General features: G+C 57.9%; 56 protein-coding genes, 2 tRNA genes and 2 pseudogenes (1 of these 60 only partly in view). 19 read left to right on the plus strand and 41 right to left on the minus strand.

Going from position 1 to position 56850, the window contains the following annotated elements; translation table 11 throughout:
• Window positions 1-16 precede the first annotated feature (16 nt).
• From WA225_RS01095 to WA225_RS01125, 7 genes and pseudogenes are all read right to left on the minus strand, one after another.
• Window positions 17-387 (minus strand): annotated as a pseudogene (locus tag WA225_RS01095) (DUF6124 family protein).
• Between the two features lie 537 nt (window positions 388-924).
• Window positions 925-1209 (minus strand): hypothetical protein, encoded by a 285-nt coding sequence (locus tag WA225_RS01100; protein WP_422606547.1) that lies wholly within the window; start codon window positions 1207-1209, stop codon window positions 925-927.
• 72 nt (window positions 1210-1281) lie between these two features.
• The gene (locus tag WA225_RS01105) at window positions 1282-2901 is read right to left on the minus strand and encodes a hypothetical protein (RefSeq protein WP_422606548.1); all 1620 of its coding nucleotides are present in this window, start codon (window positions 2899-2901) and stop codon (window positions 1282-1284) included.
• On the minus strand, window positions 2891-4084 hold the full coding sequence (locus tag WA225_RS01110; RefSeq protein ID WP_422606549.1) for a hypothetical protein: 1194 nt from the start codon (window positions 4082-4084) through the stop codon (window positions 2891-2893). The genes WA225_RS01105 and WA225_RS01110 overlap by 11 nt, the downstream gene beginning before the upstream one ends.
• Window positions 4085-4125: 41 nt before the next feature.
• A complete protein-coding gene (locus tag WA225_RS01115; protein ID WP_422606550.1) occupies window positions 4126-5073 on the minus strand; it encodes an Ig-like domain-containing protein in 948 nt (315 codons plus the stop codon).
• 70 nt (window positions 5074-5143) lie between these two features.
• On the minus strand, window positions 5144-9190 hold the full coding sequence (locus tag WA225_RS01120) for a hypothetical protein (protein ID WP_422606551.1): 4047 nt from the start codon (window positions 9188-9190) through the stop codon (window positions 5144-5146).
• Between the two features lie 162 nt (window positions 9191-9352).
• A complete protein-coding gene (locus WA225_RS01125) occupies window positions 9353-10297 on the minus strand; it encodes a LysR substrate-binding domain-containing protein (RefSeq protein ID WP_422606552.1) in 945 nt (314 codons plus the stop codon).
• A 210-nt stretch (window positions 10298-10507) separates the two neighbouring features.
• On the opposite strand from WA225_RS01125, the gene WA225_RS01130 reads away from it, so the two are divergent.
• A complete protein-coding gene (locus WA225_RS01130) occupies window positions 10508-10939 on the plus strand; it encodes a helix-turn-helix domain-containing protein (protein WP_422606553.1) in 432 nt (143 codons plus the stop codon).
• Window positions 10940-11073: 134 nt separating this feature from the next.
• Window positions 11074-13962 carry an ATP-binding protein gene (locus WA225_RS01135; protein WP_422606554.1) on the plus strand — a complete coding sequence of 963 codons (2889 nt, stop codon included), beginning with the start codon at window positions 11074-11076 and terminating at the stop codon, window positions 13960-13962.
• On the opposite strand, the gene WA225_RS01140 is transcribed toward WA225_RS01135, so the two are convergent.
• On the minus strand, window positions 13939-15396 hold the full coding sequence (locus tag WA225_RS01140) for an ATP-binding protein (protein WP_422606555.1): 1458 nt from the start codon (window positions 15394-15396) through the stop codon (window positions 13939-13941). The genes WA225_RS01135 and WA225_RS01140 overlap by 24 nt on opposite strands.
• A 90-nt stretch (window positions 15397-15486) precedes the next feature.
• Window positions 15487-16440, minus strand: a complete 954-nt coding sequence (locus WA225_RS01145) for a GlxA family transcriptional regulator (RefSeq protein ID WP_422606556.1) — start codon at window positions 16438-16440, stop codon at window positions 15487-15489.
• A gap of 214 nt (window positions 16441-16654) precedes the next feature.
• Between WA225_RS01145 and WA225_RS01150 the strand changes: the two genes are divergently transcribed.
• The gene (locus WA225_RS01150) at window positions 16655-17377 is read left to right on the plus strand and encodes a pirin family protein (protein WP_422606557.1); all 723 of its coding nucleotides are present in this window, start codon (window positions 16655-16657) and stop codon (window positions 17375-17377) included.
• Between the two features lie 48 nt (window positions 17378-17425).
• Here WA225_RS01150 and WA225_RS01155 read toward each other — a convergent pair whose 3' ends face one another.
• Entirely contained in the window at window positions 17426-17821 is a 396-nt protein-coding gene (locus WA225_RS01155) for a hypothetical protein (protein ID WP_422606558.1), read from the minus strand.
• 249 nt (window positions 17822-18070) lie between these two features.
• Window positions 18071-18946 (minus strand): LysR family transcriptional regulator, encoded by an 876-nt coding sequence (locus tag WA225_RS01160; RefSeq protein WP_422606559.1) that lies wholly within the window; start codon window positions 18944-18946, stop codon window positions 18071-18073.
• Between the two features lie 111 nt (window positions 18947-19057).
• Between WA225_RS01160 and WA225_RS01165 the strand changes: the two genes are divergently transcribed.
• The 3 genes from WA225_RS01165 to WA225_RS01175 all read left to right on the plus strand — a co-directional run bounded on the left by WA225_RS01165 (window position 19058) and on the right by WA225_RS01175 (window position 22375).
• Window positions 19058-20257, plus strand: coding sequence for a YbfB/YjiJ family MFS transporter (locus WA225_RS01165; RefSeq protein ID WP_422606560.1), 1200 nt, complete (start codon window positions 19058-19060; stop codon window positions 20255-20257).
• Window positions 20258-20318: 61 nt separating this feature from the next.
• Window positions 20319-21317: an NAD(P)H-quinone oxidoreductase gene (locus tag WA225_RS01170; protein WP_422606561.1), complete on the plus strand. Its 999-nt coding sequence runs from the start codon at window positions 20319-20321 to the stop codon at window positions 21315-21317.
• Window positions 21318-21430: 113 nt separating this feature from the next.
• Complete coding sequence (locus WA225_RS01175; RefSeq protein ID WP_422606562.1) at window positions 21431-22375, plus strand: alpha/beta hydrolase; 945 nt, start codon at window positions 21431-21433, stop codon at window positions 22373-22375.
• On the opposite strand, the gene WA225_RS01180 is transcribed toward WA225_RS01175, so the two are convergent.
• Window positions 22372-24183, minus strand: coding sequence for an ABC transporter ATP-binding protein (locus WA225_RS01180; RefSeq protein ID WP_422606563.1), 1812 nt, complete (start codon window positions 24181-24183; stop codon window positions 22372-22374). The genes WA225_RS01175 and WA225_RS01180 overlap by 4 nt on opposite strands.
• Window positions 24184-24424: 241 nt before the next feature.
• On the opposite strand from WA225_RS01180, the gene WA225_RS01185 reads away from it, so the two are divergent.
• Window positions 24425-24838: a VOC family protein gene (locus tag WA225_RS01185; RefSeq protein ID WP_422606564.1), complete on the plus strand. Its 414-nt coding sequence runs from the start codon at window positions 24425-24427 to the stop codon at window positions 24836-24838.
• A gap of 57 nt (window positions 24839-24895) precedes the next feature.
• On the opposite strand, the gene WA225_RS01190 is transcribed toward WA225_RS01185, so the two are convergent.
• A complete protein-coding gene (locus tag WA225_RS01190) occupies window positions 24896-25225 on the minus strand; it encodes a hypothetical protein (protein ID WP_422606565.1) in 330 nt (109 codons plus the stop codon).
• Between the two features lie 152 nt (window positions 25226-25377).
• On the opposite strand from WA225_RS01190, the gene WA225_RS01195 reads away from it, so the two are divergent.
• Window positions 25378-25659, plus strand: coding sequence for a hypothetical protein (locus WA225_RS01195; protein WP_422606566.1), 282 nt, complete (start codon window positions 25378-25380; stop codon window positions 25657-25659).
• 308 nt (window positions 25660-25967) lie between these two features.
• Here WA225_RS01195 and WA225_RS01200 read toward each other — a convergent pair.
• Window positions 25968-26090 (minus strand): annotated as a pseudogene (locus WA225_RS01200) (cell wall hydrolase); the annotation flags it as partial.
• 204 nt (window positions 26091-26294) lie between these two features.
• Between WA225_RS01200 and WA225_RS01205 the strand changes: the two are divergent.
• A complete protein-coding gene (locus WA225_RS01205) occupies window positions 26295-27896 on the plus strand; it encodes an acyltransferase family protein (RefSeq protein ID WP_422606567.1) in 1602 nt (533 codons plus the stop codon).
• Between the two features lie 732 nt (window positions 27897-28628).
• On the opposite strand, the gene WA225_RS01210 is transcribed toward WA225_RS01205, so the two are convergent.
• From WA225_RS01210 to thrS, 9 genes are all read right to left on the minus strand, one after another.
• Window positions 28629-28705: transfer RNA gene (locus WA225_RS01210), tRNA-Pro, on the minus strand.
• 88 nt (window positions 28706-28793) lie between these two features.
• The gene (locus WA225_RS01215) at window positions 28794-29150 is read right to left on the minus strand and encodes a MerR family transcriptional regulator (protein ID WP_003179985.1); all 357 of its coding nucleotides are present in this window, start codon (window positions 29148-29150) and stop codon (window positions 28794-28796) included.
• The gene (gene ihfA / locus WA225_RS01220; RefSeq protein ID WP_002553164.1) at window positions 29131-29433 is read right to left on the minus strand and encodes an integration host factor subunit alpha; all 303 of its coding nucleotides are present in this window, start codon (window positions 29431-29433) and stop codon (window positions 29131-29133) included. Before ihfA ends, WA225_RS01215 begins: the two co-directional genes overlap by 20 nt.
• A 3-nt stretch (window positions 29434-29436) precedes the next feature.
• Window positions 29437-31815, minus strand: coding sequence for a phenylalanine--tRNA ligase subunit beta (pheT, locus tag WA225_RS01225; RefSeq protein ID WP_422606568.1), 2379 nt, complete (start codon window positions 31813-31815; stop codon window positions 29437-29439).
• Between the two features lie 26 nt (window positions 31816-31841).
• Entirely contained in the window at window positions 31842-32858 is a 1017-nt protein-coding gene (pheS, locus tag WA225_RS01230) for a phenylalanine--tRNA ligase subunit alpha (RefSeq protein ID WP_003226365.1), read from the minus strand.
• A 109-nt stretch (window positions 32859-32967) separates the two neighbouring features.
• On the minus strand, window positions 32968-33324 hold the full coding sequence (gene rplT, locus WA225_RS01235) for a 50S ribosomal protein L20 (RefSeq protein WP_007913489.1): 357 nt from the start codon (window positions 33322-33324) through the stop codon (window positions 32968-32970).
• Between the two features lie 28 nt (window positions 33325-33352).
• Entirely contained in the window at window positions 33353-33547 is a 195-nt protein-coding gene (gene rpmI, locus WA225_RS01240) for a 50S ribosomal protein L35 (protein ID WP_002553160.1), read from the minus strand.
• A gap of 60 nt (window positions 33548-33607) precedes the next feature.
• Complete coding sequence (gene infC, locus WA225_RS01245) at window positions 33608-34159, minus strand: translation initiation factor IF-3 (RefSeq protein ID WP_170947229.1); 552 nt, start codon at window positions 34157-34159, stop codon at window positions 33608-33610.
• Window positions 34159-36081, minus strand: a complete 1923-nt coding sequence (thrS, locus tag WA225_RS01250) for a threonine--tRNA ligase (protein ID WP_007913488.1) — start codon at window positions 36079-36081, stop codon at window positions 34159-34161. The genes infC and thrS overlap by 1 nt, the downstream gene beginning before the upstream one ends.
• Before the next feature lie 370 nt (window positions 36082-36451).
• Between thrS and WA225_RS01255 the strand changes: the two genes are divergently transcribed.
• Together WA225_RS01255 and WA225_RS01260 are read left to right on the plus strand one after the other, a co-directional pair.
• Window positions 36452-36754, plus strand: a complete 303-nt coding sequence (locus tag WA225_RS01255; protein ID WP_422606569.1) for a hypothetical protein — start codon at window positions 36452-36454, stop codon at window positions 36752-36754.
• Between the two features lie 288 nt (window positions 36755-37042).
• Window positions 37043-37255 carry a cold-shock protein gene (locus WA225_RS01260; RefSeq protein WP_003179963.1) on the plus strand — a complete coding sequence of 71 codons (213 nt, stop codon included), beginning with the start codon at window positions 37043-37045 and terminating at the stop codon, window positions 37253-37255.
• A 72-nt stretch (window positions 37256-37327) separates the two neighbouring features.
• On the opposite strand, the gene WA225_RS01265 is transcribed toward WA225_RS01260, so the two are convergent.
• Window positions 37328-37645 carry an I78 family peptidase inhibitor gene (locus WA225_RS01265; RefSeq protein ID WP_422606570.1) on the minus strand — a complete coding sequence of 106 codons (318 nt, stop codon included), beginning with the start codon at window positions 37643-37645 and terminating at the stop codon, window positions 37328-37330.
• A 167-nt stretch (window positions 37646-37812) separates the two neighbouring features.
• Entirely contained in the window at window positions 37813-38118 is a 306-nt protein-coding gene (locus tag WA225_RS01270) for a hypothetical protein (RefSeq protein WP_422606571.1), read from the minus strand.
• Between the two features lie 131 nt (window positions 38119-38249).
• Between WA225_RS01270 and WA225_RS01275 the strand changes: the two genes are divergently transcribed.
• Window positions 38250-38456 (plus strand): hypothetical protein, encoded by a 207-nt coding sequence (locus tag WA225_RS01275; protein WP_422606572.1) that lies wholly within the window; start codon window positions 38250-38252, stop codon window positions 38454-38456.
• A gap of 34 nt (window positions 38457-38490) precedes the next feature.
• Here WA225_RS01275 and WA225_RS01280 read toward each other — a convergent pair whose 3' ends face one another.
• The 8 genes from WA225_RS01280 to WA225_RS01315 form a co-directional block, all read right to left on the minus strand.
• Entirely contained in the window at window positions 38491-39519 is a 1029-nt protein-coding gene (locus tag WA225_RS01280) for a nucleoside hydrolase (protein WP_422606573.1), read from the minus strand.
• A gap of 31 nt (window positions 39520-39550) precedes the next feature.
• Window positions 39551-39955 (minus strand): D-ribose pyranase, encoded by a 405-nt coding sequence (gene rbsD, locus WA225_RS01285; RefSeq protein WP_053118990.1) that lies wholly within the window; start codon window positions 39953-39955, stop codon window positions 39551-39553.
• Window positions 39952-40869, minus strand: a complete 918-nt coding sequence (gene rbsK, locus WA225_RS01290) for a ribokinase (RefSeq protein WP_422606574.1) — start codon at window positions 40867-40869, stop codon at window positions 39952-39954. The genes rbsD and rbsK overlap by 4 nt, the downstream gene beginning before the upstream one ends.
• 25 nt (window positions 40870-40894) lie before the next feature.
• Window positions 40895-41914 (minus strand): LacI family DNA-binding transcriptional regulator, encoded by a 1020-nt coding sequence (locus WA225_RS01295; protein WP_422606575.1) that lies wholly within the window; start codon window positions 41912-41914, stop codon window positions 40895-40897.
• Window positions 41915-41917: 3 nt separating this feature from the next.
• Window positions 41918-42895 (minus strand): ABC transporter permease, encoded by a 978-nt coding sequence (locus tag WA225_RS01300; RefSeq protein ID WP_016984938.1) that lies wholly within the window; start codon window positions 42893-42895, stop codon window positions 41918-41920.
• On the minus strand, window positions 42892-44445 hold the full coding sequence (locus tag WA225_RS01305; RefSeq protein WP_422606576.1) for a sugar ABC transporter ATP-binding protein: 1554 nt from the start codon (window positions 44443-44445) through the stop codon (window positions 42892-42894). Before WA225_RS01305 ends, WA225_RS01300 begins: the two co-directional genes overlap by 4 nt.
• A 56-nt stretch (window positions 44446-44501) precedes the next feature.
• Entirely contained in the window at window positions 44502-45458 is a 957-nt protein-coding gene (locus WA225_RS01310) for a sugar ABC transporter substrate-binding protein (RefSeq protein WP_422606577.1), read from the minus strand.
• A gap of 200 nt (window positions 45459-45658) precedes the next feature.
• On the minus strand, window positions 45659-46108 hold the full coding sequence (locus WA225_RS01315) for a hypothetical protein (protein WP_422606578.1): 450 nt from the start codon (window positions 46106-46108) through the stop codon (window positions 45659-45661).
• 349 nt (window positions 46109-46457) lie between these two features.
• On the opposite strand from WA225_RS01315, the gene WA225_RS01320 reads away from it, so the two are divergent.
• The 3 genes from WA225_RS01320 (at window position 46458) to WA225_RS01330 (ending at window position 48708) form a co-directional block, all read left to right on the plus strand.
• Window positions 46458-47546 carry an asparaginase gene (locus WA225_RS01320; protein WP_422606579.1) on the plus strand — a complete coding sequence of 363 codons (1089 nt, stop codon included), beginning with the start codon at window positions 46458-46460 and terminating at the stop codon, window positions 47544-47546.
• Between the two features lie 198 nt (window positions 47547-47744).
• Complete coding sequence (locus WA225_RS01325; protein WP_090282667.1) at window positions 47745-48014, plus strand: DUF1654 domain-containing protein; 270 nt, start codon at window positions 47745-47747, stop codon at window positions 48012-48014.
• Between the two features lie 4 nt (window positions 48015-48018).
• Entirely contained in the window at window positions 48019-48708 is a 690-nt protein-coding gene (locus WA225_RS01330; protein ID WP_095111733.1) for an endonuclease, read from the plus strand.
• A gap of 54 nt (window positions 48709-48762) precedes the next feature.
• On the opposite strand, the gene WA225_RS01335 is transcribed toward WA225_RS01330, so the two are convergent.
• Together WA225_RS01335 and WA225_RS01340 are read right to left on the minus strand one after the other, a co-directional pair.
• Window positions 48763-49674: a siderophore-interacting protein gene (locus WA225_RS01335; protein ID WP_422606580.1), complete on the minus strand. Its 912-nt coding sequence runs from the start codon at window positions 49672-49674 to the stop codon at window positions 48763-48765.
• Between the two features lie 88 nt (window positions 49675-49762).
• A complete protein-coding gene (locus WA225_RS01340) occupies window positions 49763-50128 on the minus strand; it encodes an SPOR domain-containing protein (protein WP_422606581.1) in 366 nt (121 codons plus the stop codon).
• 250 nt (window positions 50129-50378) lie between these two features.
• Here WA225_RS01340 and csrA point away from each other — a divergent pair, with 250 nt between their 5' ends.
• Window positions 50379-50573, plus strand: a complete 195-nt coding sequence (gene csrA, locus WA225_RS01345) for a carbon storage regulator CsrA (protein ID WP_003179932.1) — start codon at window positions 50379-50381, stop codon at window positions 50571-50573.
• Window positions 50574-50773: 200 nt separating this feature from the next.
• Here the strand turns inward: csrA and WA225_RS01350 are convergent, their stop codons facing one another.
• A complete protein-coding gene (locus WA225_RS01350) occupies window positions 50774-51229 on the minus strand; it encodes a DUF2214 family protein (RefSeq protein WP_422606582.1) in 456 nt (151 codons plus the stop codon).
• A 404-nt stretch (window positions 51230-51633) separates the two neighbouring features.
• Between WA225_RS01350 and WA225_RS01355 the strand changes: the two genes are divergently transcribed.
• Window positions 51634-51975 (plus strand): hypothetical protein, encoded by a 342-nt coding sequence (locus tag WA225_RS01355; RefSeq protein WP_422606583.1) that lies wholly within the window; start codon window positions 51634-51636, stop codon window positions 51973-51975.
• Between the two features lie 34 nt (window positions 51976-52009).
• Window positions 52010-52153 (plus strand): hypothetical protein, encoded by a 144-nt coding sequence (locus WA225_RS01360; protein WP_422606584.1) that lies wholly within the window; start codon window positions 52010-52012, stop codon window positions 52151-52153.
• Window positions 52154-52240: 87 nt separating this feature from the next.
• On the opposite strand, the gene WA225_RS01365 is transcribed toward WA225_RS01360, so the two are convergent.
• Window positions 52241-52317, minus strand: a tRNA-Val gene (locus WA225_RS01365).
• A 183-nt stretch (window positions 52318-52500) separates the two neighbouring features.
• Here WA225_RS01365 and WA225_RS01370 point away from each other — a divergent pair.
• Window positions 52501-53784, plus strand: coding sequence for an NAD(P)/FAD-dependent oxidoreductase (locus WA225_RS01370; RefSeq protein WP_422606585.1), 1284 nt, complete (start codon window positions 52501-52503; stop codon window positions 53782-53784).
• Between the two features lie 41 nt (window positions 53785-53825).
• Here the strand turns inward: WA225_RS01370 and WA225_RS01375 are convergent, their stop codons facing one another.
• The 4 genes in view from WA225_RS01375 to WA225_RS01390 are tightly spaced (at most 2 nt apart) and all read right to left on the minus strand, a layout consistent with a single transcriptional unit that may run on beyond the window.
• Window positions 53826-54797 (minus strand): XdhC family protein, encoded by a 972-nt coding sequence (locus WA225_RS01375; RefSeq protein WP_422606586.1) that lies wholly within the window; start codon window positions 54795-54797, stop codon window positions 53826-53828.
• A 1-nt stretch (window position 54798) separates the two neighbouring features.
• Window positions 54799-56034, minus strand: a complete 1236-nt coding sequence (locus tag WA225_RS01380) for a c-type cytochrome (RefSeq protein WP_422606587.1) — start codon at window positions 56032-56034, stop codon at window positions 54799-54801.
• Between the two features lie 2 nt (window positions 56035-56036).
• Entirely contained in the window at window positions 56037-56576 is a 540-nt protein-coding gene (locus WA225_RS01385) for a (2Fe-2S)-binding protein (protein WP_422606588.1), read from the minus strand.
• Window positions 56569-56850, minus strand: partial view of a xanthine dehydrogenase family protein molybdopterin-binding subunit gene (locus tag WA225_RS01390; protein WP_422606589.1) — the 3' portion only. The gene runs 2550 nt beyond the window's last position; only the last 282 of its 2832 coding nucleotides appear in the window; its start codon lies beyond the right edge, outside the window — the gene reads right to left on this strand; the stop codon is at window positions 56569-56571. The genes WA225_RS01385 and WA225_RS01390 overlap by 8 nt, the downstream gene beginning before the upstream one ends.

Consider the following 56850-nt stretch of genomic DNA (forward strand, 5'->3'; position numbering starts at 1 on the left):
CCCACAGGGGGTGTGCTTAGGCCGGTGGTTCGAGGTTATCCAGCACCCGATTCACTGCCAGCTCACCGAGCATGATCAACTGGGCAATCCCCAACAACGCCCGGCGCTGCGGTGCGGGCAACAGGTGAGCGACGTCCTGGGCGATGGTTTTGGCCGAGGCGAGTGTTTCGCTGGCATCGGTCAGCAGTTCTTCGTTTTTGGTGTCAGCGGTTACGGCGTACATGCCACGGGTTCTGCGTGGGGGTGGCGTGGGGGTGGCGTGGAGCCGGGTGGCAGGAGGTAATGGTCGAGGGCGCGGTCGGCGGCTTCGTGGAGCTTTCGGGAATCGATGGATTCGTAGGGGGACGTGGGGTCGATGTCTGGCGGGTTGGGCGTGACTTTGAACATGGTGAATCTCCTTTTTAGAGCCGGGATCACCACGTCCTGTCGCTAAACAGGATGGGTGGCGACCGTATGCAGGTTAGCGAACCGGTAAAAAGGCAACCCGGTAGACCCGAAGGTCTCCCGCATACAGCCGCCATAGCGAAGTGCAGACGATAGCCTGCAACGAAGCATGGAGCGCTGATGCACTTTTTTTGGTCCGAGTCGCTAAACCCGATCGCTGAGTTTTCAGCGACCACCAAACGATAGAGACCCGACCACAAGCGAACAAGCCGACGGATTCTGGCGTAGCTGTAGGCAAAGGCGCAAGGTTGCGTAGCCTGAAAGAGTGTCTGAGGGTGTTGCTTAAACGGCGATGTTTAAACCACCGAAAATCTAGGGATCACAGCGAGCCAATGTGGGAGCGAGCCTGCTCGCGAAGGCGTCGGGTCAGCCAACAGATGTTTTGAATGACACACCGCTTTCGCGAGCAGGCTGGCCCTGAACTGTGCAGGCCCAGTTCGAATGGATAGGCACATAACACGTTCAGCGATTTACCCAGACCTATGGCAGTAAATGATCACTGAAGATAACGCCGTTGGCTGATGACAACGTGCGAGTCCCCAGATCGATACGCAGATACAGAAAAGCCTCAGCCCCCAACTGCGTGGCGACTTCACCGTGTTTCCAGAACTCAGGAGCCGGATCACTGCCGCGCACCAGCACCCCACTGCAAAAATACGCCGGGTTAGCGCCCACGCATTCTGCCGTGGTGTTCTGATAACGACTGTTGAGCAACTGCGCGGTTTCCAGGCCGGTCGCGGCCTGACTTGAACTGACTGCGAGCACAAGAGCCAACAAAAAAGCTGTGAGCCTTGGAATTATTGGGCTCATACGGGCCTGCCTGACGTCGAGCGGGAATCAATCATCACGCATGGAACTCGGCAAAAACGGAATCTTGTTGCTCAACATCCGCATGCTGGTGTCCGACAGCGCCTGATCTTGTGGGTCATAGGAAAATACCGAGCCGGGTGCGGCGGTAAAAAGCACGCGCACGATGGGAATGAAGCGACCGGTCACCTCGAAGTAATCACGTTGTATGAATCGAGCGCCGGCTAGGCCATCACCGGCAATATGCGAAGGCGTAATGATGGTGAAAGCTTCCAAAGGGAGCTTTTGCGGATCGTCTTCCGACCAGGCCGCGACAATCAGCTCGTTCCAGCCGTACGGGTCTCTGGCGTCAGCACGAACCGTGGTCGCCAGTTCGAACATCCTGGCCTCGGTATTGAACGCGCAGCTTCTCAACGGGGTACTTGCAAAGCGTTCAATCCATCCCTCGCGGGTGTCGATACCCAACTCTTCACACTGACCGCCATGGGTTCGACAGATGTCGGCAGAGCCGCCGGTGCCAGCATCAAAGGGATAGAGGCAGCGAACCGTCAGCGGTTTACCGGTGGGCGCAAAAGACTCGCGAGTGATGAAACCCTGAGGTTTGTAAGTCTTGGCGATCAACGCGCCGTCGGTAATGTAAGTGAAGGAAACACCATTGCCGTTAACCGACGAAGGACTGGGGTTCCAGGAATGAAATGCCGTTGAAACATCCGTTGAGCGGATCAACACGCCGGTGCAATTGAACGCCGCGGTGCTGCCACGGCATTCGCGTACTTTCTCGATCGAACGCGCATTCAACCTGGCTGCCACCTGATAACCGATATACAACTGATCGTCCTGATTGAACCCGAACACTGCCTGCGGCGGCTGGTTCAGATCCATGCGCAGGATCGGTAGCCACTCACCGGTGGCAGCGAAATAATCGCGCTGATCTTTCTGCGCGCCGAGCAGCGACTGACTCTGGTTGACGTCGTAGAACAAGCCGAGTAATGGCAGTTGTTCAGGGGTTTGTTCGTTCCAGTTCCCGACTAGCAGCAGCGTCGGTTGAGCGGCCCATTGCGCATCAATCTGCTGGTGTGCGAGCAGACTGGCCATGAACTGGGCAGGATCACGGCTACTTAGCGAACATTGCCCGGCGGCTTGCTGACCTTCCTGTTGAAAATGCGCGAGCCATCCTTGTACGTCGGTGACACCCAGACCGCTGCACGAACTGACGTCCTGCAAGTGCTGTACCGCAGCAACCCAGCCACATCCCGAGTCAGGTCGCGTGCTTTGCACTGGAAATTCGAAGGGGTAGGCACACAGCACATCAAGCGGCTTGCCTTGACCAATGGCAGTGAAGGCATCACTGAAGATCAACCCATTGGGCTGTCCGAGCGTGCGCGTGTCGAGATCGGCCCGCAGATAGTTGAAAGCCTGCGCCCCCAGTTGAACGGATGCTTCGCTGTGTTTCCAGAACTCCTGTGTACCTTGAGTACCGCGTATCAACACCCCACTGCAAAAATACGCCGGGTTGGCGCCTGCGCATTCTGCCGTGGTGTTCTGATAGTGCCTGTTGAGCAACTGCGCGGTTTCCGGGCCGGTTGCGGCGAGGGAAATATCAAAGTGCGCGAGCGCTACCAGAAAAACGAGCAAGCTATTAATTTTCATCAGGGCCAGAGTCCTTTTGCGACGAGACTGGCGGTCGCGGCGTTATGCCTCGGACCAGGGTTTGAGTTGAGGTGTCCTGAACCGTCTTATCCCCCACTTCAAATACAAAAGGTCGGCTATCTGCACTGGCCAGATTCAATCGTATAACGGGTAAAAACGCATGGGTTTGCGTGAAATAGTCACGCTGGATGAATTGCGCATTGGCCAATCCCGGACTGCTTCCCGACACATAGAAAAAGGCTTCAAGGGGCACTAAACCCGCTGACGCATCTGCACCTCGAACCAACACGCCATTGCAGTGAAATCCGGGCTTTTCGCGCAGGCAACCCGAAGCCGTATCGGCGAAGCGTGCATTCATGTTGGCGGCAATCCGATAACCGATATACAACTGATCCTGCAGATTGAAACCGAATACGGCATCCGGTGGTTCGCTCAGGTTCATGCGCAGGATCGGCAGCCACTCACCCGTGGCAATGAAGTAATCACGCTGATCTTTCTGCGCGCCGAGTAACGCCCCGGGTTGCGTCACGTCGTAATACAGGCCTTGAACCGGCAACAGTCCGGGTGCATCGGGATCCCAGTTTTTGATCTGCACCTTGTTCGGTCTGGCCGACCAGCTATCGTCGATGCCTTGGTGCGCCAGCAGGCTAGCCTTGAATTGTGCCGGGTCAAGGCTGCTCAACGAGCATTGCTTTTCGGGTAACTGCCCTTGTTGTTGAAAGTGCGCCAACCAGGCTGGCGCATCGCTGACGCCAACGTCGGCACAAGAACTGACGTCTTGCAGGTGCTGTGTGGCTGACAGGGCAGCGCAACCGAAGTTTGCGCGGGTAGCCGTCGATGGGAAAGCGAATGGGTAGGCACACAACACCTCCAGCGAAAGACCATTCCCGATGGCTGTGAATGAATCGCTGAACACTACCCCGTTCGCCCCAGGCACCGTACGCATCCCCAGATCGTTACGCAGATAAACAAAACTTACCGCCCCCAGTTTTTGGGCAACCTCCCCGTACTTCCAGAATTTGGCCGTCGGATTGCTCCCACGCACCAGCACCCCGCTGCAAAAATACGCCGGGTTAGCGCCTGCGCATTCTGCCGTGGTGTTCTGATAACGCTTGTTGAGCAACTGCGCGGTTTCCGGGCCGGTGGCGGCGAGAACCGGACCGCTGAGCAACAGCAATGCCAATAGGTATCGGGTTATCTGCGTCCGTGCGCTTTGCATGGTTTCTACCCCCTGCCCTCTTGACGCTTCGCTTGGGTCGCGCTAACCCCAAGGACTTGCCAATACGTGTCCTTGTTGTGCGCACTGGCATTGTCATTGACCGAATCGCCGTTCAGGTCATAGGTCCAAGCGGTGCCGGCTCCCAATTCATCGCCGGTCCACACGGGATAATTCAGCCACTCAAGGTATTCGGCCACAGGGCCGGCGTCGGGAAAGTACAGCGTCCACATGCGTTTGATCCGGGACAGCGTGACCGGCTGCAATTTTGCTGTTTCACAGAGTCTGAGCATCCCTTGCCAATCCGCGCGGTCGGTGAGGAAATGCACTTCAACAATCCCCTTGACCGTCAACGGGTAGGTTCGGGTCTGGCTCTGGCTGTCGGTGGCGCTGATCGCACAGTCGCCATTGCGTCGGGCGCTGACTTCGCCCGTCTGCTCATCGACACTGGCAATGGCCGGATCGCTGCTGGTGTATTGATAGGGGCCACTCCCCCACTGCGCCAGTCGCGTCATTCGGGCGGCGGCGGGTAACTTGACCGGCGGTTTGTCTACTGACACCACGTGATTATGTGCGCTCAGATCGAGGGTCGCTTTCGCGTCAAAGCCCGACTGCAATACGAGCTCCAGTGGCTGCGAATCCACCAGATCGCCGCCAACAAACTGCACTTGGTAACGAACAAGTACGATGTCTTTCGCGTTGGCGATCAGCGCACTGCCGGGCACGGTAAATGTGACGTCTTTGCCAACAGCGGTCGAACCAATCGGGATGTCATCGGTGTATTCCTCACCAACGACCTCACCAACAAACAGATACACATAGTCACGGTAGGCCATGTCGTCATAAGGTTTGATTCTGACTGTCACGCCTTTGGTCGGAATGTCTGCAGGATCAAGTACATCGCCGGGCGCTTCGTCTACAGACGGTTTGAGCGGGGTGTTTGTTGTTTTGTGCATGGCGACACCTCACACGGCGCTCTGTCGAGCACCGTATTTCGGGGTTGAAGGAAGGCTCAATAGCAGGCGTTCAACGCCCGATATTCAGCTCGGCCCAGCGACTGGCCAGAAGTGCCCGGCCTCTGGAGGTCGGGGTAGCGTGATAAGACACCTTGCCCCTCAGCCGCTCCTGTACGGCGCTGCTGTCCCCGCCGCCAGCAGGATGCCCCCAAGTCACGACTCGACCATCAGCGGTGAGCGCGGTAAACCCGTGAGTGTTGTCGTAAAGCGCTTGTACCTGAGTCAGCTCAGTGACGACCGTCGAGGTATCGCCACCTACGGTCGCATCCCCCCAGGCGACCACTGTGCCGTTCTTGCGCAACGCGGCAAAAGCCATGGAGGAACCACACACCTGAACAATGTCATCGAGCGCCGCGATTTCGGCAGGCACCAGACCACCCTCCGCGGGAGTGCCCCACGCCACTACATGACCGTTGCCTCGGCGTGCTGCGAATGCGCGCCAGGTGGAACTGACCTCGACAATGTCCGTGAGCCCGCCAATCAGCGAGTCAATCGTCCCGCCGTACGCAGCCGTCCCCCACGCCACGACCTGCCCGGTGGCACGCCGTGCGGTGAAAGCCTGCGCGTTGGCACAACTCAATTCGATGATGTCGGTCAGGGACGCAATCTCGGCCGGCACAGAGCCGCCGTAGGTCGCGTGGCCCCAGCCGACAATCCGGCCATTGCCACGATGTGCGGCAAAGGCGCCATAGCTGCCGATCAAATTATCGATATCGGTCAAGCCTGCAATCTCACCCGGAACCACCCCACCATTTTCCGCCAGGCCCCAGGCCACAACATTCCCGGCGGCTCGTATTGCTGCAAAAGCCTGACCCGCCGCCACCACGCGAGCAATATCCGTCAGTGCGCTGATTTCTGCAGGAACACTACCTCCATCGGCGGCTGTGCCCCAGGCAAACACCTGCCCGGTAGTCTTCAACCCGGTGAACGCGGTCGCATTACCGATGACTTCGACAAAACCCAGCGGATCTATACCGGTCATGCTTCCGCCCTCGTCGGCGGTTCCCCAGGCGACAACTGCGCTATTGGCGCGGCGAGCCGCATAAGCACTGCGCGTGCAGCTCACCTCAACGATGTCATCCATAGTGATGATGGTGGGAGGAATATTGGCGCCGTACTCAGCGTTGCCCCAACCAGCGACATCCCCGACATCTCGGTGAGCGACGAAAGCCGCGAAACCTGTGACCGTGGTATCGATCCCGTTGCCAATAATGTTGGCTGAGTTGAGCGTGACCAGATCATCCGCCGTGCGCACTTGCAGCGGCTGCTGCGGTGAGGTGTCGCGCCAGGTGGCAGCGGTCATCCACTCTGTGTCCGAAGCGTACTTCCACTGCGCTTGCAGCGGCTGCCCCGTGGTGGCGTTGAATGCGCTCAGTACACGAGTGGCACTGGATGCGCGATAAGTACTGCGGTTATAACGGGCGCCCATAATCTTCAGGGTACCGCTGCCAATGACCCGGCGAACATCGTAAACCGTCGGCACCGACGGGCCATCGGTCCCTCCCGCCTTGCGCTTGACCTCATAACTCAACGCGATGCTGTCATCGAGGTTGGCGCTGATCACCGCGTGGGCCGCCTTGATCACGCTGAGTTCTTTGTCGGCCTCTGCTGCCAGAACCGTGTGGGTGTAAGGGGTGGTGGTTTTGCCGACCACGGTCACGGTGATTTCATCGTCGGTCTTCAGTTGAGCCGTCGCCGGGATCACCACCGTTGCGCCGTTGGGGTAGACGTCGTCCGGGTTCAACTGATCTTTCTGCGAACCCGTGGCCTCCCTGAAGGTGGCTACCGGTAGACGGAACTCTTGCGCTTGCACGTCAAAGTCATAAGGTTTGCCGTCTGCCTCGCCGCCGTCAAACAACTCGACCCGATAATCGACAGTCACTTTTTTGTTCACGCTGGCCTGCACGATTGGCGGACCAACAATGAACTCGATCGGTTTGCCCTTGTTATTGCTACTGACCACTTTGTCATCAGTGTGATTGACCACTCCGTCCGATGATGCCCAGGTCATATAGAAGTGATCGCCGGCATTCTCGGGGTCATTGGCCGGTATCTCGACGGTCGCTCCGTCCGGAGCATTGGCCGGATCGAGAATGTCATCGAGCGCCTGCACTACGCGGGCCGGATCCAGCAATTGCGTGGACTCGCCGACGGAGAACACCAGCGGGTTGGAATAACTGATCGTGTCGGTTTCTTTACGCCAGATTTCGTAACTGGCCGTGATCGTGGCACCGCGATTTGGCTCGATATGCTCGGCAACAAACTTCTCGCTGAGTCGGAATGGCACGTCGCTGTTCTCGTTGAGCGCAGTAATGTCGATGAAGTCGCTGGTCTTGCCTGATTGTTTCCCCTCCCATTTGTAAGTCACCTTATCGCCGCGTTTCGTCGGCGTGACGATGGGTTTGGGAACGGTGAGCCGACCAACGCCGTTGGGTAAATCATCAGGCTCCAGTGAGCCATTGTTTTCGCCCAGCACGATCGGTTTGACCAACTCGAATTTCGGCTCGCCCACGTTCAGCGATGTCGCGGGACGCGACACACGCCTGACAATGTCGCCGTTCCCATCCACACTCAGATGGACGTATGACAGCACCAGCGTTCCGCCCTCAATGGACTTCAAGTGCAAGCCTTCGACAGTGAGGAAAAAACCGATCGGGTCGACGATTTCCTCCCGGCTCGGTATATACCTTTCGAATTCCGGGATATAGACACTGCCATCCGGACGTTTACCGAACCACACCAGTTCAAACGCATCGCCATGGTTGAACAGCGGATTAAAGCGAATCAGAATCCGGGTACGTGCCAGGTCAGGATCAATAGCGCCCTGGTTTTCATCTTCTGCAACAGGGGCGTCCAGGCGCGTGGCCTCACCTTTGACTTGTACGAACTGGCCTTTGGATTGCAGCGGATCGGCAATCCCCTCGCGCTCGACCTCATAAGAAAAAATCACCTGGGTTGCGACAAGCCTGCGCAGATCCGCATTCTCAAACTCGAACTCATAGGTGTGGGGGAGATTGTCCACCTCCTGCTTCGGCGCAGTGAATGTGACGGCTTCGCCATCGGCGGTGGTACCGCTGACTTTTACTTCAATCCAGTCCTGATGTTTGAATTCGCTCGAGGTTGCCCAGACCTGAACGACGACGTTTTTATCACCCAACCGGTCAAGGTCGAGAACATTGTTGAGCGCATCCTTGACAATAGGGGCAACCAGCCGGTTGGTGTTGAGCGAAACCCTGATCCGGGTTTCTTTACACCAGTCCTCCGAGTAGTTGTGGACGATATCGCGCACGCGAAAGCTCACGGCCAAGCCCACCGCATCGGTATCACCTGCTTTTTCTATAATCGCCCGCTTGACGTAAATCGTGATGGGATTGTTCACCGGATCACTGATTTGCTCCGCCGTCACCGGGTGGCCCCAGATAAAAATGCCACCCCAACTGATCTGAGGCTGGTCGCCCACGGCAATCTCAGGATAGGGTTCGCCGCTACCGGATGCGTTTCGAATGACGATAGGCACACCCGCTTTCGGCGCATCCGGATTATCCTCATCATCCGGATCCACCGGAATGTTGTCGCTGTCCACTCCACCAGAGACAAATTCCGGCGGGATGAACATGAACAGATTGGAATGCCCCGGCCCCTCCTCCGTATCCTGTCCGCCGGGAATTTCCAGCTTGACGAAAATTTTCAATGGCGGCGTGTACGTCTCGGCGGGATCCAGGCCAAGTCGCTTTACCCAATAGCTGATTTCATGGGAGCCCGAAGTGAGATGCCGCGGAGCAACGAACAGAGTCGCACGCTGATCGGCTTCTGATGCATCACGAATGGTGTACCGATCCACCTCGTCAGAGTCTTTGGTAAGCACCACCAGGTCGCCTTTATTCTTGGTCGTCCATGGGCTGAGGTAGACCTGCAATCCATCGTCCGGATAGATCCCTTGCGCCGCAGCGCGATTGATCCCCCACTCCCCCGAGGGAAGAATGGGAAGCGTACGACCGGTAATATCCGGCTCAGCAAGTGCCAGCGTTGCGATCTGTTTTTTGAGTTTTAAAAGCATGACAAAACACTCCTGCCGAGGGATCGGGCGACGGAGTGATTAAAGGCTGGGAAATCGACAATCGTCACCTGTCAGATCTGACAGGTGAAGAGCAGTTTCCGACGAACGGCGAGATGACAAGGGTGGAAAATCCGTGAAAGTTCGCAGCCCTGCCCCGCGAATTCAGGCCTTGCTTTCGAAGCGCTCGGCCGGGGGGATATCCAGCGGCGCCGCCATGAACTGGCTGATTCGTGAGCGCAACCATTTTTCCGCCGGGTCGTTGTCATGCACCCCGCTCCACGCCATCGACAATTGCGCCGCATCAATCGGGAACGGTGGGTCTTCGGCGCGCAGGGCGCAGCCTTCAACCAAGGCGCAGGCGGCGTAATCCGGTACGGTGGCGATCATTTCCGTACCGGCGAGCAAGGCGCGCAAGCCGCTGAATTGCGGCACGCCGAGGACCACGCGGCGACTGCGCCCGACCTTGGCCAGGTCCATGTCGATATTGCCGCTCAAGTCGCCGGAGAACGACACCATCGCATGTGGGCGCTCGCAGTATTCGTCCAGTGTCAGCGGCCCCGGACGGTCATCGCCGCGCAGGACTTTGCAGGGAATGTCGCGCAGTTTCTTGCGTTTGGCGTTGGCCGGCAGATCGGTGGTGTAGCTGACGCCCACCGAGATTTCCCCCGACGCCAACAGCGCCGGCATCAGCAGGTAATTGGCGCGGCGCACTACCACGACAATGCCCGGCGCCTCTTGCTGAAGCTGGCGCAGCAGCGGTGGGAACAGACCGAATTCGGCGTCGTCCGACAGGCCGATGCGGAACACCTCGCAACTGCTCGCCGGTTCGAATTCCTTGGCCCGGCTGACCGCACCGGAGATGACATCCATCGCCGGTTGCAGCTCCTTGAGAATGGCCAGCGCGCGGGCCGTCGGTTCCATACTGCGGCCGTTGCGCAACAGCAGCGGATCATCAAACAGATCGCGCAACCGGCCCAGCGCCGCGCTGACCGCAGGCTGGCCCATGAACAGTTTTTCGGCGACGCGGGTCAGGTTCTTTTCGAACATCAACGCTTCGAAAATCACCAGCAGGTTCATGTCGACGCGACGCAGATCGTTACGGTTCATGGGCGCTTTCCTTCGATGGCCAACCAGACGCAAGTGCTACGCACTTTACGTGATCAACGGGGGTTTTAGCTCAAGCTGTTAAGCAAATTAACAACGATTAACTCGTCAGCCTCACCCCTCGGCCCAACAATGAATCCCTCTGCGTAGCGTTGTTTTTTGACCTGGGGGAACGCGCCGACCGTGCCTTCCCCACCGACACGGACCTTGGCCATGGCTCACTTGCAACCCACCGTCGCCCTCGCCCCTGCCAGCGAACCGCGCAAGAGCGGCATTGGCGGGCTCAGCCCGCAACGCGAACGGCAGGTCAAACAACTGATTCTCGAACGCCTGGGTGAAAGCCTGGAAGTCACCGAACTGGCCCGCGCCTGCTCGCTGTCGCGCAGCCATTTTTCCCGCGCCTTCAAATGCAGCACCGGGGTGTCGCCGCAGGACTGGATTCGCAGCCAGCGCATCGCGCGAGCCAAGTTGTTGATCCAGCACACCGACCTGAGCCTGACGCAGATCAGCCTGGAATGCGGCTTCTGCGATCAGGCGCATTTCTGCCATATGTTCACCCGTAGCGAAGGCATCAATCCGTTTGCCTGGCGCTGCCAGATCATGCGTGAACCGAACATTCACCGTGCACCACCCGCCGTGTTTTGACCTGGATGCCCGCAGCCCCCGTTGCACTGACGCTCAAACCTGAGGATTATGCCGGGACACCCCGGAATAGAAGGCCTGCGCACGCGCCCGGCCCTACTCCGCTCTGTCCGTCGCAGCACCGCAGGAGTGAGCTGTTGAGTCTTTCCCCGAATCAGGCCCTCGGTTTTGGCCCCTATCGGATTCATCCCGGTCAACGACGGGTGCTCGAAGGCGAGCAGCCGTTGCGCCTGGGCCGGCGGGCGATGGATATCCTCCTGATTCTGCTGGCGCATGCCGGCGAAGTGGTGAGCAAGCAGCAACTGATGGCCGGGGTCTGGCCGGACAGCGTGGTCGAGGACATCAACCTGCGAGTGCACATGGCGGCACTGCGCAAAGCGCTCGGTGACGGTCAGGCTGGCCAGCGTTACATCATCACCGTGGCGCAACGGGGCTACAGTTTCGTCGCCCCGGTTTTACCGCAATCCATGGAGGAGCGTCCTGTGGGCGATGCTGGCGGTCGGCACAATTTGCCCTTGCGGCGCACGCGGATGATCGGTCGCCAGGCCATCGTCGATAGCCTGATGACGCAGTTGCCGCGCCGACGCTGCATCACCTTGGTCGGCCCCGGCGGAATCGGCAAAACCACGGTGGCCTTGCGCGTGGCCGAGCAATTGATCGGACAGTACCGCGACGGCATTCGGCTGGTGGACCTGGCACCGCTCAACGATCCGCGGTTGATTTACTCGCACCTGGCTGCGCTGCTCGATCTGGCATTACTCGAGGGCGATCCACTGGCGGCGCTGGTCAATGGCCTGCAACAGCGGCAAATGCTGTTGCTGCTCGACAACTGCGAACACCTGATCGATGCCGTCGCGGCGCTCAGCGAAAGTATCCTGCGCGGGGCACCGAAGGTGCATATCCTCGCCACCAGCCGCGAGAGTCTGCGCGCAGAAGGCGAATTCGTGCAGCGTCTGGATTCCCTTGAATATCCGTCGATGCCGGCGATATTGAATCGCGAGCAAGCGCTGAGCTTCTCGGCGCTGCAACTGTTCATCGAACGGGCCACGGCCGCGCAGGAAAGCTTTGAACTGAGCGACGCACAGTTGCCACAAGCGATCGAGATCTGCCACCGACTCGACGGTATTCCTCTAGCGCTGGAGCTGGCGGCAGCGCAGGTCGCCGAACTGGGCCTGGAAGGTTTGCTGAGCCAACTGCAGGGCCGTTTGCCACCGCTGGCAGCGGGTAATCAAAACAGTCTTGAGCGCCATCTCACCCTGCGCGCCACGCTGGACTGGAGTTTCAATCTGCTCGACGGTTGCGAGCAGACCTGCCTGCGCCGTTTGGGCGTGTTTCGCGGTGGTTTTACCCTGGAGTCGGCAGCGGCAGTTATTGTCGGCCAACAGATCGACCCCGGTGTGGTGTTTGTGGCGATCACGCAACTGGTGGCCAAATCCCTGCTCAGCGTCGAGGTCGGTGATGAAGAGGTGTTCTATCGCCTGCTCGACACGACCCGCCGTTATGCCCTGGAAAAACTCGAGCACGCCGCCGAATGCGACGACACCCGCGAACGGCACGCTGAACGCTGCCTGGCCTTGATGCAACAAGCGCAAAACGATTGGGAAAACACGCCGACACTGTTGTGGATCGAACGTTATGCGCGAGGCCTGGAAGATCTGCGCGCGGCGCTGGACTGGAGCTTGAACGGTGTCGGCCCCGGTGGTTTGGGGATTCGCCTGGCGGCAGCGTCGGCGCCTGTGTGGCAAGAGTTGTCATTGCTCAAGGAGTACGGCGGCTATGTGCGCCGGGCATTGAGCCTGTTCGATGAACTCGGCGACCCCTGCGTGCGCCTGAAAGTCGCCCTGAAACTGGCGCTTGGCAGTGCCTGCTATCACACCTGGGGTGGCACGGCGGAAACCATCGAAGCTTTCGCCGAAGCTCGCCAGTTGGCCGGCGAGCACGACGACGTCGCCGGGCAATTGCGCGCCGTGTCCGGACACATGGCAGTCAACCTCAGTTGCGGGCACTACCGCATGGCGCTGGCCCAGAGTGAACAGTTCGACCGCCTCGGCCTGCACGGCGATCCACTGTTGTCACTGAGTACCCACCGCTTGCGGGTATTGGCCCTGCACTATGCCGGGGATCAGCCACAGGCGCGCATTCACGCCGAACAAGTGCTGCAGCGCATGGCGCACAGCGGTCATGTCAACCGTTTCACGCACGGCTTTGGCGTGCAATACGACCAGAGCGTCGCGTCGCTGACGGTGCTGGCGCGGGTGCTGTGGATGCAGGGATTGCCGGAGCAAGCGTGGCGCACGGCGCGGCAGGCTCTGGATATTGCCGTGCAGATCGACCATGGCACTTCGATTTGCTACACCTTGGCATTGGCCAGTTGCCTGATCGCTCATTACAACGGCGATCAGCAGAATGCCCGGGCATTGTTGCAGTTGTTGCTGGCGCAATCGCAGAAGCATTCGGTGCTGTTGTTCAACACGTGGGCCCGGCATTACGCGCAGGTGATCGACGTGCAAGCCAGTGCGCCAGTGCCCAAGGACAGCAGCGGGCTGATTCGGGAAATCATGGTGACGCTGGATGGCCGTTTTATGGATGACGCGCTGCTTGAGCGGGCGCTGAGTGGTGATGCCGGGTGGAGCACGGCGGAGATTTTGCGGGCGCGGGCGGATGCGCTGTTGAATGGAGAGATGGTTGGTCTGAACGGGCCCCTTCGCGAGCAAGCTCGCTCCCACACTGATTCTGAGTTCACCACAATCCCCGGTGGGAGCGAGCCTGCTCGCGAAGAGGCCCTCAAGGAAGCCGAAGCACTCCTGCAACAATCCCTGACCATCGCCCGCGCGCAAGGCGCGCTTGCCTGGGAACTGCGCAGCGCCACGTCACTGGCGCAACTCTGGCAGCGCCAATCACGCTGCGCCGAGGCGCTGGATTTGCTCACCCCGATCTATCAACGTTTCACCGAGGGTTACGCGACCCCGGACTTGCGCAAGGTGCGCTTGCTGATCGACGAATTACGCGAGCACGTGCACGCCTGAGGCTCGGCGAATCCGGTTGATGTAACGTGCATGCCGGCGCTCAAGATCGATCCCTTCACCGCTACGCTCAAGCTGCTCGCGGGCATAGCATCGGGTGGTATTGAGCATGCGGTATCGGCCGGCACGGCTGCCCCGCTCCACCGTCAGCAATGACTTGTGCGCCAGGCTTTCGATAATCGCGGCAAGCCGTGACGAAGCCAGTTGCGGGCAACTGATCACCGCCAGCGCCGCTTCCAGCGTGAACGCCATTTTGAACACCGATAAACGTTGCAGCGCGCGTTGTTCCTGCTCGCTCAAACGCTGATAGCTCCAGTCGAGTGCCGCCTGCATCGATTGGTGTCGCGCTACCGCGGTGCGCCGGCCATGGCTGAGCACTTGCAGACCGTGGCTCATCTGCGCGTGCAAGCCGACCAACGCCAGTGCATCAATCTGCGCCGCCGCCAGCTCGATCGCCAGCGGTAAACCGTCGAGTTGGCGACAGATCTGAAGGACAGCGTTGACATCCTGCTCGCGCAAATGGAAATCATGTTGTCGAGCCCGCGCACGGCTGACAAACAACTGCACCGCAGAATGGCCCATGGCTTCAGTGAGGCAATCGCCTGCCGAGCGTTTTGGCAGGGTCAGCGGTGGCACGCACTTAAGGGTTTCCAGACTGACCTGCAAGGCCTCGCGGCTGGTGGCGAGAATCGACAGTCGGGGAGCGGCCTCGAGCAACGTTTCAACCACTGCTCTGCAGGCATCGCGACGGTGGTCAGCGTTATCCAGCAGCAGCAACGCATGGCGAGTCGACAGTCCGGGCAAATCGCTTTCGAGGGTGCGCAGCACATGATCGAGCAGCGGTGTGTCGTCGTCGATCAAGCTCAGATCAATCTGCCACACGCCATCTCTGTAGTACTGCAACAGCAATTCCGCCACCCGCAACGCGACAGTGGATTTACCCACCCCGGCCGCCCCCGTGACGGTCATCAGCCGGCACAGCGGCATTTGTCGCACCAACCCGCCAACCAGCGAGTCACGACCGGTGACCGAGGTCAGTCGAGCTGGCAAATTATGCAGCGGCGTTTGCAAACCCTCGAAGACCACTTGCGCGGCGCTGTCGCAACGCACCGGGGCAATAAAGCTGTATCCGCATTGCGGCACGTTGACGATGTAGCGCTGGCCGTTTTCACCATCACCCAATGCGCGCCGGAGTGCAGCGATGTGCACGCGCAGGTTGATCTCTTCGACCACCGAGGTCGGCCATACCAGCGCGATCAGTTGCGCCTTTGCGACCACTCGACCGGCACGCTCGAGCAGCACTTGCAAAATGTCCAGCGCACGACCGCCCATGCGCAAGGGCCGATCTCCATCGAGTATCAGCCGTTGGCGCAGGTGGAAGGCGTAAGGGCCGAAATGCAGCACCGACGCCGAGTTCAAATCGTTAAGGCTATCCATGCCAACTATCTTGGCAGCCTCTGATGACGCGACAACTGCTACACGAGGCGCAGCACGGACATCCGGGTGCGCCAGACGGACACGAGCGCTCTAGCTGAACTGTTCGCGGTACTGTGCGGGGGTCAGACCGAGCTTTTCAGCGAACAGTGAACGCATGTGCCGGACACTGCCGAAACCGCTTTTGTACGCCACGGTTTTAAGCGGCAGATCGCTGGTTTCCAGCAGATTTCGCGCGCAGTCGATGCGCGCACTTTGCAGAAACTCCATCGGCGTCATGTTGATGTCGCGGGCGAACAGCCGCGCGAAGTGTCGCGCACTCATATTGGCAATCGCCGCCATGCGCTCGACCGTGAACGCTTCGTCGAGGTGTTCGAGCACGTAACTCTGCGCGCGGGTGATCGGCGTTTCCTGCGGTGCCACGGCCGCCATCAACGGGCTGAACTGCGCCTGCCCGCCCTGCCGTTTCATCACCACCAACAGGACTTTGGCGACATCCTGGGCGAGTTTCTTGCCGTGATCGCGGGCGATGACAGCGAGCGCCATATCGATCCCGGCGGTGACACCGCCCGAGGTGATCAGGTTGCGATCCTCGACATAGATCTGATCCGTGGTGACATGGGCTTTAGGGAAACCCTTGATCAAGCGCTCGGTGTAGTTCCAGTGCGTGGTCACACGGTAACCATCCAGCAATCCGGCGTGCCCCAGTACAAAAGCGCCGGTGCAGATCGAACCGTAATACTCGACGCGCTGGACGGCGCGTTTGAGCCAGGCGAACAACGCCGGAAATTGTTGGTTGTAGGCTCCGGGGCCTCCCGGTATCAGCAACAAGTCATAACGTTCGGTGTCAGCGTCGCCGATAACCCGGTCGGCGTGCACTGACACGCCGTTGGAGGCCCGCAGCGGGCCATCCTCGGTGCCAAGGGTGATCAACTGATAATGCGCATCGGGTTTCAGATAGCGATTGGCAACCGAAAAGACCTCCAGGGGCCCGGCCATGTCGAGCAGAAGAAAGTCGGGAAATAGCACCATTGCCACGGTTTTCATGGGCAGACATCACTTAAATCAAGGAGACATGAGACAGGCCAGACATTATGGCCAAGTACGACATTGAGGGCGCAAGAGTTTGTGCGAAGCGCATCGCACAACTGTCAACCTGATCGGGACAGTCTTTCAATTTCCACCTACTTATTGCATCGCACAGTAAACAGTAACCTTCTCCTCACTCGGACGAATTCACGTCCCGCAAGGAGATTTCATCATGCTGACCCTTCGCAAAGCCTCCGATCGTGGCCTCGCCAATCATGGCTGGTTGAAGTCCTTTCATACCTTTTCCTTTGCCAGCTATCGCGACCCTCGCGAACAGGGTTTTTCCGACCTGCTGGTGATCAACGATGACCGCGTTGCTGCCGGTAAAGGTTTCGGCCAGCACCCGCATCGCGACATGGAGATCTTTTCCTACGTGCTGGAAGGTGCGCTGGAACACAAGGACACGCTGGGCACCGGCTCGGTCATCCGCCCGGGTGACGTGCAATTGATGAGCGCCGGCAGTGGGGTGGCACACAGTGAGTTCAATCATTCAGCGACCAAGCCAGTGCACTTCCTGCAGATCTGGATCGTGCCGGAAGTCAGCGGCGCCAAACCGCGCTATCAACAGGAGCATTTCAGCGCCGGGAAAAAACGCGGTCGTCTGCAATTGATCATTTCTCCGGACGGCAACAACGGCTCACTGAAAGTACGCCAGGACGCACGGGTGTACGCCGGACTGTTCGACGGCAAGGAAAGCGCCACGCTGGAACTGGCGGCCAACCGCTATGCCTATGTGCATGTCGCACGTGGCAGCGTTGAACTCAATGGCCAGCCATTGCGCGAAGGTGACGGCGTGCGGGTTCGCGAAGAACAGTTGCTGACCTTGAGCAATGGTGTCGATGCCGAGGTGTTGGTGTTCGACCTGCGGCCGCAGGAATTGCCTGAGATGCCATGACCTGGTATTTCAATGCTCACAAAAACGGCCTTCTTTGAAGGCCGTTTTCTATTGTGGTGATTCGGGTGCTTGTTGCGGAGCAGGTCTTGGAACGCCTATATCTTTACCTACCTGGATCGCAGCGAGTGTCGTCTGCAAGGTTGTTAACACCGCTGCCTGATTGGCAAAGTGCGCCCCCACGACGACGGTGATCATTCCGAGAAAATGGACGGCTGTCGTCGCCCAGTAATGCGCCTTCACTGTCGAGGCTTGTTTGATGGCTTCTTTTGAGTCCTCGGCGATTTTTTGTACGCCATCCCACATCAAATCGTATCGTTTGTCCCTCTCCGCCTGAGTCAAAAGATAAGCATCGATTTTTGCCGACACACCCTCGAACCGAGCGTCCATCCTCGTCTCAATGGTCTCGATCCTGGCATTGAACTCTTCACGGCTTATAGCGTTCATGGTTTGAGTATTCCGACCTTTACTCGACAGGTCACTGATTGAATTTTGACTGAATTCCGTGGTTCTCAATTCGGCACCTTCCTGGGTTTACCAATACCTTCCCTGGTATCAACATCAGTGCGAGCCCTGCGCCCCTCACCGACATGCCGAAACAATAGGCCCCATCCAGAATGCTGACAAGCCGGGGGATTCTGCCTCTGGTGTAGGCCGTTTCGTCAGAGGTTGTAGCCGTGCCAAAACAGCTTCCGCCTAGTCATTCTCCGATGCGAACACGTCGACAATCTGCTCAATCACCGCCCTCACCCGCGCGGTATGGCGCAGGTCCGCGTGGGTTACCAGCCATACCTCATACGGGAGCGGCGTGGTGCGCTCCGGCCAAAGCCTGATCAGGCCATCTCGCGCGCCCATGTACACAGGGATTTCTCCTACACCCAACCCTGCTGCAATCGAACGACGGACGAGCAAACTGGAACTGAGGCTGGCGACGATCCGACCGCGACTCATTGGCTCCGATACCAACGTCAGATCTTTTTTGCCTTGCAGATACGGTTGATAAACCACCAGATCATGCCCTTCAAATGCCGTGCCCGGCTGCGGCACTCCATTGGCGTCTATATACGTTTGGGAAGCAAACAGCCCCACCGGCCATCGGGCAATGCGCCGGGCGATCAGATCAGGGTTGTCCGGCCGGGTGTTGCGCACCGCGATATCCGCCTCGCGCTTGGCCAGACTGAGGATCTGCGTGGACGCATCAAGCTGCACTCGCACGTCCGGGTGCTGCTCGTGCAACCGGGCAATGGCCGGGATCAGAAAGTCGATGGCCAGCGAGTCCGTGGTGCTGACGCGTACCGTGCCGGTCAGGCGATCGTCCAGGCCCTGAATCTGCCGCTCCAGTTCGAGTGCCGAATGCTCCATTTTCTCCACGCTCTGGAGCGCCGCCTCACCGACGGCGGTCAACGCGTAGCCGTCGGAAGTGCGCAGGAACAGCGTCGCACTCAGGGACTTTTCCAGTGCCGTGATCCGTCGTCCGACCGTAGCCTGATCCACTCCCAGCACCCGCGCGGCGCCCCGTAGCGTCGACTCGCGGCAAACGGCAAGAAATACCCGTGCGTCATCCCAATTCATCTTGCCTCCAAGTGATGCAAATTCGCATCGCAGTAACGCTTAATCGCTGCATTAACGCAGCAACGATAGCCGATATGCTGAGCGCCATAAACCTTCCGCGAGATCGCTATCATGCGCACTTCAACCTCCACTGGTATCTGGCTGCCGATCTTTGCCGGCCTCTGCGCCAGCCTGGTCAGCATCGGGCTGGCGCGTTTCGCTTACACGCCGTTGATCCCTTCGCTGATTGAGGCGCGGTGGTTCAGCGCCAATGATGTGGTCTACCTCGGTGCGGCCAATCTGGTGGGCTATCTGATCGGCGCGCTGCTCGGCCGGCCGACAGCGCGCCAGCTCGGCAATAAAAATGCCTTGCGGCTGATGATGCTGGTGGTCACGGCGGCTTTTTTTGCCTGTGCGTTTCCGTTGTCGGTGGGCTGGTTCTTTGGTTGGCGGCTGCTGTCGGGGATTGCCGGTGGCGCGATCATGGTGCTGGTGGCCGCAACCGTATTGCCACACGTTCCGGCGGCGCGTAAAGGACTGGCCAGTGGCGCAATCTTTCTCGGCATCGGTCTTGGCATTGCCGGTTCCGGGACGCTGGTGCCGCCGCTATTGAGCCTCGGCTTGCAAGCGACATGGCTGGGCCTGGGCGCGTTGGCCTTGCTGCTGACGGCGCTGAGCTGGTTCGGCTGGCCGTCTGACTTCCCACACCCGCAAGCCGCGCAGGAAACGGCGCCCGTTGAACCGACGCCTCGCGGTGTGTATTTGCTGTTCGGCCAATACGCCTTCATGGCCGCTGGCCTGGTGCCTGCCATGGTGTTTCTGGTGGATTACGTGGCGCGTGGACTTGGCGCGGGGGCACATATCGGCGCGCTGATCTGGGTGATGTACGGCTTGGGCGCGATTGTCGGCCCGGTGAGTTATGGCTTTCTTGCCGATCAGCTTGGCGCACGTTCCGGCATTCGCCTGGTGCTGGTGGTGCAGGCGATCGCCCTTGGGTTGCTGGCGATGTCCCACTCGTTTGTGGCGCTGGCGTTGCTGGCGGTGATACTCGGTTCATTTCCGCCCGGCATCGTGCCGCTCGCCCTGGCCCGGGTGCATGAGCTGGTGCCGGAGCATCATCGCCAGCAAATTGCCTGGAGCCGTGCCACGGTATCGTTCGCCACCTTTCAGGCGCTGGCTGGATTCGCCTATTCCGCGCTGTTCAATGCCAGTGGCGGTCACCACGCGCTGTTGTTCGTCATCGCCGCAGGCGCGATCTCTGTGGCACTGCTGCTGGAGCAAGCCATGAAATGGCTGCCCGCCCCTGTCGAACCACACGGCTGCGCAAATTGAAGGGAATCATTGCTTGCGCAACACGCTCCCACTTACTGAACCTGAACTCAGAGGAATCGACATGTCCCTGCCCAATGAAATGACCCGAATCGAAATCACCGAACCGGGTGGCCCCGAGGTCCTGCAACCCAAACGCGTGGCGCTGCCGGTCGCCGCACAAGGCGAAGTGCTGATCCGCGTGCACGCCGCCGGGATCAACCGGCCGGACGCTTTGCAGCGCGCCGGTAAATATCCGATGAAACCCGGCATGAACCCGATTCCCGGGCTGGAGGTCGCCGGCGAAGTCGTGGCCCTCGGGGCGGGTGTCAACCAGTTCGCGGTGGGCGACAAAGTCTGCGCGCTGACCAATGGCGGCGGTTATGCCGAATACTGCGCAGTCCCGGCCGGCCAGACCCTGCCGATTCCCGACGGCCTGGACTGGGTGCACGCCGCCGCGATCCCGGAAACGTTCTTCACTGTGTGGGCCAACCTGTTCGGCCTCGGCGGCGCCAGCCGTGGTCAACGCGCGCTGATTCACGGTGGCACCAGCGGCATCGGCACTACCGCACTGATGCTATGCCGCGAGTTCGGTATTGAAGCGTTTGCCACCGCCGGCAGCCCGGACAAATGCGCAGCGATCAGCAAGCTTGGCGGCTTGCCGATCAACTACCGCGAGGAAGAGTTCGCCCAAGTCATCGGCGAAAAAACCGCAGGCCAGGGCGTCAATGTGATCCTCGACATCATGGGCGGCTCGTATCTCAACGATAACGTCAGCGCCCTGGCGATGGATGGCCGTCTGGTCATGCTCGGTTTCCTCGGCGGTGCGCGGGCCAATGACTTTGATCTGCTGGCGATGATGGCCAAACGCGCGGTGATCACCGGCTCCCTGTTGCGCGCGCGCACCGCTGCCGAAAAAGCCGCGATTGCCGATCAACTGCGAGAGCACGTATGGCCGGCGCTGGCTGCCGGGCGCTGTTTGCCAATGATCGACAAGGTTTATTCACTCAACGACGCCGCCCAGGCTCACGCGCACATGGAGGCTGGCGACCATATCGGCAAGATCGTTTTGCAGGTCGTGTGAGTCTTTGCAGCATTTGGTAATCGTTGCATCGGTACGGTGGTCGAAAAACTCACGCGCAGACCGAGGCATCTGGTAAAAATGCCTTCTTTGTCTGCGCCTGGGTGAAACGTTTAATGTTCCTGTCCTTCATGACGCGTCTGCGACGCCGCCGTTTGGCGTTTGCCTGCATGGCTGCGCTGATTATCGGCGTGCCGACCAGTTGTGCCGTGCTCGAACACACCGAACGTAAACTGCTGTTTCGCATTGAACCGGGCACCGCCGGTTGGTATCACGGCTTGCCCGGCAGCGTGCAGGAACTCGACCTGCAACCAAAGAGTTTCAAGGCCGGGCAGAACATTCATGCCTGGTGGTGGCCGGCAGAAAAGGCCAATGCGCCGGCCATTCTTTATCTGCATGGCGTGCGCTGGAACCTCACCGGGCAGTTGTTCCGCATCGAACAATTGCGCGCGGCGGGTTATTCAGTGCTGGCCATCGACTACCGCGGTTTCGGCAAGAGTCACGGTGATCTGCCGTCGGAGAGCAGTGTTTACGAAGATGCGCGGGTGGCGTGGGAGCGCTTCAAACTGCTGCAACCGGATCCGGCCAAACGCCTGATCTACGGACACTCCCTTGGCGGCGCCGTGGCGATCGATCTGGCCGCTGAACTCGGGCAGACCGCCGCTCGCGATCACTCTGCATTGCCGGTGCGCGGACTGGTGATCGAGTCCACCTTCACCACGCTGGCGGACGTTGCCGCGTCGGTGGCCAACACTTCGCTGCCGGTGCGCTGGCTGCTGTCGCAAAAATTCGATTCCATCGACAAGATCGCTGATATCCACATGCCGCTGCTGGTGGTCCACGGTTTGGCGGACGCTTTCGTGCCGCCGCGTTTCAGCGAGCAACTGTTCAACGCCGCGCAACAACCCAAGCGCCTGCTGTTGGTGCCGGGCGCGACGCATAACAACAGCATGGCGCTGGGTGGGCAGAATTACCGCAAGGCGCTCGACAGCCTGATGCAGAGCAAGCCCACCCCTAGCGTGGCCGGGCCTGCGACCCTGCGCAGCGGCCGGGACACCTAACGGTAGCCGCGAGCCTGCAAATCGAACAATTGCGCGTAATGCCCGTCGGCGGCGATCAGTTGATCGTGGCCGCCCTGCTCCAGAATTTGCCCTTGTTGCAGCACGATGATGTGGTCAGCATTGCGCACGCTGGAAAATCGATGGGAAATCAGCAAGGTCATGCGCCCTTCGCTGTGCTGGCTGAAATGTTCGAACACCGCCGCCTCGGCCGCCGGATCAAGGGCGGACGTTGGCTCATCGAGGATCAGAATGTCGGCATCACGGCGCATGTACGCGCGGGACAAGGCAATCTTCTGCCACTGCCCGCCAGACAACTCCTGGCCGCCGGCAAACCAGCGTCCCAATTGCGTGGCATAACCCTTGTCGAGCCCTTCGATGAAGGGGGCCGCCATGCCTTGGGCAGCGGCCTCTTTCCACCGTTGCGCGTCGTTGAACGCCAAGGTATCGCCGACGCCAATATTCTCTCCGACACTGAACTGGTAGCGGATGTAGTCCTGAAAAATCACGCCAATCCGCCGCCGTAACGCGGTTTCCTGCCAATCCTGCAAATCGCTGCCGTCGAGCAGGATGCGCCCTTGATCGGGGCGATAGAGCCGGGTCAGTAACTTGATCAGCGTGGTCTTGCCTGAACCGTTCTCGCCGACCAGCGCGATGCTCTGGCCTGGCACCAGTTGCAGGTCGATGTTTTCCAGCGCTGGCCGACTGGCACCCGGATACCGGAAACCGACGTTCTCGAAACGCAAACCATCGCCCGGGCAGACGCCGACCGTCAGGTGGCCGGTATCGACCTGCACCGGTTCGGCCAGGTATTCATAAAGACTCGTCAGATAGAGGCCATCTTCATACAAGCCGCTGATCGCACTCAGACTGCTGCTCACCGCGCTTTGGCCCTGCTTGAACAGCACCAGATACATGGTCATCTGACCGAGGCTGATCTGGCCGTGCACGGCATCAATCACCACCCAGGCATAGGCCACGTAAAACGCCGCAGTACCGAGCAGACCGAGGCCGAAACCCCAGCCATCGCGCCGCAACGTCAAACGGCGGTCTTCGGCATACAGCCTGGCGAAGGTGTCGCGGTAGCGTTGCAGCAACAGTGGGGCAAAGCCGAACAGCTTGACCTCTTTGATATAGGTTTCGTGGGAGAGCAAGGTTTCGATGTAGCTCTGCTGCCGACTCTCCGGCGCGCGGCGGGTGAACAGACGAAAAGCGTCACCGGAAAAATGCGCCTCGGCAAAGAACACCGGCAACGCACCGACCACCAGCAGCACCAGCGCCCAAGGGGAAAAGTGCACCAGCAGCACACCGAAGCTGATCAACATGATCAGGTTTTGAATCAGTCCCAACGACTTCATGACCAGCGCCAGTGGCCGGGTCGAAGCCTCGCGACGGACACGCACCAGTTTGTCGTAGAACTCGGAGTTCTCGAACTGCACCAGTGACAGGGTCTGTGCTTTCTGCAGGATCAACGTGTTGACCTTCTGCCCCAGTTGTACGCGCAACAGCGACTGCTGCACCGACAATGCCCGTTGCGTGCCGGACAACAGCGCCAACACCCCGGCCTCCATCAACACATAACGCAACACTGGCCACAGCGGCGCACTGCCGTGTTGCGCGTGCAACTGCATCGCTGCCACAACCGCATCGACAATCCGTTGCCCCAGCCATGCCGCCAGTGCCGGCAGCAAACCGGCCAGCAACGTTGCCAGCACCAGCCCGAGAAACAAGCCACGCGATGTCCCCCAAACCAAGCGCAAGGCTCGCTGCGCCTGATCGAACAAAGAGGTGAAACGCGATAGATCAGGCATGGGGCATTGGACTCTGCTGGTGATGGTGGTGGTGGTGGTGGTGGTGGTGGGTCATGGTACTCCAGCACTACGGCTGAACTTCACACGACGAGCGCGTTATCGTCGACACGCTTTTCAGAACAAAAACATCTGGAAGACTCCGGCCTTTCCGGCGTCCAACGCTCTGCTATGTTTTAACCGCCCTACGCGGAACCCGGCGAACCCCCGCCACGCTCCGCGCCTGACTGCCGGGAGCAGAGACATGAAAATCAACCCGTACCTGATCTTCAACGGTGACTGCCGCGAGGCCTTCACCTTTTACGAGCAAGCCTTGCAAGGAAAGCTCGAAGCGATGATGACGTTCGGCGAAACGCCCGCCGCCGAACATGTGCCCGAAGAACACCACAACCTGATCATCCACACCTGCCTGAAAGTGGGTGATCAAATGATCATGGCCTCGGACACCACACCCGACCGCCCGACTCAAGGCATGAGCGGCTGCTCGATTTCGCTGAATGTCGACAGCATTGCCGAGGCCGAGCGCGTGTTCAACGCACTGGCCCTGGATGGTCGCATCGACATGCCGCTGGAGGCGACCTTCTGGGCCGCGCGTTTCGGCATGTTGGTCGATCGTTTTGGCGTGTCGTGGATGGTCAATTGCGAGAGCGAGAAGTAACGCTGAGATTTCGTCAGGCATGAAAAAGCCCAAACTGTTCAAGTTGGGCTTTTTGTATTAACGCTGGGCCAATTCGTGGCGTACGCATTGTTCGTAATAGGTCTGCTTGACCGCCGCCGGTTTGAGCTTCGACGAGCTGTTGTAGGTTTGCTCGGTAATTCCCATCGCGGTCATGCGCATCCACGGTTGCTGAAATCGGCGCACCTGCAATTGTTTACGTGCGCCGTACAGCGAGACGCCCGAGAGCTTCGACTGCTGCGCGCCGGCGGCGATGTCCGAACCCCATACACAGGCAAAACGATGGCTTTTGCTCAGCTCCTTCGCCTGCACTCCCACCGCGAAAACAGCCAGGGAAAGCGTTGCAACGGTGATGACAATCGTCCGCATAGAGCCAACCTAACCTTTTGAAAAAAGGCGATTTTGCCGGGGAAGCAGAAATCTGGGGGCCAGCAATTTGCCTTCGTGCCACTCGTCCGCTGATCCGCACCTTTCCCCTCGCAGTATTTCCAACGCTGTACACCCCTCAGTGGAGCGTACAGATGATGATCAAGAACATTGCTGTCCTGTCCTTCGCCAGCCTGCTGCTCATCGGCCCGACATGCGCTATGGCCGCCGAGGAGACAAATGCAGGGTCTGCTGCCCCGCCAACCGCCCTGCCAGGTGTCAATCAATCCAATAGCAAACAATCCAATGATGAAAAAGCTAACAAGAAAGGCGAAGAATCCTCGGGCGGCAACGCCGGTGCGCAACCGCACGAAACGGAAAAGGACGCTGCTGGTTCGAGTGACTCGCACGACATCAAGAAAAAATCAGCGCAATAGCCCTGCTTTTTGCGTCCACAAGGGTGCTCCAAACATTAAAACCGGCGAGCCCGACGCAATGGCAGTAGTTAGCCCTGCTGACATCTCATGAAGGGAAACGCACTACTCAAGAAGCGAGTGCTGAATGCGTTGGCTTTTTAAATGAATTATAAAACTGTAATGGAGCGATTTTCATAATCGCTCCGAGCCGCTCCTGGGTGGGACCAATCCAACCCTCATCACTCATTGACCTAGAGCATGTTCCAGAAACAGGGCTGATACTTCGATTGGCAAACGTCAGCGAACTCCCCATCCTACTGCCCTTCTTAACCGTCGAACATTCGGTTCCGCATCGTCCAGGCTGCGGCAATCTGCCCGGTCGCTCCTTCGCCGCACGTCTCACCCCACAGTGTTCGAGCGAGGATGTCACTGTCTTTTTCAATGACACTCATAATGTATCCCGGCATGAAATACCCGCTCGATGGTGGGTCAGGGTGCATGGTTTTGCTCAGAATGCTTAGGCGAGGATTTGTTTGATAGCGTTTCAAAAAAGCCTCTGGTACATTCGCCTTTTTACGATACATAGATAGAAAAACAGTATCGATTCCTCGCATCGTCTGTATGGATGCACGCACAGAAAATGGAAAATATTAGAAATGCAGCCCCGACAAAAACTGGACGCACTTACATCTCTGCGCTTCTTTGCTGCAGCCCTGATAGTCGCTTTACACACATCAGATGCATTCAGTGTATTCAACATAGAGCAATACGTAACAGCCTCTAAAGCGGTATCTTTTTTCTTTGTATTGAGCGGCTTTATATTATCCTATGCCTATAGGCAATTCAATTCAACCGGCTCTCTTCATAAATTCTATGTTGCACGATTCGCACGACTTTGGCCGTTGCATGTAGTTACGGCAGCTTATTGGCTGGGAGTTGCCTACTCCGTCAACCCCGAAGCAGTTTATATAAATGACGGCTTAGAGAAACTATTTGCAAACCTGACATTGATACAAGCATGGGTGCCGCTGCAGAGCTGGCAAGCATCTATAAACGCAGTTTCCTGGAGTATCTCGGTCGAAGTTTTTTTCTATTTGCTATTTCCATTTCTGGCGAACAAATTCCAAACACACTGGAAGCACATATTTATAGCAGAATCATTGATTCTCATAGCATTAATTTACATCGCCCTCACACAAAACTTTAATGAAGACATAAACAGATCAAGTCTTTTATACTTCTTCCCTCCTGCTCGGCTTTTTGAGTTCACGGCCGGAATCGCTGCTTACCATATTGCCCAGAAGCTTTCCGTGATGGACCTCTCCATTATAAAAAGGCACGGCACTATGGTTGAGGTAGTGGCTTTACTGGTTTCTGCTTCCAATATAGCACTGAGCAAGTATCTTGCTTTCGGCCAATCTATTCTTGGGACCGGGGTAACTATCTATATCAACGCCGCATGGTCGGCACTGGCCTTTGCTTTTACTATTCTGGTGTTCTCTATTAGCTCGGGGCGCATCACCAAAATGCTTTGTTTCGCTCCTCTTACGTTCTTGGGCGAGGCGAGCTTTGCACTTTACTTATGCCACTACCCTACAATATATTTAATCTCAAGCTTCCCAAATGTATTTGGAACCGGTGAGATGGCCTACTACCAAGCGTGGGCATACTCAATTGTACTGGCATGCATTCTGTATAAAACAATTGAAAGCCCGGCAAGAAATGCAATAGTTAACATATACATCTCAAAAAACAAACTCAAAACAATTGCAATTTTTGCAGCGTGCATTATTTATATATCATCAATCACTTTAACATCCGTAAAGGTCAAAGAAACAATACTGCCTGAAAACTTATTCACAACGGGCACATCAGACAAGATTGTGTTCGACTGCGGAGCCACTATCAGCAAAATCTCTGTGGACAAGCCTTATTCGAAGTACGCTGTATTTACCTTCACAACACAAAGCACATGCAAAGAAAAAAATCTAATGCTTGCAGTGCTAATACACTCTAAAGACGGAAGCTACATAAACACCGGCGCCTACAAACTTTATAACAAAGGTAGCAATACATACACCATAAAAACACAAACACCAATTAACAACTTCATGAATGCGGAATCACTCGTGATAGCAGCGTATGAAGATGTTACCGCTTTGATACCTGTTACCACTCCAAATAGAGACGCCTCGGGAATCAGGGCCATAGTGCCAGTAAACAACGGGAAACGTGAGGTTCGAGAGTACACTCAATGACCTTCAGAGCAGCGCGCGCATGATCAACAGGAGTAGTTTTTGAGCAGTCGCCACTTCGCCAAATCTGGTCAGTCCCATCAGACGGAGTAAATATTCTGTCGTCATAGATCCATTCGACTATGGGACTGGACCAACACAGTCGATAGGCGCGCATTGTCACTGGTATCTGAGAAGCTCCGGCACCGCCAGCACGACGTAGAGTTCAGTGCCCCTCGCCCTCCACCTCAGACGCTGCGTCGAGACCGCCCGTCGACACAGACAGCGCACACTCTCGGGGAACCAGCAGAATCAATGAGCTGGCATGCCTGCCCCAAACATCGTCGCCTCTTAGAGCTGTAGGCCTGCAACGGAACCCGCCGGCTCCACCTGGAGAAGTGAGAACGTAAAGAAGGAGATCCCCAGCATTTCGGCTTGTCCCGGCTGCCGGAGTTCCGGTAGACCCACTCCAATTTAAACTCAACGGCAGAGTCCCGGCAGTGGCGTGTAGTTAAATCCCCCAACAGTCGCGCACAAAATGAATTCAGGGTGCCGGAACAGCAGTCTGCAACTTCAGTGGGATTGAAGGATACGGGTGTCGGAATTGGGAACGAGCATGCTCCTGATCCTCCGGAGTTCGGTAGGAGACACGAAAGGGCGGGACTGACCATCTCGAGGAGAAAAACGCCCCCTGCAAAAGTCCCTACGCATGAAAAAGCCCAACCTTTTCAGATTGGGCTAAGTCATTGAATTATATGGTCGGGACGGAGTGATTCGAACACTCGACCCCTAGCACCCCATGCTAGTGCGCTACCGGACTGCGCTACGCCCCGACTGGTGTTGCAACCGTTCTTCACCTCGAAGAACGCTCAAGAATATAGCGCAAGCTTTTGAAAACTGGAAGTATTCAAACGCTGCTTTTTATTTCTTGAGAACCACCAGCACATCTTCCAATTCAGCAATCATCTGCCGAATCATCTGTTTGTATTGGGTCGTGTCGTCTTTGGCTTCATCGCCGGACAAACGCAAGCGTGCGCCGCCGATGGTGAAACCTTGATCGTAAAGGAGCGCGCGGATCTGCCGGATCATCAGCACGTCCTGGCGCTGATAATACCGGCGGTTTCCGCGGCGTTTGACGGGGTTGAGTTGAGGAAACTCCTGCTCCCAGTAGCGCAGCACGTGTGGCTTTACGGCACACAGCTCGCTGACTTCACCAATGGTGAAGTAGCGTTTGCCCGGGATGACGGGTAGTTCGTCGTTATGACTTGGTTCCAGCATAAGCCTCAACTCGGGCCTTCAACTTCTGCCCTGGACGAAAGGTGACCACACGGCGAGCCGTGATCGGGATTTCTTCCCCCGTTTTCGGGTTGCGGCCAGGCCGCTGGCGTTTGTCCCGAAGGTCGAAATTGCCGAAACCGGACAATTTGACCTGCTCGTTGTCTTCAAGAGCGTGCCTGATTTCCTCGAAAAACAGTTCGACCAATTCCTTGGCTTCCCGCTTGTTCAGGCCCAGCTCTTCATACAGACGTTCCGCCATCTCAGCTTTCGTCAAAGCCCCCATACGTCACTTCCTTAACGTGGCGTTCAACCTTTGTTCGAGCGAGGTGAGGATATTTTGCGTCGTCGAATTCACCTCATCGTCATTAAGAGTGCGCGATGGATGCTGCCAGGTCAAGCCAACTGCAAGGCTTTTTCTATCAGGATCAATACCTTTACCCTGATACACGTCAAACAGCCTGAGATCTGTGAGCCATTCGCCTGCATTTTCACGGATTACGTCCAGTACAGCCGCGGACGCGACGTCTTTGTGCGCAATCAATGCAAGGTCACGACGCACTTCAGGAAAGCGCGACAACTCGTGGAATTTCGGCATTTTACCGAGTGCCACTTCAGCCAGAACCAGCTCGAAAACGAAGACTGGACGATCCAGACCCAAGGCTTTCGACAATTCCGGGTGGATAGCGCCGATGAAACCGACTTCACGACCTTCGCGCTCGATGCGCGCGGTTTGACCCGGGTGCAGCGCCGGGTGTTTGCCCGGTGCGAAGGTGAAAGAATCCAGCGCACCAGCAAAGCCCAGCACAGCCTCAACGTCAGCTTTTACGTCGAAGAAATCGACGGTATCGCGACCTTGTGCCCAGCCTTCCGGCAGACGGCTACCGCAGACCACACCGGACAGCATCGGCTCTTGCTTCAGGCCTTCGAGCTGACCAACGAAGCGCAGACCGCTTTCGAACAGACGCACGCGATCCTGCTGACGGTTGAGGTTGTGCTGCAACGCTTTGACCAAGCCAGGCCACAGCGACGAACGCATGGCAGCCATGTCGTTGGAGATCGGATTGGCCAGCAACAGCGGCTCGACGCCCGGGTTGAACAGTTCGAACTGACGTGGATCGATGAAGCTGTAAGTGATCGCTTCCTGATAACCGCGAGCCACCAGCAAACGGCGCAGTTCCGGCAGATCGCTACGCGCTTCAGCCTTGGCTTGTGGCGCCAGGCGCGCTTGCGGGTAACGAACCGGCAGACGGTTGTAGCCGTACAGACGCGCCAGTTCTTCGATCAGATCGACTTCCAGGCTGATGTCGAAGCGATGGCTTGGCACTTCGACGCGCCACTGCCCTGCACCATCGGCAGTAATGCCCAGACCCAGACCGCCGAGCAGACGCTCGACCTGTGCCGAATCCATTTCCATGCCCAGCATCTGAGTGATGCGCTGAGCACGCAGCGTGATCGGCGCGATCGACGGCAGATGCTGCTCGCTGACGGTCTCGATGATCGGGCCGGCTTCGCCACCAGTGATTTCCAGCAGCAGGCCAGTGGCGCGCTCCATGGCTTCACGGGCCAGTTGCCAGTCGACGCCACGCTCGTAGCGGTGCGAAGCGTCGGTGTGCAGGCCATAGGAACGCGCCTTGCCAGCAACAGCGATCTGGTCGAAGAAAGCACTTTCGAGGAATACGTCGCGAGTGGTAGCGGACACACCGCTGTGCTCGCCGCCCATCACACCGGCAATCGCCAGAGCACGGGTGTGGTCGGCAATCACCAGCGTATCGCTGCGCAGGCTGACTTCCTGACCGTCGAGCAGCACCAGCTTCTCGCCCTCTTCCGCCATGCGTACGCGGATGCCGCCGTTGATTTCGGCGAGATCGAAGGCGTGCAGCGGCTGGCCCAGTTCGAGCATCACATAGTTGGTGATGTCGACGGCAGCGTCGATGCTGCGCACGTCGGCGCGACGCAGACGCTCAACCATCCACAGCGGCGTTGGCTTGGACAGATCAACGTTACGGATAACGCGGCCCAGGTAACGCGGGCATGCGGCAGGCGCCAGCACTTCCACCGAACGCACTTCGTCGTGCACGGCAGCAATGGCCATGACCACCGGACGGGTGACCGGCGCGTCGTACAGCGCGCCGACTTCACGGGCCAGGCCGGCCAGGGACAGGCAGTCGCCACGGTTCGGGGTCAGGTCGACCTCAATGCTGGCGTCCTCCAGATCCAGATACACGCGGAAATCTTCACCCACCGGCGCATCGGCCGGCAGCTCCATCAGACCGTCATTGCCCTCACCGACCTGCAGTTCGGCTTGCGAGCAGAGCATGCCGTTGGACTCGACGCCGCGCAGCTTGGCTTTCTTGATCTTGAAGTCGCCCGGCAGTTCGGCACCGATCATGGCGAACGGAATCTTCAGGCCCGGACGCACGTTTGGCGCACCGCACACGACCTGGAAGGTTTCCGCGCCATTGCTGACCTGGCACACGCGCAACTTGTCGGCATCAGGGTGCTGCTCGGTGCTCAGCACCTCGCCCACCACCACGCCACTGAAAACACCGGCGGCCGGGGTCACGCTATCGACCTCAAGACCCGCCATCGACAGACGAGCAACCAGCTCGTCGCGATTTACCTGCGGGCTAACCCAGCCACGCAGCCATTGTTCACTGAATTTCATCCTGCTCTCCTAAGAATTCGTTACGACTAGCGAAATTGCGCGAGGAACCGCAAGTCGTTGTCGAAGAACAGACGCAAGTCGTTCACGCCGTAACGGAGCATGGCCAGACGCTCGACGCCCATACCGAAAGCAAAACCGGAGAACTCTTCCGGATCGATGCCGGACATGCGCAGCACGTTCGGGTGAACCATGCCGCAGCCCATCACTTCCAGCCAGCCAGTCTGCTTGCAGACGCGGCAGCCTTTACCGCTGCACATCACGCATTCCATGTCGACTTCAGCGGATGGCTCGGTGAACGGGAAGTACGAAGGACGGAAACGCACGGCCAGTTCTTTCTCGAAGAACACCCGCAGGAATTCTTCGATGGTGCCTTTGAGATCGGCAAAATTGATGTCGCGATCAACCAGCAGGCCTTCGACCTGGTGGAACATCGGCGAGTGGGTGATATCGGAGTCACTGCGATACACGCGGCCTGGGCAGACGATGCGGATCGGCGGCTGCTTCGATTCCATGGTGCGGACCTGTACCGGCGAGGTATGGGTGCGCAGCAGCATGTTGGCGTTGAAATAGAAGGTGTCATGCATCGACCGGGCCGGGTGGTGGCCTGGGATGTTGAGCGCTTCAAAGTTGTGATAGTCGTCTTCGACCTCAGGGCCTTCGGCAATGCCGTAGCCAATGCGGGTGAAGAACTGCTCTACACGTTCCAGAGTCCGGGTCACCGGATGCAGACCACCGGAGGTCTGACCACGGCCCGGCAACGTCACGTCAATGGATTCGGCGGACAGTTTGGCAGCCAGTTCGGCTTCTTCAAACAGAGCCATGCGCGCATTGAGAACGCCTGTGACACGTTCCTTGGCAACGTTGATCAGGGCGCCGACTTGCGGACGCTCTTCTGCCGGCAAATTCCCCAGGGTCTTCATCACCTGAGTCAATTCGCCCTTCTTGCCAAGGTATTGAACCCGGATTTGCTCCAGGGCATTGATATCTTCAGCGCTTTGCACAGCCTCTAGTGCTTGAGAGACCAGCGCATCCAGGTTTTCCATGTACAGACTCCAGATACAAAATAGGGGAAGAGCTTGAAGGCTCTTCCCCTATTTAAGACGTTTACCACCTGGCCCCACGGAAGCGAGACCGGGTGATTGTCGGGGGTACTTAAGCCAAGGTGGCTTTAGCTTTCTCGACAATCGCAGCAAACACCGCTTTTTCGTTCACTGCCAGATCAGCCAGAACCTTACGGTCGATCTCGATGGACGCTTTTTTCAGGCCAGCGATGAAACGGCTGTAGGACAGACCGTTAACACGAGCACCAGCGTTGATACGAGCGATCCACAGAGCGCGGAACTGACGTTTTTTCTGACGACGGTCACGGTAGGCGTATTGGCCTGCCTTGATTACCGCTTGCTTGGCAACACGGAATACGCGGGAGCGTGCGCCGTAGTAGCCTTTAGCAAGTTTCAGAATTTTTTTGTGACGCTTACGGGCAATGACGCCACGCTTTACACGAGCCATGAGTTACTTCCTCTATTCTTGACTAAAATTAACGAAGGCGCAGCATGCGCTCGACTTTTGCCACGTCAGACGGATGCAGCAAGCTGCTACCGCGCAGTTGACGCTTACGCTTGGTCGACATTTTAGTCAGGATGTGGCTCTTGAAAGCGTGCTTGTGCTTGATACCGTTAGCAGTTTTCAGAAACCGCTTAGCAGCACCACTTTTGGTTTTCATTTTTGGCATGTTCGGATACTCCGCATTCAGTTGATAAACATAATCAGAAGGCCTGCCGTGCCCTGTTGATTACTTCTTCTTTTTCGGGGCGATGACCATGATCAGCTGGCGTCCTTCCATCTTAGGATGCTGTTCGACCGAACCGTACTCGAGCAGGTCAGCTTCAACCCGCTTGAGGAGTTCCATCCCCAGCTCCTGGTGGGCCATCTCACGGCCGCGGAATCGCAAGGATACCTTGGCCCTGTCCCCATCACTCAGGAAACGTACCAGGTTGCGCAGTTTTACCTGGTAATCCCCTTCCTCCGTCCCTGGACGAAACTTGATTTCTTTAACCTGAATCTGCTTCTGGTTTTTCTTGGCTGCGGCAACCTGTTTCTTCTTCTCGAAGATCGATTTGCCGTAGTCCATCAGTTTGCAAACAGGGGGTACTGCATCGGCGGAAATTTCCACCAAATCCAGTTTGGCCTCTTCAGCCTTAAGAAGCGCGTCTTCAATTGACACAATCCCAAGCTGTTCACCTTCAGCCCCAATTAACCGAACCTCGCGTGCCGAGATATTCTCGTTGATCGGGGCTTTCGGTGCAGCTCGTTTATCTTGTCTCATTTCACGCTTAATAATAATTACTCCGAATCTGGGCGACCACGCCGGGAAACCGCTTGCGCGAGAAACTCAGCGAACTGGGCGACGGGCATCGAGCCCAGGTCAGCACCTTCACGAGTACGCACAGCGACAGTCTGCATCTCGACTTCCTTATCTCCGATTACCAAGAGATAGGGAACCTTGAGCAAAGTATGCTCGCGGATTTTAAAGCCGATCTTTTCATTTCTCAAGTCGGACTTGGCACGAAATCCGCTTTCGTTGAGAGTTTTTTCTACTTCTGCAACAAAATCTGCCTGTTTATCAGTGATATTCATGATCACCGCCTGGGTTGGCGCGAGCCACGCAGGGAACGCACCTTCGTAGTGCTCGATCAGAATCCCGACGAAACGCTCGAAGGAACCGAGGATCGCGCGGTGCAACATCACCGGGTGTTTGCGGCTGTTGTCTTCAGAGACGTATTCAGCGCCCAAACGGACAGGCAGGTTAAAATCGAGCTGCAGGGTACCACATTGCCAAACGCGACCAAGGCAGTCTTTCAGCGAGAACTCGATCTTCGGACCGTAGAACGCACCTTCGCCCGGCTGCAGATCGTACGGCAGGCCCGCAGAATCAAGGGCTGCGGCCAATGCAGCTTCAGCGCGATCCCACAGCTCGTCGGACCCAACGCGTTTTTCCGGACGAGTGGACAGCTTCATCTCGACATCGGTGAAGCCGAAGTCACGATAAACGTCCATGGTCAGCTTGATGAACGCAGCGGATTCGGCCTGCATCTGCTCTTCGGTGCAGAAGATATGGGCGTCGTCCTGAGTGAACGCACGTACGCGCATGATGCCGTGCAGCGCACCCGACGGCTCGTTACGGTGGCAGGCACCGAATTCGGCCAGACGCATCGGCAGTTCGCGGTAGCTCTTCAGGCCCTGGTTGAACACCTGCACGTGGCACGGGCAGTTCATCGGCTTGATGGCGTAGTCGCGGTTTTCCGACTGCGTGGTGAACATGTTGTCGGCGTAGTTGGCCCAGTGCCCGGATTTTTCCCACAGGCTGCGATCAACGACTTGCGGCGTCTTGATCTCAAGGTAGCCATTGTCGCGCTGGATCTTGCGCATGTACTGCTCGAGCACCTGGTACAGAGTCCAGCCGTTCGGGTGCCAGAACACCATACCCGGAGACTCTTCCTGGGTGTGGAACAGGCCCAGACGCTTGCCGATCTTGCGGTGATCGCGCTTTTCAGCTTCTTCGATGCGCTGGATATAGGCCGCCAGCTGTTTTTTGTCCGCCCAAGCGGTGCCGTAAACGCGCTGCAATTGCTCGTTCTTGGCGTCGCCGCGCCAGTAGGCACCGGACAGCTTGGTCAGCTTGAAGGATTTCAGGAAGCGGGTGTTCGGCACGTGCGGACCACGGCACATGTCGACGTATTCTTCGTGATAGTACAGGCCCATGGCCTGCTCGTTCGGCATGTCCTCGACCAGGCGCAGTTTGTAGTCTTCGCCACGGGCCTTGAACACTTCGATCACTTCGGCGCGCGGAGTGACTTTCTTGATGACGTCGTAATCTTTCTCGATCAGCTGCTGCATGCGCTGTTCGATAGCGGCCATATCGTCCGGAGTGAAAGGACGCTCGAAGGCGATGTCGTAATAGAAGCCTTCGTCGATGACCGGCCCGATGACCATTTTAGCGGTCGGGTACAGCTGCTTGACCGCGTGGCCAACCAGGTGGGCGCAAGAGTGGCGAATGATCTCCAGCCCCTCTTCATCCTTTGGCGTAATGATTTGCAGGGTCGCGTCGCTGCTGATGATGTCGCTGGCATCGACCAGTTGGCCATTGACCTTGCCGGCCAGAGTGGCTTTGGCCAGACCGGCACCAATGGATGCGGCGACCTCGGCTACGGAAACCGGGTGATCGAATGAACGTTGACTGCCGTCGGGAAGAGTAATAGTTGGCATGGCGCCTCCTCTCCTAGTGGTGACCCCTACCAAAGGTCACGTGGGTTGGGATGAGCCAGTACAAGATCCGATCCAGGCCATTCAATGACGAACGCCTGCCTTACAGCGGCAGGAGCCTTGCGGCCAACCGGAAAACCGAACCAGAGTGACTGGGATTCAAATCAGAATATTCGCACGTTGACCGCACCGGGACTGAAGGTCATCCGGAGCCTGAGAACGCTTGAGCCCGGCATGCTAGCACAGATGAGCGGTCACTTATGCCTCTGTTTTGCCAGAAGGCAAATCGTCCGTTTTTATGCCAGAGTGCTGAACTTGATGGCCCCTTCAGCCCTCAGATAACAAGACATTGACCCACAAGGAGCATCCTCGCATGCGTCTGAATACCCTGTTCGCCGTAGTCGCCCCTATCGTAATGCTGCTGCCGCTGAGCGCCCACGCCGACTGGCCGAAAGGCGAGCGTGACAAGTACATGGCGCAGTGCACCCAGGCGGCGACTCCGCAAATTGGTGCTGCTGCGGCCAAATCGCACTGTGCCTGTGGCGCGGATGCCATCAAGTCCTACCCTGCCGCCGACATTCAGGCGCTGATGGACAATAAGGCCTCCCCAGAGCTGCAGCAGAAAGCGCTGGGCCAAATCGCCAAATGCAAGGCAAATACCCCGGCGAAAAAGTGATCAAAACCCCCTTCTGACTCGGCTCAGCGCCCCTGAAACGGGCTGAATTTGAGCCTTTTCAGACGATTTATGCAGGTTTTACAGGTTTTTTTATCGTCTTTACGTTCCGCTAGAAGCCTTGTAAACCGGGGCTTTCAGCGAAAAAAGACAGCAAAGAAAACACGACTGATTGGCAAACAGCACGTCCGGGGGGCTACCAAAGCGAACATTTCGACTATGATACCCGGGTGTGCCCAGTTGGCCTGAGCAGCACAGTACTGAAAAATATATGTTTCTTGGAGATACACCATGTCTAATCGCCAAACCGGCACCGTTAAGTGGTTCAACGATGAAAAAGGCTTCGGCTTCATCACTCCTCAAGGTGGCGGTGACGACCTGTTCGTACACTTCAAAGCTATCGAATCCGACGGTTTCAAAAGCCTGAAAGAAGGCCAGACCGTCTCCTTCGTGGCTGAGAAAGGCCAAAAGGGTATGCAAGCTGCACAGGTTCGCCCAGAGTAATTTCTGCGCGCACTAAAAAAACCCCGTCCATGTGACGGGGTTTTTTATGCCTGCAACAAAAGTGGCGCGTGATCAGCCGCAGTTGACGCGTGTGATCACCAGATTGTTGTCGGTGTTCAGATTCAAGCGATCGGAGCGGTACTCGAGCGTGATCATGTCGTTCGGCTTGAGGAAGCGGGCATTTTGCGCCCCGGCTTTGCTGCGCGCCTGCTCCAGAAGCTCTGGCGAAGCTTTCTTGCCAATGGCGAATTCCGCCGCCGATGCTTCACAGCGGCTGTGACCGGCTTCGGTCGCCACAGATTCCTTTGCCGACTCGCTGGAGGTCGTGCTGCAACCGGCCAGCATGGCAGCGGCCATAAGTGCACCCAGTGTCGCGAACTTCAAAGGCATGAAGCCTCCTTATTTCAAAAAGTTAAGCTGAGATCGTGCGACCGCCATTCGGGCGTTTGGTTTCACGGGCAATGCCATCACCCTGCCCCACGACCGGAAAAACGCCGAGTTTGCCTGAGCGGCACGAGCCACTTCATCAATCAATCGTGACTGAATATTAACGGCGCTCAATAAACGTCGATGTAGTCGTACGGCGGGTTCGGCCAGTTGTCCTTCAGTGCGTTGAAAATCTGCATCACCCATACCTCGTCGCTGGCCGCGACATTGCCGACGTACCCCGAACCCTTGGCCCAGGTTTCCAGGCGAAACAGCAAACCGTCGATATCCTGCCCACCGGTAACGCCGGAAGAAATGTACGCGATACCGCCCTTGGTCACGCGCACCTGCGTGTGCTCATCATCACTGGCGCAAGCGAGCAATTGGCGCACGGCTTGGAGCGTGAGGCCGTCAGGGGTATTCAAATCGATCTGCACAACACGATCCTTGGAAAGCCTTAAAAGACCAAGTGTCGCATAGCACTCCGCTCATGCCTAAGTCGCAGTGCCAAATGCCCGACAAAATGGTTAACTCAAACCCAAGATCTTCCGACTATTCGAGCGCTCTCATGACCACCATCAGCATCGACGCCGCGATTAATGCCAAATGGGCAGACGGACACAGCTCTTACAGCCCGGGAACCACCGAGGAGCTTGCGCTGATTGGTATCGATCTATTGGTCAAAGAGTTGGGCACTGAAGCGGCCAAGCAATTCATAAAGCAGATTTTCGAGCGCTACCCGACCGAACAGGTTGAACACGCTGAGAGGGTGTAAAAAACCCGCAGGCTGGCACCTGCGGGCGAATGCTTTACTTCAGGCGTTTCAGGCGCTCGGTCAGCAAGTCAAAGAAGCCTTGCGCGTCACCATTTTCCACCCAGAAGGCGTTTTTCGGCGCTTTCAGGCCATCGTACCAATCGACGATGGTCTGACCGAAAGTCGGCCCTTCACGACTATCCACCACGACATTCACCGAACGACCGGTGAACAGTTCCGGCTTGAGCAGATAAGCCACGACGGTGGCGTCATGCACCGGGCCACCCGGAATGCCGTAGTGCTCCATGTCCCCTTTGATGTATTCGTTGAGGATGTCGCCGACAATTTTGCTCGCGTTGTTGTTCAGCGCGGCAATCTGCTTCAGGCGCGCATCACTGGTGAGGATCTTGTGGGTCACGTCCAGCGGCAGATAAGTCAGCTTCACGCCGCTTTTCAGCACCACTTCAGCCGCTTGCGGATCTGCAAACAGGTTGAATTCGGCCACCGGGGTGATGTTGCCGCCGTTGAAGTGCGCACCGCCCATGATCACCACTTCCTTGATGCCCTGAACAATTTCAGGTTCCTGGATGAGCGCCAGTGCCAGGTTGGTCTGTGGACCGAGCATGGCGATGGTGATGCTGTGTGGCTTGGCCTTCTTCAAGGTGTCGATCAGATAATTGACCGCATTGCCCTCAGCCAGACCTTTTTTCGGCTCATGTACGGTGACACCCGACAGGCCTTCCTTGCCATGGATGTTCTCGGCGTAGATCGGCGTGCGCATCAGCGGCTGTGGCGCACCGGCATAAACCGGCACGTCTTCGCGCCCTGCCCACTCGCGCGCCAGGCGTGCGTTACGCGAGGTTTTGTCGAGACGCACGTTGCCGGCCACGGTGGTCAGCGCGCGAATGTTCAGTTCGTCCGGCGAGGCCAGTGCGAACAGCAACGCGACGACGTCGTCGGCGCCTGGATCGGTATCAATGATCAGGTCGATTTTTTCCGCCGCCTGAGCGCCGGTCGCAGTGATGACGGACAAAAGCAGTAAACCCCGGATGAGTTGATGCAGTTTTTGAGCATAGCGTTGCATGGCGCATTCCTTGTGCAGGTGAAATCAAAAATTAAAACGTAACCCCGGCGACCAGCACGATGTTGCAATACGGCTGGCATTCACCGGTACGGACAATCGCCCGTGCCTGGCGGCTGAGAACTTTGAATTGTTCGTGACTGAGTAAGTCACGACGGCCCAGCGCGCCCTCTTCATTCAGGGCGTCCAGCGTACTCAGCGCGGTCGGTTGCTTGTCGAAAATCTCCTTGGCCAGCGCATGGCTTTCCACCTGCATCTCGCTGAGGACGACTTTGAGGGTGCTGACAAAGTCAGGCACGCCGTGAGTCAGCGCCAGATCAATCAGCTCGACACCTGGCGGCACGGGTAACCCCGCATCACCGATGACCACCATGTCGCCATGGCCCAGGGACGCGATCAGTCGCGACAACGCGACGTTGAGCAGGGGAGTTTTTTTCATGCGGGTTTAAAGGCCTGTACGTCGGATTGGGTTGGAATGGACGGTTGCGCACCGGCACGGGTTACCGACAGCGCGGCGGCAATCTGCCCATAGCGGATCGCTTCAGCCTCGGACTTGCCACTTGCCAACGCAGCGGCAAAACCACCGACGAAGGTATCCCCCGCCGCCGTGGTATCGACAGCTTTCACTTTCGGTGCCGGGAAATGCTCGAAACCTTTGCCGTTGGCGAACAACGAACCTTCGGCGCCGAGGGTAATGATGACTTTGCCCGCGCCCAGGCGGATCAGATGACTGGCAGCACTTTCTGCGGTTTGCAGCGAGTCGACTGGCAGTCCGCTCAACGCGGCGGCTTCGCTTTCGTTGGGGATCAGGTAGTCGATCGCAGCAAACCAGTCAGCCGGCAGTGGGCGGCTGGCCGGTGCCGGATTGAGAATCACGATTTTGCCCAGTGCACGCGCACGCTTGAGCGCATGCCCCACCGTGGCATCAGGGATTTCGAGCTGGCAGATGATCACGTCGGCGGCTTGCAGTACGGCATCGAAACGATCGATGACCGCGGGCGTCATTGCGCCGTTGGCCCCAGCAACGATGACAATGGCGTTCTGACTGTTGTCATCCACCACGATCAACGCAACACCGCTGGAGTCGTCGACGACACTCACCGCCTGACAATCGATCTGCTCGGCCAGCAACGCATCACGCAATTGCACGCCGTAGTCGTCGTTGCCGACACAACCGACCATCGCCACTTGCGCGCCCAGGCGGGCGGCAGCCACAGCCTGATTGGCGCCCTTGCCGCCGGACACGGTGGTGAAGGAATGACCGATCAGCGTTTCACCGCCTCGCGGCAGCCGTGGCGCCCGAGTCACCAGATCCATGTTCAGGCTGCCTATTACCACTACATTTGCTGGCATACATCAGTACTCGTCAATTCGGTTTTCAGCGGTATTCGGTGAACACGCCGGACAGCGGCGCGGTCGACTCGCGCAAGACAATACTTGGGGTCACGATGCGTTGATCCGTCCCCAGGCTCGGTGTAGCGATCCTGCGCAGCAATACTTCTGCAGCCATCTCACCCAGTTGCAGGATCGACTGGCCGACAGTGGTCAATGCCGGGTACACATAACGGCTCATCTGGATATCGTCGAAGCCGATCACCGACAGCTCGCTTGGTACGCGCACGTTACGCTCAGCGGCGGCACGCAGAACACCGATGCCGATCATGTCGTTACCGGCAAAAATCGCACTCGGCGGATTGCTTTCAAGCAGCATCGCTGCCGCGTTGTAGCCACCAGTGCTGGTGAAATCACTTTCCAGCATGCGCGCTGGCTGCACGTCGATGCCCGCCTCTTTCAGCGCCCGGCAATAACCGGCCTGACGCATCTGCGCCACGCTGGTGCTCGCCGGACCGCCGATGGTGGCGATATCGCGATGGCCCAATTCCAGCAGATGGCGGGTCGCGAGATAGGCACCGTATTCGTGATCGATGCGCACCAGATCGGCGTCGACCCCTTCGAGGCCTCGGTCGACGATGACCATCGGCGTTTTAACCCCTGCCAAACCTTGCGCCAGGCCACTGTCGCCGCCCGCCGAAGCAACGATCAAACCGTCGATACGTTTTTCCAGGAGCACGCGCAAATAGCTGCGCTGCTTTTCCGGATTATCGTCAGAGTTGCAGAGGATCACGCAGTAGCCGTTACGCTCGCAATAATCCTCGATGCCGCGCGCCAGCTCCGCGAAGTACGGGTTGAGGCTGTTCGGCACCAGCAGCCCGATGGTGGCGGTGGTCTTGGCTTTCAGCGAGCGCGCCACGGCACTCGGGACGTAGTCGAGGCTCTTGATCGCCGCTTCGACTTTAAGCCGCACTTGCTGACTGACCGGCCGAGTGTTGTTCACCACATGGGACACGGTGGTGTAGGAGATCCCCGCGAGCGCCGCTACATCCTTGATCGTTGCCATGTCTCAGCCCCGTCGGCTTGCGCGTTGACTGCGATACGTGTCGAGCACCACAGCGATGACGATCACGGCACCGGTAATGATGCGTTTGGTCGGTTCAGTAGCGCCGATCTGTGCCAGCCCGGCCGCCAGTACGGAAATGATCAACACACCAAAAAACGTGCTGATTACCGAACCACGCCCACCCATCAGACTGGTACCGCCGATGACCACCGCCGCAATCACTTGCAACTCGAGACCGGAACCGGCATTCGGGTCCGCCGCTTCCAGACGGGAAATCTGAAACAGCGCGGCGATACCGGCCAGCAGGCCCATCAGGCTGAACACCAGAATCTTGTAAGGCTTCGGATTGATCCCGGCCAGACGTACGGCTTCTTCGTTGGTGCCGATGCCGATCAGGTAGCGACCGAACACGGTGCGGGTCAGAACGGCCTGGGCAATGATGATCACCAGCAAGGCGATGATGAACGACGGCGAGATACCGAACGCAACCGGGTTCGACAGCCAGGCGAACGAATCACCGATGTACGCCGTTCGCGATCCGGTCATTTGATAGGCCAGACCTCGGGCCATTTCCAGCACGCCGAGGGAGACGATGAACGACGGAATCCGCCAGGCCACGGTGATCGACCCCGTTACCGTACCGGCCAATGCCGCCACCGCCATGCCGAGCAACGCCGAGGGCAACACGCCCCAGCCCCAGCCGAGAATCGCCACACTGACCGTCGAAGCGGCAAGCGCCAATACCGAGCCGACCGAAAGGTCGATGCCGCCGATGATCAACACGAAGGTCATGCCGACCGCCAGGACCATCAAGTCCGGAATCTGGTTGGCCAGCGTGCTGAAGGTGTTATAGGACAGGAAGTGGCTGCTCAAGACCGAGAACAGCGCAATCATTGCCAGCAAGGCACCGGCCAGGCCCAGATAGGTGCCCAGGCCGTAGAAATTGCCACTACGTTTGCCGGCAGGAGATGCAGTTTTCATGGGAGATCCCTAGGCGCCGCTTCATTGAGCAACGCATCACGTTTTTGGTAGCCGGCGAACGCGGCGGCAAGCAAATCATCCTGGGTCCAGCTGTCGCGCTCGAAGGTGTCGATCAAACGCCCCGCCGACAGCACGCCGATCCGGTCGCAGATCAGCATCAACTCACGCAGGTCACTGGACACCACCACCAGCGCCTTGCCCTGGCGCGTCAGTTCGCCGAGCAAGGTATAGATGTCGAATTTGGCGCCAACGTCGATACCACGGGTCGGCTCATCGAACAGCAGCACCGAACAATCACGCTCCAGCCAGCGACCGATCACCACTTTCTGCTGGTTACCGCCGGACAGCTCTGAAACCAGCTGCGTCGGGCTTGAGCTGCGGATACGCATGGCGTCGATCTGACGTTGCGCCAAAGCCATTTCGTCGCCGTTGTTAACCACACCGCCACTGGAGATTTCCGGCATGTTGCCCAGCGCGATATTTGCGCTGATCGACTGGCTGAGCAGCAGACCTTCACCCTTGCGATCTTCGGTGATCAACGCGATGCCATTGCGCACTGCATCGACCGGCGAACGCACATTGACCACTTTGGCCGGCGAACCGAGTGCGACGGTGCCGCTGTCAGCGAGGTCGGCACCGAAAATCAACCGCAGCAGTTCCGTGCGCCCTGCCCCGATCAGCCCGGAAATCCCGAAGATCTCGCCGGCACGCACTTCGAACGAAACGTCGCGAACCTTATCCGAACGCGTCAGGCCCTTGACCGTCAACGCCGGCGCGCCAATCTTGCGCGGCCCCATGTCGATGTGTTCGCCCAGTTCGCGGCCGACCATCAGGGTGACCAGTTGCTCACTGTTGTAATTGGCCATCGGCTCGACGCAGACCAGATTGCCGTCACGTAGCACAGCAATGCGCTGGGCGACTCGGGCGAGCTCTTCGAGGCGGTGGGAAATGTAGATGATCGCAACGCCGCGTGCCTGCAATCGGGTGATCTGTTCAAAGAGCATTTCGACTTCGCGAGCGGTCAGCATCGCAGTCGGCTCATCGAGAATCAGCACATGGCAATCGCCGATCAGGTTGCGGGCGATTTCGACCATCTGCTGATGCCCGATCCCCAACTCGCCGACCAGCGTATCCGGGTCGATCGCGTCGAGACCGACTTGCGCCATGGCTTCGATAGCGGCCTTGCGTAATTGCTTGCGGCTGATCCAGCCACCATTGCTTGGCAAGTTATCGAGAAACAGGTTCTCCGCCACCGACAAGGTCGGCAACAGATTGAGTTCTTGCATGACCATGCGCACGCCGAGGTCTTCGGCCTGGGTACGACTGCCCGGACGATAGTCCTTGCCCTGAAACTGCATCTGGCCGGTGGTCGGCGTGACCAGACCACCAATGATCTTCGACAAGGTACTTTTGCCGGCACCATTCTCGCCGGTCAGCGCCAGCACTTCACCGCGCATCAGCGTCAGATCGATGCCGGCAAGCACCGGTTGCGCATAGGTCTTGCCGATACCGCTGACCGAGAGGACAGCGTTCGGGGCGGAAACTGACATAAAAACTCTCCATGCGCTCGCCCGGACGGACGAGCGCCGTTGTGTCGCCAGAAGACTTACTTGGTGACCAGCTCGACCGGTGTTTCGATCACGCCGTTGGCGCCGCTGTCGACTTTCTCGCCCTTGATGATTTTCAGTGCGGTTTCAATGCCGAACACTGCCTGCTTCGCAGCGAACTGGTCAGCCGTGGCCAACACGCGACCGTCCTTCAACATGGGCTTGATGGCATTGATGTTGTCGTAACCGACGACCTGCACCTGACCGGCCTTGCCTGCAGCACGGACTGCGGAAACGGCACCTACCGCCATGCTGTCGTTACCGGCCAGCAATGCTTTGACGTCCGGGTATTCACTGAGGATCGACGCGGCCACCTTGTTGCCTTTGTCGATCTCCCAATCGCCGGACTGCAGGGAAACGACCTTGATCTGTGCGGCGTCCATTGCATCCTTGAAGCCAGCGGTACGCTGCTGGGCGTTGGTCGTCGTCGACACGCCTTCAATGATGCCGACTTCGTCACCGGCCTTGAGCTGCTTGGCCAGGTATTCACCGACCAGACGCGCGCCTTTGCGATTGTCCGGACCTACGAAGGGCACGCTGATGTTTTTGCTTTTGACGATGGCCGGATCGAGCTGGTTGTCGATGTTGATCACGGTGATACCGGCATCGACGGCTTTTTTGATCACCGGCACCATGGCCTTGGAATCGGAAGGCGCGATGACCAGCGCATTGACCTTGGCCAGAATCATCTGCTCGACGATACGGGTCTGGCCAGCGGTATCAGTCTCGTCCTTGATGCCGTTGGAGATCAGGTCGAAATCGGCGGAATGTTCTTTCTGGTAGGCCTTGGCGCCATCTTCCATGGTCAGGAAGAATTCGTTGGCCAGGGATTTCATGACCAGCGCGACTTTGGGTTTTTCGACAGATTCGGCGAACGCCGAGGAGACAGGTAGTGCGGCGGCTGTGGCAGCCAGCATAGCGACAGCAAGAAGACGTCCAGCGAATGGCAGCTTCATGGGTTCACTCCGATCTTATGATTATTGTGAGCAACGCTTGCGCTGGCGTAAGCTACTTCGCTTTCCCCAAGGCCATAATGCGCCGGGAAAGCCGCGCAAACGTTTGCGTAGACCGAACTATGCGAATCCCGCCGACATTTGTCAACAATCAGAAATCGTCATTTTTTGTAGGGCGAATCGTCCGACTCGCCCTACGCTGCTTATGCCGTGGTGCTGACCAGATTACCGCTGGTGGAACTCTTGGTCATTTCCTTGACCAGCGCACCGGCCACTTCTGCCATCGCGGCGCTGGTTTGCGCGATTTGCCCCTGAATGGACATCACCGCTTGCGATTTGGCCTCAGGCGTCGGATAGGTCTTGGCTTGGGCGGCCGCCAGTTGTTGCTGCTGCTCCTGAAGCTGCTTCTGCAGTTCCTGCATTCGCTTGAGCAACATCTTGACCGTGACGCTCAGGTTATCGCCGCTTTCAGCCTTGCTGTCTTCTGGCGCGGCAGCACCACCGGTCCTGACCTGATTGCCCTGCTCTTTCTCAGTGCCCAGCGCTTCGCTGGAAGCGTCCGCCCCCGCCTGACTCAATGCATTGATGGTCGCTGCGGTTTTGCCGCCAATGGTGACCGCGCCAGGATTTGCTAAACCGACCGTCAGTGACATGTGAACTCCCTCAATTTAAGTTTCCTTGAACACCCATCGGCCCGTGTGAAGGTTTCTTTAGCAGAAACGCCGAAAACCGCCACTCGCTTCAGCGGACAAAAGCGGTAGTCCTTTTCGGAGAGCCGAACACGAAAGTGCCCGGCGTTCGGAAACCCGGATAAACGATTCTCCCCGCGATTCGTCAACTCATAAAATCTTGATGTAAATCATCAAGTTAAACATTTCTCTGACGCAAAGTACGGCTGGTACAGATCCTGCTCCCTTCACAGCATCCCGAGCATCCAGATCGGCTTGGGATGCATCTAGATGAACCTGCATCAGCACCGTCTCACTACTAGAGAGAAAAATAATGAAATCTGCTTTCAACACTTTGGTTCCGGGCGCTTTGGCCCTTCTCCTGCTCCTGCCCACCGCCCTTCAGGCAAAAGAAGTCGAAACCCAGGCCAAACTCGCCAACGTCGTGGTTCTCGCCACTGGCGGCACCATTGCCGGTGCGGGTGCCAGCGCCGCTAACAGCGCCACCTATCAGGCTGCAAAGGTGGGTATCGAGCAACTGATTGCCGGCATTCCCGAGCTGAACAAACTGGCCAATGTGCGCGGCGAACAAGTCATGCAGATTGCTTCGGAAAGCATCACCAACGACAACCTGCTGCAGTTGGGTCGTCGCGTGGCCGAACTGGCCGACAGCAAAGACGTCGATGGCATCGTCATTACCCACGGCACCGACACCCTGGAAGAAACCGCTTACTTCCTCAACCTGGTAGAAAAAACCGACAAGCCGATCATCGTCGTCGGCTCGATGCGTCCGGGCACCGCCATGTCTGCAGACGGCATGCTCAACCTGTACAACGCCGTGGCCGTGGCCAGCAGCAAAGAAGCGCACGGTAAAGGCGTACTGGTGACCATGAACGATGAAATCCAGTCCGGTCGCGACGTCAGCAAAATGATCAACATCAAGACCGAGGCGTTCAAAAGTGCCTGGGGTCCACTGGGCATGGTGGTTGAAGGCAAATCCTACTGGTTCCGCTTGCCAGCGAAGCGTCACACCATGGATTCGGAATTCGACATCAAAAACATCAAGAGCCTGCCTGATGTAGAAATCGCTTATTCCTACGGCAACGTCAGCGATACCGCCTACAAGGCCCTTGCACAGTCCGGCGCCAAGGCGATCATCCATGCCGGTACCGGCAACGGCTCGGTGTCCTCCCGCGTAGTGCCGACCCTGCAAGCTCTGCGCAAGGACGGCGTGCAAATCATCCGTTCTTCCCACGTCAATGCCGGCGGATTTGTTCTGCGCAACGCCGAACAACCAGACGATAAATATGACTGGGTTGTCGCCCACGACCTGAACCCACAGAAAGCCCGCATCCTGGCAATGGTCGCCCTGACCAAAACCAACGACAGCAAAGAGCTGCAACGGATGTTCTGGGAATACTGATTGACCTTCGCCCGCTCAATTCTCGATCGGGTACCCTGCGCACTACTCGCCCATTAGGTGGGTGGTGCGTTACTTACAAAGCTCTCGCACTTTTCCCACAAAAAAATCGACACGGCCTACATCAAAATCTGAAAACCGCTGTCAGAGGATTTTCTTGAATTTTAAGCAGTTGCGAAAATGCTTACAGTTAAATACTGTATGCACGTACAGCTTAATAAGGATAACCTCGTGGCCACCTCCCCTGATGCTCCTGACGCTTACGAACGCATGGGTATGCGCGTTCAAAAAATCATCAATTCGCCCACCGCTCAAAAAGCCAAAGCCGCACTGATCTTCCGCCTGCCCGACGAGCCGATGGATGACTGGGAGCGCCTGCTCGAGGAAATCGACGAGAACGACAACGTCACCCTCGCCTACCGCGACGACGGTGGCGTGCAGATTTTTTGGGTTGTGCCGAAGGAAGATTGATCCAATGAGTGTCCGCTGTTTTGCATTGCTGTTGTTGTTCATCACCATGGGCGCCCAGGCCGGCGCCCCTCGCACATTCACCGAAGCCAAAAAGGTCGCCTGGAAGTTGTATGCGCCGCAGTCAACCGAGTTTTATTGCGGGTGCAAATACACCGGCAACAAGGTTGATTTGAAGGCTTGTGGTTATGTGCCACGCAAGAACGCCAAACGCGCCTCACGCATCGAGTGGGAACACATTGTCCCGGCCTGGCAATTCGGTCATCAGCGTCAATGCTGGCAGGAAGGCGGACGCAAAAACTGCACGCGTTACGACCCGAGTTATCAGAAGGCTGAAGCTGATCTGCACAACCTGGTGCCGAGCATTGGCGAGGTCAATGGCGACCGCAGCAACTTCAGTTACGGCTGGCTGCCGGTGCAATCCGGGCAGTACGGATCGTGCCTGACGCAGGTCGACTTCAAAGCCAAGAAGGTCATGCCCCGCCCTTCCATTCGCGGCATGATTGCCCGCACTTATTTCTACATGAGCAAGCAATACGGTTTGCGCCTGTCGAAGCAGGATCGGCAATTGTATGAGGCCTGGGACAAGACTTACCCGGTGCAGGACTGGGAGCGTCAACGCAATCAAAGCGTGGCGTGTGTGATGGGGCGCGGCAACGAGTTTGTCGGCCCGGTGAATATGAAAGCCTGCGGCTGATCGCACGCCCAAAACAAAAGGCCTCGAACGTCATGTTCGAGGCCTTTTTTGTACTCAGCTGCCTGGTTTGTTGTAGCGCCAGTAGCCCATCAGGTTGAGCGATTCGCGCGCGATGCCGCAGTCCTTGATCAGGTATTTGCGCAGGCTCATGACTGCCGCACTTTCTCCGGCGATCCAGCCATAGAATCCGTCAGTCGCCGTATCGGCGATTTCCCAAAGAATGTCTTTATCGATATCGACCTCGGCCAACTCAGCGGCCTGCCCCGCTAAAGACGCATGAACGGGCAACCTCGCCTGGCGCACAGCGTCCACCATCAGGGTGCCGGCGACCGTCACATTGGCCTGATCGCGCACCAGCCATTGCACGGTTAAACCGGGCCAGTCAGGCACGGCCAGCATGTCCTGCGCACTGTCGACTTCGAAGAACGCCTGCGTTTGCGGCGGTTCGCGCAGCGCTGCCAACTCATCCAGAATACCCAGCGCCGCCGGTAACGCTGTCGCATCGGCAACCAGCAGCAACTGCCTCAGGGCTCGTGGCGGCTTCCATTCGAAGCCACCGGCCTGCTGCGCGGAAAAAAGTTGGTCAGGGGCGAGAATCTGCATCGAATCCCCCGGCTGGGCGCGCAACGCCCAACGGGAGGCCGGACCGGTTTCACCGTGCAGAACAAAATCGATATCCACCTCGCCCTGTTCAGCGCGCAGATGGCGGATGGTGTAGGTGCGCATGGCGGGGCGTCGGTCGACCAACATCGCCTTGAATCGCGCGTACCAGCCATCCTCTTGGGAGAGCTTTGACTGCGAACCGTCTGCCGCCGGGAAAAACAGCTTCACCCGTTGATCCGGCGCCCAGGTAGCCATTTCATGGACCGATGGACCCGCAAGCGTAATCCGCATCATGTGCGGACTCAGTTGGGTTTTACGATGCAAAGTGACATCGAAGAGTTTGTACGGATTGGCGGAGGCCATGGGGGAGCTCCTTCGGGAAATCATCAACGATTCCAATAGGAACGAATCGCGCCTGATTGCCTTTAGGTAGCTCCGCCGAATGGAGTGCTTATGGCGTGATCGGGTGCTCGATCAACACCGACTCAACGTTCTGCTTTTTGGCTTTCACCAATGCCGCATCCACTTGCACCTTCCGCGCCTCGGCTTCAGCCTGGGAGTTGAACGGGCCGATCAGAATCCGCGTTTTACCGTTACCGTCCTTGATCACGGTTGGCACGAAAGCGTGCTCGATCAACCAGCCGCTCAAGTCGCTCACCGCTTGAGGCGTTTCACCGCGCACCTCAAGATCCCACTGCGGGGTTGCTGCTGCAGGCGACGCGGCAACTGCCGCTTTCGGTTTCTGCACGTCTACACTCTTGCCTTCACCACATCCTGCCAACACCAGTGCCGCGATGACCCAGACCAATTTGCGCACAACACTTTCCTCGGAATTCTCAAAGCGGCGATCTTATCATTCATAAATACTTCGCGAGCCCCGCAAAATGGGCACAAAACAACGAGATTGATGAATGCAGCCTCTGTATAGTTACGCCCTGGGAATTAATGCCGCGTCTGCGCGTCAGAAAGAGGCACCCAAACCGTGAGACTTCGCACTAATCTATACGTACCACCGACCTCTGCACTGTCTGAATCAGGTGCCCTACAAAGCAATCAAGGAGAAGACCATGCTGATACTCACCCGCAAAGTCGGTGAAAGCATAAATATTGGTGATGACATTACGATCACCATCCTCGGCGTAAGCGGCCAACAGGTCCGCATCGGCATCAACGCCCCGAAAAACGTTGCCGTGCACCGTGAAGAGATTTATCAGCGCATTCAAGCTGGCCTGACCGCACCGGACAAGCCACAAACGCCCTGAACCGCATCGCAGTCACTAGCCAGTTCGTTTACCTGCGTGTAATGACTGGCTAAAGATTCACGCGCCGTATTGCCACCCGCTCCCCACCTCGCTGGGCACGGCGCCTGACATTGCCACACCTCCCTGAGCGTCGATACTACCTAGCATTCCAAACAGTGGATGTAGGACGTTTCCGAGAGAACACAGAGAAGAGCGCCCTCCTAACCAAATGTCACACCTCGGGCCATGCCAGTGGCCGCGATCACCATCAGCACCATCAGTAACGCTTCAAGATGACTTATCCGCGCAAACAACCTTGTGCGGCCGGTATCGAGCGTTCTGCCCCGCCCCAATGCAATCCGCCATTTGATCAACGTGATCATCGGCGCGAGCTCTACCAGCAAAATCAGCACGAACAACGTCATCTTCAAATGGAACAGTGGCTGATGAAGGTAATAGTCAGTGCCTTTTTCGTACCCTCCAAACGCTCGCATCCCACCCGTGACCAGCAGGATCAGCGCTGAAATCCCCCAGATATTGTCAGCGAGCAAAACTCGCCCAGCCTCCCCCGTCCCGGCGGCCAGGCGGCTGAACGCCGTACCGCGAGTCAACACCGCCCAGAAGCCCAAGGCAAAAGCCAATAGATGAACCGCTGCAAGAGACCAGTGAACCAGCATCGACACACCCCTTTATAAAGAGTTGAAAATCGGCCAGTCAGTAGTAGTCGAAAAAGTAGGGATTTGCCCGTAACGGGCAGACAGTCGCTAAACGCCTAGAGGGGAAAAGCCAAATCGCAGGCAAAAAAAATCCCAAGCAGCTGATGGAAGCTTGGGATTTAAAAATGCATAAACCGTGGTGGTGAACGCGGGGCGGATCTTACTGAATCAATGGCCGCGCAACAACTTATTTTTGATAACCGGTCGGTTAAAAAATATCGTAAGTCATTAAATATCCAAACTATTTCAAAGGACGATGGCGACAGACGGTCAGAAGTCGACCACTCAGGTACTGGAAGAATTGTTGACCTCCACTTCAGCCCAAGAGGATTATTCGGGCGCAAAATTCCACGGACGGTAAAAAATTGAAACGACAAACACTGCTTGTCAGCTTCTTGTGTTGTAGCAGCTTCTTCGCCAGCGCGGCCAACGCCCCCATCAAGGAAGGCATGTCGTTTTTCAGTGCAAGAAAAGCACTGCTCAATAGTGGCTGGAAACCCAACAAAACCTATTCCGGTGAATACGGTGTCGAAAACATCCTCATGCGAAAAGGCTTTGTTGAAATTGAATCCTGCTCAGTGGGCGTTCAGTACTGCATCTTTAATTACACCAAAAACCATACCTGCCTGGGTGTAGGCACCGTCGGGGAAGAGATCAAGGATATGAAGGTCTACTCATGGCACTTCAAATGTCCGGATCCGGATTGAAAGCGCCCCCTCCTACTACGACTCGCTATGACCCTTGCACGAACAGCAGAACTTCCCGCAGGGATACATACAGGCGCTGCCGGGCCACGCGGACGAGAAGCTGACGAAGCACTATCAGGAGGGACACGGCGACAAGACGATCGACCATGTTGAGGTGAGCGCCGAACTGGCGTTCTGAGGCGGGGGCTATGCAAACCCCAGACAACAAAAAAGGGCCCACCTTTCGGTGAGCCCTTCTAGACCGCCCAGCAGAGCGGATTTTGTTTGGTAGGCGCGATTGGACTCGAACCAACGACCCCCACCATGTCAAGGTGGTGCTCTAACCAACTGAGCTACGTGCCTGCTGTGAGGCGGCATTCTACGGAATTCCGGAGGGGTGTCAACACCTTTTTTTCACCTAAGCCTATGAATATGCAAAATATTTAATTTCGGGTCGCCGACGAAGATTTTCCGGTGGCTGGCGGCGGTTTTTCAACTCGGGTAGGATCGACGCACTCGTAAAATATATTAAACAGAGGCTGCAGGATGGCGAACACCCCTTACCCAGAGTCTTATTACGCTGCGTCGGCCAATGCCGTACCGCCCCGCCCTGCCTTGCAGGATGATGTGGAGACGGACGTCTGTGTGATCGGCGCCGGGTATACCGGATTGTCCTCGGCGCTGTTTCTGTTGGAGAACGGTTTTCGCGTGACCGTGCTGGAGGCGGCCAAGGTTGGTTTCGGCGCATCGGGGCGCAATGGCGGGCAGATCGTCAACAGCTATAGCCGCGACATTGATGTGATCGAGCGCAGCGTCGGCCCCAAGCAAGCGCAACTACTCGGACATATGGCGTTCGAGGGTGGCCGGATCATTCGCGAGCGTGTGGCCAAGTACAACATCCAGTGCGACCTGAAGGACGGCGGCGTATTCGCAGCCATTACCGCCAAGCAGATGGGCCATCTGGAATCGCAAAAACGCCTCTGGGAGCGCTTCGGCCATACGCAACTCGAATTGCTCGATCAACGCCGTATTCGCGAAGTGGTTGCCTGCGATCAGTACGTTGGCGGCATGCTCGACATGAGTGGCGGGCACATTCATCCGTTGAACCTCGCACTCGGCGAAGCGGCAGCGGTCGAGTCCCTCGGCGGCACCATTTATGAACAATCGCCTGCCGTGCGCATCGAGCGCGGCGCCAACCCGGTTGTGCATACGCCGCAAGGCAAGGTCAGGGCCAAATTCATCATCGTCGCCGGCAATGCCTACCTCGGCAACCTGATGCCGGAACTCGCGGCCAAATCGATGCCGTGCGGCACGCAGGTGATCACCATCGAACCGCTGGGTGAGGAGCTGGCGAAAACGTTGCTGCCGCAGGATTACTGCGTCGAAGACTGCAACTACCTGCTCGACTACTACCGACTGACCGGCGACAAGCGCCTGATCTTCGGCGGCGGCGTGGTGTATGGCGCGCGCGATCCAGCAAACATCGAGGCGATCATCCGCCCGAAAATGCTCAAGGCCTTTCCGCAACTCAAGGATGTGAAGATTGATTACGCCTGGACGGGTAATTTCCTGCTGACGTTGTCGCGCTTGCCTCAGGTTGGGCGCCTGGGCGACAACATCTATTATTCGCAAGGTTGCAGCGGCCACGGCGTGACCTATACGCACCTGGCAGGCAAGGTGTTGGCCGAAGCGTTGCGCGGTCAGGCCGAGCGCTTTGATGCGTTTGCCGACTTGCCGCACTATCCTTTCCCGGGCGGGCAGTTGCTGCGCACGCCGTTTGCCGCACTGGGCGCGTGGTATTACGGACTGCGCGATAAATTCGGGATGTAAAAAAGGGCCGCTGACAGCGGCCCTTTTTTATTGCGCAACACTCAGAGCTGATCCCGAGCGATACCACTGCGAATCCGCAGAATATCCGCCAACACAGCCAGCGCGATTTCTGCCGGCGTCTTGCTGCCGAGGTTAAGACCGATCGGCGCATGGATCCGCGCCAACTCAGCCTCGCCCAAACCACCAATCCGACGTAACCGTTCGAAGCGTTTCTGCGACGTCTGCAGCGACCCCATCACGCCAATGTAGAACGCTTCAGTGCGCACCGCCTCCATCATCGCCAGGTCGTCGATACGCGGATCGTGAGTAAGCGCCACCACCGCCGTATCGCGATGGCAACCACCGTCGACAATAAACACCGACGGCAATTGCCGACGAATCTCCACGCCATCCAGCACCACGCCTTCGAGCACTTCATCGCGCGGATCACAGAGAATCACTTCAAACCCGAGGCCGACGGCAAACTCGGCGCATGCCTGCGCCACGCTGGAATAACCGGCGAGCAACAAGCGCTGTGCCGCACCAATGCGAATCCGCACCCGATCAATCTCGCGCTCGATCCGCGCACCCTGCTCGCGATCAGCGAACAGACTGCGCGCACCGCTGGCCAGATCGACCTCGCGAATCAAGCGACGCTGACCGAGCAGCGCCGACTCCAACTCACGCAGATGCGCCTGCACTTCGCAGTCAGCGTCAAACTTCTCTACCAGCACATCGAGAATGCCCCCACAGGGCAGGCTGACTCGCGAGCGCGGGTCGTCGCCCTCGCCATAACGCACGACGTTGATCGCATCGAGAAACGCACCTTCGGCGACACGCTCAAGGAAATCTTCCTCGACGCAGCCACCCGACAGCGAGCCGATCCACTGTCCGCCATCGTTCACCGCCAGCAGCGAACCCGGCGCACGCGGTGCCGAACCGTAAGTGGTCAGCACGGTGCAGAGCCAGATGCGCTGCCCCGCCACCGACCACTCCAGCGCGCGGCGCACCACTTGTAGATCGAGATGCTGCATGTCAGTGCGCCTTGTGCTCGATGGACGGTGCGTCGGCTTGCAGCTTCTGCACCTCGCTCACCGCCAGTTCGGCGGACTGTCCGCCCCACCCTTGACGCAGGTAGTTGAGCAGATCGGTGAGTTGCTCAGGGCTGAGCTTGTCGGCGAAACCCGGCATCGGTTGCATGTGCTCGAACCCGGAGAACTTCTGTTCACCGATACCATCCTCGATCACCCGCAACAAGTTGCGCGGGTCTTCCAGGCGCAATGTGGTGTTGCCGCGCATGGCCACCGCGATGTGCGGCTTGCCTTCGCCACCCACCGCATGGCAACCGGCGCAGACGTTCAGGTATTCCTGCTGGCCGCGCTGGGCACTGGCGCTGAGTTTCTCGACGGGCACTTCAACCAACGCCTTGGCTGCCGGCGGTTTGTCGCCGAGCAAGAACGTCGCCATCGCCGCCAGATCGGTATCGTTCAGGCCCTGGGTGCTGTTGTGGAACACCGGGAACATCTCGTTGAACATCGTCCCTTGCGCACTCATGCCGTGCTTGAGGAACGTGCCCAGATCCTGCTCGTTCCAGCCGCGAGCGGCCAGATCAGTGGCCAGCAGGCTCGGCGCCAGATAACCATTGAGGATGCCGCCGGTCAGACGCTTATCCAACTGCATCGCACCCGGCAGGCCGCGCGGGGTGTGGCATTCGCCGCAGTGACCGAGTACTTCGACCATGTACTGGCCGCGTTTCCAGGCTGCACTTTTGCCTTCGGCTGGTTCCAGCTTCAGCGCTTTGCCGTACATCATGTTCCAGCCGATCAGGCCCGGACGCACGTTGAACGGAAAGCTCAGGCTGGTGACGGGTGCGGCGCGCTCGATCGGCTCGATGGTTTTCAGGTACGCATGGATCGCGTCCGAATCTTCGCGCGGCATCAGGTGATACGAGGTGTACGGCATCGCCGGATACAGATTGGCGCCATCGCGACGCTTGCCTTCGGTCAGCGCAGCGAAGAACTCGTCATCGTTGTACAGACCGATGCCGTGCTCTTTGCTCGGGGTGATGTTGGTGCCGTAGATCGTGCCGAACGGCGAGACGATCGGCAGGCCGCCAGCAAACGGCGCACCGCCGGGTGCAGTGTGGCAAGCCATGCAATCGGCGGCGCGGGCGAGGTATTCGCCGCGCTTGACCTGATCATCGGCGTGGGCAAACACCACCGGCGCAGCGAGGCCGACCGCCAGGGTCAGGCGGGTCAGAAAAAGCTTCATGCTTAACCCTCCTTGACCAGGCCGAGATCGGTCAGCACGTTGCGGGTGGCGTTGTAGTAACGCACGTACCCGGTGCAACGGCAGACGTGATGGCCGAGGCTGTCCTCGATGACTTGTTCGAGCTTGCTCTGCACGATCGGCTGGCGCTGCAGCTTTTCAACCAGCACGGTCGCAGCATTGACGAAGCCCGGCGCGCAGTAGCTGCACTGGAACGCGAACTCATCGACGAAGCGCTGCTGGATCGGGTTAAGTTCGGTTACCTGACCTGCCTCATCACGCTTGGCGTGCGATTCGATGGTGCGCACTTTTTTACCTTCGAAGTAATGCGCGCCGGTGATGCAGGTGCGCACTTCTTCGCTGGTGCCGTCCGGGTTGTCGACGATCACCACGCAGGCGTGGCAAATGCCTTGGCCGCAGCCCAGACGCGAACCGGTGAGGTTTTTGTATTCGTGCAGGTAGTCGATCATCGGCAGGTCATCAGGGATGTCCACCGGGCCGACGGATTGACCATTGAGGGTCAATTGAAGCGGACGGTTAGCCATTGAGGGCCTCCTTGATGCGCGTAGCAGTGATAGGCAGATCGCGAACACGTTTACCGATGGCGTGGGCCACGGCGTTACCGATGGCGCCGACAATCGGGATCATCACCACTTCGGCGATGCCTTTGGACGGATCGCTTGGCGACAGCGCCGGGAGAATTTCCGACGTCTGTTTCCACACGGCAACGTGACGGGCCATCGGCAGGCGATAACGGTTGAAGTTCCAGTCACCCTCCCCCGGTCCGCCCTCATACAGCGGCATCTCTTCCATCAAGGC

Origin of the sequence: Pseudomonas sp., from assembly GCF_049300855.1 — a bacterium.
Taxonomy (GTDB): Bacteria; Pseudomonadota; Gammaproteobacteria; order Pseudomonadales; family Pseudomonadaceae; genus Aquipseudomonas.

Bases quoted from the DNA above. Each gene is read 5' to 3' on its own strand.
- WA225_RS01130 (WP_422606553.1), top strand. From the start codon at position 10,508: ATGGCTCACTTGCAACCCACCGTCGCCCTCGCCCCTGCCAGCGAACCG.
- WA225_RS01180 (WP_422606563.1), bottom strand. From the start codon at position 24,183: ATGCCTGATCTATCGCGTTTCACCTCTTTGTTCGATCAGGCGCAGCGA.
- WA225_RS01305 (WP_422606576.1), bottom strand. From the start codon at position 44,445: ATGTCAGTTTCCGCCCCGAACGCTGTCCTCTCGGTCAGCGGTATCGGC.
- rbsD (WP_053118990.1), bottom strand. From the start codon at position 39,955: ATGAAAAAAACTCCCCTGCTCAACGTCGCGTTGTCGCGACTGATCGCG.
- WA225_RS01170 (WP_422606561.1), top strand. From the start codon at position 20,319: ATGTCCCTGCCCAATGAAATGACCCGAATCGAAATCACCGAACCGGGT.
- WA225_RS01380 (WP_422606587.1), bottom strand. From the start codon at position 56,034: ATGAAGCTTTTTCTGACCCGCCTGACCCTGGCGGTCGGCCTCGCTGCG.
- WA225_RS01140 (WP_422606555.1), bottom strand. From the start codon at position 15,396: ATGGATAGCCTTAACGATTTGAACTCGGCGTCGGTGCTGCATTTCGGC.
- WA225_RS01160 (WP_422606559.1), bottom strand. From the start codon at position 18,946: ATGAATTGGGATGACGCACGGGTATTTCTTGCCGTTTGCCGCGAGTCG.
- WA225_RS01165 (WP_422606560.1), top strand. From the start codon at position 19,058: ATGCGCACTTCAACCTCCACTGGTATCTGGCTGCCGATCTTTGCCGGC.
- WA225_RS01145 (WP_422606556.1), bottom strand. From the start codon at position 16,440: ATGAAAACCGTGGCAATGGTGCTATTTCCCGACTTTCTTCTGCTCGAC.
- ihfA (WP_002553164.1), bottom strand. From the start codon at position 29,433: ATGGGGGCTTTGACGAAAGCTGAGATGGCGGAACGTCTGTATGAAGAG.
- WA225_RS01325 (WP_090282667.1), top strand. From the start codon at position 47,745: ATGCACGTACAGCTTAATAAGGATAACCTCGTGGCCACCTCCCCTGAT.
- csrA (WP_003179932.1), top strand. From the start codon at position 50,379: ATGCTGATACTCACCCGCAAAGTCGGTGAAAGCATAAATATTGGTGAT.
- pheS (WP_003226365.1), bottom strand. From the start codon at position 32,858: ATGGAAAACCTGGATGCGCTGGTCTCTCAAGCACTAGAGGCTGTGCAA.
- pheT (WP_422606568.1), bottom strand. From the start codon at position 31,815: ATGAAATTCAGTGAACAATGGCTGCGTGGCTGGGTTAGCCCGCAGGTA.
- WA225_RS01300 (WP_016984938.1), bottom strand. From the start codon at position 42,895: ATGAAAACTGCATCTCCTGCCGGCAAACGTAGTGGCAATTTCTACGGC.
- WA225_RS01205 (WP_422606567.1), top strand. From the start codon at position 26,295: ATGCAGCCCCGACAAAAACTGGACGCACTTACATCTCTGCGCTTCTTT.
- WA225_RS01115 (WP_422606550.1), bottom strand. From the start codon at position 5,073: ATGCACAAAACAACAAACACCCCGCTCAAACCGTCTGTAGACGAAGCG.
- WA225_RS01275 (WP_422606572.1), top strand. From the start codon at position 38,250: ATGACCACCATCAGCATCGACGCCGCGATTAATGCCAAATGGGCAGAC.
- WA225_RS01255 (WP_422606569.1), top strand. From the start codon at position 36,452: ATGCGTCTGAATACCCTGTTCGCCGTAGTCGCCCCTATCGTAATGCTG.
- WA225_RS01185 (WP_422606564.1), top strand. From the start codon at position 24,425: ATGAAAATCAACCCGTACCTGATCTTCAACGGTGACTGCCGCGAGGCC.
- WA225_RS01350 (WP_422606582.1), bottom strand. From the start codon at position 51,229: ATGCTGGTTCACTGGTCTCTTGCAGCGGTTCATCTATTGGCTTTTGCC.
- WA225_RS01190 (WP_422606565.1), bottom strand. From the start codon at position 25,225: ATGCGGACGATTGTCATCACCGTTGCAACGCTTTCCCTGGCTGTTTTC.
- thrS (WP_007913488.1), bottom strand. From the start codon at position 36,081: ATGCCAACTATTACTCTTCCCGACGGCAGTCAACGTTCATTCGATCAC.
- WA225_RS01315 (WP_422606578.1), bottom strand. From the start codon at position 46,108: ATGTCACTGACGGTCGGTTTAGCAAATCCTGGCGCGGTCACCATTGGC.
- WA225_RS01335 (WP_422606580.1), bottom strand. From the start codon at position 49,674: ATGGCCTCCGCCAATCCGTACAAACTCTTCGATGTCACTTTGCATCGT.
- rbsK (WP_422606574.1), bottom strand. From the start codon at position 40,869: ATGCCAGCAAATGTAGTGGTAATAGGCAGCCTGAACATGGATCTGGTG.
- WA225_RS01265 (WP_422606570.1), bottom strand. From the start codon at position 37,645: ATGCCTTTGAAGTTCGCGACACTGGGTGCACTTATGGCCGCTGCCATG.
- WA225_RS01370 (WP_422606585.1), top strand. From the start codon at position 52,501: ATGGCGAACACCCCTTACCCAGAGTCTTATTACGCTGCGTCGGCCAAT.
- WA225_RS01375 (WP_422606586.1), bottom strand. From the start codon at position 54,797: ATGCAGCATCTCGATCTACAAGTGGTGCGCCGCGCGCTGGAGTGGTCG.
- WA225_RS01195 (WP_422606566.1), top strand. From the start codon at position 25,378: ATGATGATCAAGAACATTGCTGTCCTGTCCTTCGCCAGCCTGCTGCTC.
- WA225_RS01155 (WP_422606558.1), bottom strand. From the start codon at position 17,821: ATGAACGCTATAAGCCGTGAAGAGTTCAATGCCAGGATCGAGACCATT.
- WA225_RS01175 (WP_422606562.1), top strand. From the start codon at position 21,431: ATGTTCCTGTCCTTCATGACGCGTCTGCGACGCCGCCGTTTGGCGTTT.
- WA225_RS01310 (WP_422606577.1), bottom strand. From the start codon at position 45,458: ATGAAGCTGCCATTCGCTGGACGTCTTCTTGCTGTCGCTATGCTGGCT.
- WA225_RS01260 (WP_003179963.1), top strand. From the start codon at position 37,043: ATGTCTAATCGCCAAACCGGCACCGTTAAGTGGTTCAACGATGAAAAA.
- WA225_RS01150 (WP_422606557.1), top strand. From the start codon at position 16,655: ATGCTGACCCTTCGCAAAGCCTCCGATCGTGGCCTCGCCAATCATGGC.
- WA225_RS01215 (WP_003179985.1), bottom strand. From the start codon at position 29,150: ATGCTGGAACCAAGTCATAACGACGAACTACCCGTCATCCCGGGCAAA.
- rplT (WP_007913489.1), bottom strand. From the start codon at position 33,324: ATGGCTCGTGTAAAGCGTGGCGTCATTGCCCGTAAGCGTCACAAAAAA.
- WA225_RS01120 (WP_422606551.1), bottom strand. From the start codon at position 9,190: ATGCTTTTAAAACTCAAAAAACAGATCGCAACGCTGGCACTTGCTGAG.
- WA225_RS01280 (WP_422606573.1), bottom strand. From the start codon at position 39,519: ATGCAACGCTATGCTCAAAAACTGCATCAACTCATCCGGGGTTTACTG.
- WA225_RS01125 (WP_422606552.1), bottom strand. From the start codon at position 10,297: ATGAACCGTAACGATCTGCGTCGCGTCGACATGAACCTGCTGGTGATT.
- WA225_RS01105 (WP_422606548.1), bottom strand. From the start codon at position 2,901: ATGAAAATTAATAGCTTGCTCGTTTTTCTGGTAGCGCTCGCGCACTTT.
- WA225_RS01320 (WP_422606579.1), top strand. From the start codon at position 46,458: ATGAAATCTGCTTTCAACACTTTGGTTCCGGGCGCTTTGGCCCTTCTC.
- WA225_RS01385 (WP_422606588.1), bottom strand. From the start codon at position 56,576: ATGGCTAACCGTCCGCTTCAATTGACCCTCAATGGTCAATCCGTCGGC.
- rpmI (WP_002553160.1), bottom strand. From the start codon at position 33,547: ATGCCAAAAATGAAAACCAAAAGTGGTGCTGCTAAGCGGTTTCTGAAA.
- WA225_RS01330 (WP_095111733.1), top strand. From the start codon at position 48,019: ATGAGTGTCCGCTGTTTTGCATTGCTGTTGTTGTTCATCACCATGGGC.
- WA225_RS01295 (WP_422606575.1), bottom strand. From the start codon at position 41,914: ATGGCAACGATCAAGGATGTAGCGGCGCTCGCGGGGATCTCCTACACC.